Annotated in this window: 36 protein-coding genes, 1 other RNA gene and 2 pseudogenes (1 of these 39 running past the window's edge); 15 read left to right on the plus strand and 24 right to left on the minus strand. The window is 55.7% G+C overall.

Annotated elements, in window-relative coordinates; translation table 11 throughout:
• From N005_RS03070 to N005_RS27960, 4 genes and pseudogenes are all read left to right on the plus strand, one after another.
• Positions 1–1410, plus strand: a 1410-nt coding sequence (locus N005_RS03070; protein ID WP_047699318.1) for a ShlB/FhaC/HecB family hemolysin secretion/activation protein, incomplete at its 5' end; no start/stop codon positions are given.
• A gap of 40 nt (positions 1411–1450) precedes the next feature.
• A pseudogene (locus tag N005_RS03075) lies at positions 1451–7804 on the plus strand (two-partner secretion domain-containing protein); the annotation flags it as partial.
• A 1182-nt stretch (positions 7805–8986) separates the two neighbouring features.
• On the plus strand, positions 8987–9643 hold the full coding sequence (locus N005_RS03080; protein ID WP_047699320.1) for a hypothetical protein: 657 nt from the start codon (positions 8987–8989) through the stop codon (positions 9641–9643).
• A gap of 304 nt (positions 9644–9947) precedes the next feature.
• The gene (locus N005_RS27960) at positions 9948–10295 is read left to right on the plus strand and encodes a hypothetical protein (protein WP_231983249.1); all 348 of its coding nucleotides are present in this window, start codon (positions 9948–9950) and stop codon (positions 10293–10295) included.
• Between the two features lie 377 nt (positions 10296–10672).
• Here the strand turns inward: N005_RS27960 and N005_RS03085 are convergent, their stop codons facing one another.
• Entirely contained in the window at positions 10673–11110 is a 438-nt protein-coding gene (locus N005_RS03085) for a hypothetical protein (protein WP_047699322.1), read from the minus strand.
• A gap of 56 nt (positions 11111–11166) precedes the next feature.
• Complete coding sequence (locus N005_RS03090; protein WP_047699324.1) at positions 11167–11739, minus strand: hypothetical protein; 573 nt, start codon at positions 11737–11739, stop codon at positions 11167–11169.
• A gap of 566 nt (positions 11740–12305) precedes the next feature.
• Between N005_RS03090 and N005_RS03095 the strand changes: the two genes are divergently transcribed.
• The 8 genes from N005_RS03095 to zorD all read left to right on the plus strand — a co-directional run bounded on the left by N005_RS03095 (position 12306) and on the right by zorD (position 24768).
• Positions 12306–12647, plus strand: a complete 342-nt coding sequence (locus N005_RS03095) for a DUF6124 family protein (RefSeq protein ID WP_047699326.1) — start codon at positions 12306–12308, stop codon at positions 12645–12647.
• An 84-nt stretch (positions 12648–12731) separates the two neighbouring features.
• Positions 12732–14213 (plus strand): leucine-rich repeat domain-containing protein, encoded by a 1482-nt coding sequence (locus N005_RS03100; protein ID WP_047699328.1) that lies wholly within the window; start codon positions 12732–12734, stop codon positions 14211–14213.
• Positions 14214–14331: 118 nt separating this feature from the next.
• The gene (locus N005_RS03105; RefSeq protein WP_047699330.1) at positions 14332–15165 is read left to right on the plus strand and encodes an oxidoreductase; all 834 of its coding nucleotides are present in this window, start codon (positions 14332–14334) and stop codon (positions 15163–15165) included.
• A gap of 21 nt (positions 15166–15186) precedes the next feature.
• Entirely contained in the window at positions 15187–16125 is a 939-nt protein-coding gene (locus tag N005_RS03110; protein ID WP_047699331.1) for an AraC family transcriptional regulator, read from the plus strand.
• Between the two features lie 820 nt (positions 16126–16945).
• Entirely contained in the window at positions 16946–19138 is a 2193-nt protein-coding gene (zorA1, locus tag N005_RS03115) for a type I Zorya anti-phage system protein ZorA1 (protein ID WP_047699333.1), read from the plus strand.
• Positions 19139–19151: 13 nt separating this feature from the next.
• A complete protein-coding gene (gene zorB1, locus N005_RS03120) occupies positions 19152–19895 on the plus strand; it encodes a type I Zorya anti-phage system protein ZorB1 (protein WP_047699335.1) in 744 nt (247 codons plus the stop codon).
• A complete protein-coding gene (gene zorC, locus N005_RS03125; protein WP_047699337.1) occupies positions 19892–21520 on the plus strand; it encodes a type I Zorya anti-phage system protein ZorC in 1629 nt (542 codons plus the stop codon). Before zorB1 ends, zorC begins: the two co-directional genes overlap by 4 nt.
• Positions 21520–24768 carry a type I Zorya anti-phage system protein ZorD gene (gene zorD / locus N005_RS03130; RefSeq protein WP_047699339.1) on the plus strand — a complete coding sequence of 1083 codons (3249 nt, stop codon included), beginning with the start codon at positions 21520–21522 and terminating at the stop codon, positions 24766–24768. The genes zorC and zorD overlap by 1 nt, the downstream gene beginning before the upstream one ends.
• A 103-nt stretch (positions 24769–24871) precedes the next feature.
• Here zorD and N005_RS03135 read toward each other — a convergent pair whose 3' ends face one another.
• From N005_RS03135 to N005_RS03170, 9 genes and pseudogenes are all read right to left on the minus strand, one after another.
• Positions 24872–25573: a M48 family metallopeptidase gene (locus tag N005_RS03135; protein WP_047699340.1), complete on the minus strand. Its 702-nt coding sequence runs from the start codon at positions 25571–25573 to the stop codon at positions 24872–24874.
• Positions 25570–28896, minus strand: a complete 3327-nt coding sequence (locus N005_RS03140; protein WP_047699342.1) for a type I restriction endonuclease subunit R — start codon at positions 28894–28896, stop codon at positions 25570–25572. Before N005_RS03140 ends, N005_RS03135 begins: the two co-directional genes overlap by 4 nt.
• 96 nt (positions 28897–28992) lie before the next feature.
• Positions 28993–30654, minus strand: coding sequence for an ATP-binding protein (locus tag N005_RS03145; RefSeq protein ID WP_047699344.1), 1662 nt, complete (start codon positions 30652–30654; stop codon positions 28993–28995).
• 5 nt (positions 30655–30659) lie between these two features.
• A complete protein-coding gene (locus N005_RS03150; RefSeq protein WP_052126350.1) occupies positions 30660–31979 on the minus strand; it encodes a restriction endonuclease subunit S in 1320 nt (439 codons plus the stop codon).
• Entirely contained in the window at positions 31972–34473 is a 2502-nt protein-coding gene (locus N005_RS03155; RefSeq protein WP_047699346.1) for a type I restriction-modification system subunit M, read from the minus strand. Before N005_RS03155 ends, N005_RS03150 begins: the two co-directional genes overlap by 8 nt.
• Before the next feature lie 496 nt (positions 34474–34969).
• A complete protein-coding gene (locus N005_RS03160; protein ID WP_047699348.1) occupies positions 34970–35296 on the minus strand; it encodes a hypothetical protein in 327 nt (108 codons plus the stop codon).
• 246 nt (positions 35297–35542) lie between these two features.
• The gene (locus N005_RS30090; protein WP_483414341.1) at positions 35543–36142 is read right to left on the minus strand and encodes a conjugal transfer nickase/helicase domain-containing protein; all 600 of its coding nucleotides are present in this window, start codon (positions 36140–36142) and stop codon (positions 35543–35545) included.
• Positions 36143–36166: 24 nt separating this feature from the next.
• Positions 36167–36910, minus strand: a pseudogene (gene mobH / locus N005_RS30095) (MobH family relaxase); the annotation flags it as partial.
• A gap of 411 nt (positions 36911–37321) precedes the next feature.
• On the minus strand, positions 37322–38185 hold the full coding sequence (locus N005_RS03170; protein ID WP_047699352.1) for an integrase domain-containing protein: 864 nt from the start codon (positions 38183–38185) through the stop codon (positions 37322–37324).
• Positions 38186–39365: 1180 nt separating this feature from the next.
• Between N005_RS03170 and drt4 the strand changes: the two genes are divergently transcribed.
• Positions 39366–41006: an antiviral reverse transcriptase Drt4 gene (drt4, locus tag N005_RS03175; RefSeq protein ID WP_047699354.1), complete on the plus strand. Its 1641-nt coding sequence runs from the start codon at positions 39366–39368 to the stop codon at positions 41004–41006.
• Positions 41007–41177: 171 nt separating this feature from the next.
• On the opposite strand, the gene N005_RS03180 is transcribed toward drt4, so the two are convergent.
• From N005_RS03180 to N005_RS03185, 3 genes are read right to left on the minus strand one after another with little or no spacing between them, the layout of a single operon-like run.
• Positions 41178–43097 carry an ATP-binding protein gene (locus N005_RS03180; RefSeq protein ID WP_047699356.1) on the minus strand — a complete coding sequence of 640 codons (1920 nt, stop codon included), beginning with the start codon at positions 43095–43097 and terminating at the stop codon, positions 41178–41180.
• A complete protein-coding gene (locus N005_RS28710; protein ID WP_144402616.1) occupies positions 43084–43584 on the minus strand; it encodes an ABC-three component system middle component 5 in 501 nt (166 codons plus the stop codon). The genes N005_RS03180 and N005_RS28710 overlap by 14 nt, the downstream gene beginning before the upstream one ends.
• Positions 43559–44143: an ABC-three component system protein gene (locus N005_RS03185; RefSeq protein WP_047699358.1), complete on the minus strand. Its 585-nt coding sequence runs from the start codon at positions 44141–44143 to the stop codon at positions 43559–43561. Before N005_RS03185 ends, N005_RS28710 begins: the two co-directional genes overlap by 26 nt.
• A 794-nt stretch (positions 44144–44937) precedes the next feature.
• Here N005_RS03185 and N005_RS03190 point away from each other — a divergent pair.
• The gene (locus N005_RS03190) at positions 44938–46947 is read left to right on the plus strand and encodes a hypothetical protein (protein WP_083365907.1); all 2010 of its coding nucleotides are present in this window, start codon (positions 44938–44940) and stop codon (positions 46945–46947) included.
• Between the two features lie 235 nt (positions 46948–47182).
• Positions 47183–48673 (plus strand): hypothetical protein, encoded by a 1491-nt coding sequence (locus tag N005_RS03195; RefSeq protein WP_047699362.1) that lies wholly within the window; start codon positions 47183–47185, stop codon positions 48671–48673.
• Between the two features lie 297 nt (positions 48674–48970).
• On the opposite strand, the gene N005_RS27970 is transcribed toward N005_RS03195, so the two are convergent.
• The 10 genes from N005_RS27970 to N005_RS03240 form a co-directional block, all read right to left on the minus strand.
• Entirely contained in the window at positions 48971–49585 is a 615-nt protein-coding gene (locus N005_RS27970; protein ID WP_197678631.1) for a hypothetical protein, read from the minus strand.
• Positions 49586–49622: 37 nt separating this feature from the next.
• Positions 49623–50111, minus strand: a complete 489-nt coding sequence (locus N005_RS03205; protein WP_052126351.1) for a hypothetical protein — start codon at positions 50109–50111, stop codon at positions 49623–49625.
• 347 nt (positions 50112–50458) lie between these two features.
• Positions 50459–52144, minus strand: a complete 1686-nt coding sequence (locus N005_RS03210) for a hypothetical protein (protein ID WP_047699368.1) — start codon at positions 52142–52144, stop codon at positions 50459–50461.
• Positions 52141–53040 carry a hypothetical protein gene (locus tag N005_RS03215; protein WP_047699370.1) on the minus strand — a complete coding sequence of 300 codons (900 nt, stop codon included), beginning with the start codon at positions 53038–53040 and terminating at the stop codon, positions 52141–52143. The genes N005_RS03210 and N005_RS03215 overlap by 4 nt, the downstream gene beginning before the upstream one ends.
• A 302-nt stretch (positions 53041–53342) precedes the next feature.
• Positions 53343–53588 (minus strand): hypothetical protein, encoded by a 246-nt coding sequence (locus N005_RS03220; RefSeq protein WP_047699691.1) that lies wholly within the window; start codon positions 53586–53588, stop codon positions 53343–53345.
• Between the two features lie 300 nt (positions 53589–53888).
• Positions 53889–55094, minus strand: a complete 1206-nt coding sequence (locus N005_RS03225) for an STY4528 family pathogenicity island replication protein (RefSeq protein ID WP_144402625.1) — start codon at positions 55092–55094, stop codon at positions 53889–53891.
• Positions 55095–55216: 122 nt separating this feature from the next.
• Positions 55217–56473, minus strand: coding sequence for an integrase domain-containing protein (locus N005_RS03230; RefSeq protein ID WP_047699373.1), 1257 nt, complete (start codon positions 56471–56473; stop codon positions 55217–55219).
• Positions 56474–56656: 183 nt separating this feature from the next.
• Positions 56657–57050: a transfer-messenger RNA gene (ssrA, locus tag N005_RS27975) on the minus strand.
• Between the two features lie 84 nt (positions 57051–57134).
• Positions 57135–57416 carry a hypothetical protein gene (locus N005_RS03235; RefSeq protein ID WP_047699376.1) on the minus strand — a complete coding sequence of 94 codons (282 nt, stop codon included), beginning with the start codon at positions 57414–57416 and terminating at the stop codon, positions 57135–57137.
• 95 nt (positions 57417–57511) lie between these two features.
• Positions 57512–57671 carry the final stretch of an FAD-binding and (Fe-S)-binding domain-containing protein gene (locus N005_RS03240; RefSeq protein WP_047699378.1) on the minus strand. It continues 2708 nt past the right edge of the window, so the window shows 160 of its 2868 coding nt (coding positions 2709–2868); the start codon falls outside the window, past its right edge; its stop codon occupies positions 57512–57514.

A 57671-nucleotide genomic window follows, 5' to 3' on the forward strand; every position in this document is an offset into this window, starting at 1 on the left:
TATATCGGCCAATGCCTGGGCGTGCCCCAGCTCAATGAACTGCTCAAGGTCATCACCGACCACTACATCGAGAAGGGCCTGGTCACCAGCCGTGCCTACTTGCCGCAGCAGGACCTGTCCAGCGGTCACCTGCAGGTACTGGTGGTCGAGGGCCGGCTCGAAGGCTTGAAAGGCGCCGAGAACAGCCAACTGTCGGAGCGTGAATTGGCGATGGCGTTTCCCGGCAAGACCGGTGAGCTGGTCAACCTGCGGGAAATCGAGCAGATGGTGGACCAGCTCAATCGCCTGCCGTCGAATCAGGCGCAGATGGAGCTGACCCCCGGCCAGAACGTCGGCGGCAGTGAAGTGCTGGTCAAGAATACTCCGCAGAAGCCCTGGCGCGCCGGGCTGTCCCGCAGCAACGACGGCCAGCGCAGCACTGGCGAGCAGCAGTGGGGCACCCGCTTCGAGTGGGACAGTCCATTGGGCCTGGCTGACCAGTTGATGCTGCGCGGCGGTCATGACGCGATGAGCGATCACCAGCACACCTCGCGCAACGCCATGCTCTATTACAACCTGCCGTTTGGCTGGTGGAACCTCAGCTACACCTACAGCCAGAGCGAGTACCGCTCACAGATCGCGGCCAACGGTTTCAACTTCAAGCAGAGCGGCGACAGCCAGAACCATCAGTTGCGGGTCGAGCGCGTCATCCATCGCGATGCCATGAGCAAGACCTCCCTCAACACCGGTCTGGCCTACCTGCGCAGCAACAACTTCATCGAAGACAGCAAACTCAGCGACAGCAGCAATCGCATCAGCGAGGCGCAATTTGGCATCAACCACGGCCGTCGGGTCGGCGGTGCCTTCGTCAACCTGGACCTGGGCATGCAACAAGGCATCGGCGCCTTCGATGCCCAGGGTGACCATGACCCGGGCCGCGGGCTGCCGAATGCGCGCTACCGCAAATACACCGCCACCGTCAGCTATCTGCAACCCTTCCAGCTATGGGGCGAGTCGTTCAGCTTCAGCAGCCTGATGACCGGCCAGCGCAGCGAGGATGCGCTGTTCGCGCCGCAGCGCATCAGCCTGGGCGGGGAGTCCTCGATTCGGGGTTACAAGGATCAATCCTTGGCCGGCGACAGCGGTGGCTACTGGCGCAACGACCTGCGCTGGAGCCGCCCGGTGACCCTGCAATGGCTGCGTCCGGTATTCGCCGAGTACGGCACCAGCCTCGGCTATGACCAGGGCGTGATACGCGGTAATCACTACAACAAGGAACCGAGCGGGCGCATGTCGAGCAATTCGGTGGAGCTGTTCGCCCGCGGCGAGCACCTGAGTGCCAGCGTCACCTTTGCCCACTCCCTGGAACGCCCGGCTGCCCTGACCGAGCGCGAAGCGCCGATCTATTTCCGCGTGGACGCCTTTTTCTGATTCCGGCTTCTTTAAATTCTGCTGTAACCGAGACTTGAACATGGACGATCGTCAATACGCCCTGCTGGCCCGCCAACCTTCCGCTGCCCTGAAAACCCGCGACTCGTTCTGGGGCATGCCCAAGCGCGGCCTGGCGTTTTTGCTGGCCAACGTCATGTTCTGGCAGCCAATGTGGGCCCAGGCGGGCGGCATCGTCGTCAGTGCGCCGGGCACCAGCCTCGGCCAGGCGGGCAACGGCGTGCCCATCGTCAACATCGCCAAGCCCAACGGCAGCGGTCTGTCCCACAACCAGTTCAAGGACTACAACGTCGGCAGCAACGGCGTGATCCTCAACAACGCCACCAACCCCGCCCAATCCACGCAGCTGGGCGGGATCATCCTCGGCAACCCGAACCTCAAGGGTACGGCGGCCCGGATCATTCTCAATGAAGTCAACGGCGGCAGCCCCAGCCAGTTGCGCGGCTACACCGAAGTGGCGGGGCAGTCGGCCCACGTCATCGTCGCCAACCCCTACGGCATTACCTGCAACGGCTGCGGCTTCATCAACACCCCGAAGGCGACCCTGACCACCGGTAAACCGATCATCGAGAATGGCCGGTTGGACCGCTATCAGGTTGACCAGGGCAGCGTCACCGTCGAAGGCGCGGGTCTGAACGCCAACAACGTCGACCGCTTCGAAATCATCACCCGCAGCGCCAAGATCAACGCCGAGATCCAGGCCAAGAACCTGACCATCGTCGCCGGCCGCAACGACGTCGACGCATCCACCCTCAATGCCACCGCCCGCGCCGATGACGGCAGCGCCAAACCGCAACTGGCCATCGACTCTTCAGCCGACCCGCCGTACATGCGGCCCCGCTAGTTACTGGTGGGCACCGAGGCCGGCGTTGGGGTGAAGCTGGACGGCAAGATGATCGCCAGCGGTGGTGATATCCAGCTCGACGCCAATGGGCATCTGAGCCTGGCGCAGACCGCTGCAGCCGGCGCCGTCAATGTCAACGCCGCCAGCCTCGACGCCCAGGGACCGGTCTACGCCGGCACCGCATTGACCGTGAAAACCCAGGGCGACCTGACGAGTCAGAACAACCTGGTGGCCCGCAACAGCATTCGCCTGGACAGCGGCGGCACCCTCCGCAACAACGGGATCGTCGAAGCCGGGGTCAACGCGGACGACACGCGCAATACCAGCGGCGACGTCACCCTCATCGCCAAACAACTGAACAACAGCGGCAAAACGGTCGCTGCCAGTCGCAACCTGACGGTCACCACGACCGATACGTTGAACAACCAGGGCGGTACGCTCAGCGGGCAGAACAAGACCACCGTCACCGCCAAGGTCGTGGATAACCGCGCCAAAGGACGCATCCTGGGCAACACCGAGGTGAACGTTAAGGCCGATCAAGTGCTTAACGGCAGCGGCGGCCTGATCAACAGCCAAGGCGCCCTGCAAGTGACGGCGGGCCATCTGGATAACAACGGCGGTGAACTGTCGAGCCTGAATGCCGCGACGCTGGTACTCGGCAGCCTGGACAACCTCACCGGCCTGGTGATGACCGGCAAGCAGCTGGATATCAGCGCGACCGGCGCCGTCAATAACCAGGGCGGCGAACTGTCGACCCAAGGCCTGATGACCCTCAAGGCGGGGAGCCTGAACAACCGCGACAAGGGCACTATCGCCGCCAACGGCAACCTGGTGGTGACCGCCACAAAAGGGGCGGTCAACAACGGCAACAATGGCCTGATTGCCAGCCGCAACGCCGAGCTGAAGGTGACCGCCGCCAGCCTCGACAACGCCAAGGGCACCCTGCAGGGCAAAGGATTGGTGACGGTCGACATTACGGGCGACATCGATAACCAGGCCGGCTCGATCATCGCCCAGGACGCGAACCTGAATGTCTTTGCGACCAATCTGGACAACCGCGGCGGTGTACTGTCCAGCGTCAAAGCCGCCTTGGAGGCGCGTGCCACTGGCGTGTTGAAAAACGGCCATGACCTGAATGGCCAGGGCGGCACGATCCAGGCGAAAGGCCTGACCCTCGACGCCCTCGCCGGGCTGTTCAACGACGGCGGACGTATCGCAGCGCAGGCTGGGGACGCCGTACTCAATACCGGCAGCGCCCGTTTCGACAACAGCAACGGCGGTCTCTATGCCAGCGGCAAAGTGAAAGTCGACGCACTGAACCTGAACAATAGCAGCGGCCAGATCAGTGCCGGGCAGATCGACCTCAACCTCAACGGCGCCTTGGACAACACCAAGGGCATCATTGAAGGCGACAGCAGCCTGGACGTCCTCGCGGCCAGCCTCGTCAATCACAACGGCCAACTGCGCACTTTCGGCCGCAACAGCACCACCGTGTTCTCCATCGGCGGTCTGTTCGATAACAGCAACGGCACCCTGGAAACCGTCAGCAACGATGTCGGCTTCACCCTCGGCAGCCTGAACAACCAGAGCGGCAAGCTGCGCCACATCGGCGCTGGCGCATTCGGCCTGAACCTCACGCAATTGGGCGCAGTCGGCGGCAGCCTGGTGACCTACGGCACCCTGGTGCTTGACGCCGACAGCTGGACCAACAGCACCTCGATCCAGGCCGAACACCTCACCGTCAACGTCAACCACCTGACCCAGACCGCCACCGGCCAGTTACTCAGCGCCAACAGTTTCACCGGCACCGGGATCGACTGGCGCAACGACGGCTTGATCGGTAGCGACGGCCTGATCGATGTCCAGCTCACCGGCCAATACGCGGGCAACGGCCGCTTGAGCAGCGTGGGCACCTTGGGCCTCAAGGCCGCACTGATCGATCTTGAGAAAAACGCCAGTGTCGCCGGCGGCGGGGAAACCACCGTGCATGCCGATGGCTTGTTCAATAACCGTGGCCGCGTGACCTCGGCGGCGGGCATGAATGTCACGGCGCAGGGCATCAATAACCAGGGCACCCTGGGCGGTGCCGGGTTGCTGAGCGTTGGCACCGGTGCATTGCGCAACGAAAACGGCCTGATCTTCAGCGGTGCCGACATGGCCCTGAAGGTCGACAGCCTGACCAACCTCAACGCCGACATCTACAGCCTGGGCAACCTGAGCATTGACCGCGACGGCCTGGGCACATTGGCTTCCAGCATCGTCAACAGCTCCGGTTCGCTGCAAAGCGACGGCAACATGAGCCTGGCCGCCAGCACCATTGAAAACGTGCGGACCGTGTTGAACACCAACGACGCTGGCATCTACACCGCGTCGATCAGGGAAGTCGCCTGCATCGAAGGTGTCAACGCTGGGGATTGCAGCGGCGGCAAGGAAAACCACGTCTGGCAGATCATCCAGCGTGACAAGTTCGAAGTCACCGCCGCCAGCGCGGCCTCCAGCATCACTTCCGGCGGCAATCTGAATATCCGGGCCGGTGACCTGACCAACAGCAGCAGCACCATCGGCGCGGGCGGCGCCCTCACCGCCAACCTCGTCAGCCTGAACAACATCGGCATCGAAACCCACGACACCGAAACCTCGCGCACCTTCATGTCCGAGCGCACGCGCAGCCCGGGTGGTTGGCGTGCCCTCGCCGGTACGTTCACCAACAAATATTGGTTCCAGAGCCCTGGCTACAACCCTGCCAACCTCGGCGGCCTGGAAGCTGACATGAGCCGCTTCATCGGCACGACCGAACGCGAGCTGCCGGAGCTAGGCAGCAGCCGGTCCCTGTCCCACGATACCCAGACCTACGCCGCTATCATCCAGTCAGGCGGTGCAATCGATATCCGCACCCAGAGCAACGCCAACAACAGCGTCATCCGTGGTGGATACAACTACGTCGGCGCCGGTCCGCGCACCGACACCGGTGCCGACGGAAAAGTCTCTACCCGCATCACCGTCAACCAACAGCTCTCACCCGACCTCGCCCAACAGCAGGTCAACCCGGTCACTTTGCCCGGCTTCGACCTGCCCACCGGCCAGAACGGCCTGTTCCGCCTGAACGAAGGCACCGGCACTCCGACCCAAGGCAGCGGCCTGAACCAAGTGCGCGGCCTGCCGGACCGCTCGTTCCAGGCCAACCCGCAAAAATACCTGATCGAAACCAACCCGGCGCTGACCGACATGCGCCGGTTCATGAGCTCGGATTACCTGCTGTCCAACCTGGGCTACGACCCGGACGACGCCGCCAAACGCCTGGGCGACGGCTTCTACGAACAACGCCTGATCCAGCAAGCCGTCATCGCCCGAACCGGCCAGCGTTTCCTCGACGGCCAGACCTCCGATGAAGGCATGTTCAAGTACCTGATGAACAACGCCATCGCCAGCAAGGACGCCCTCAACCTGTCCTTGGGCGTAAGCCTGACCGGCGAACAAGTGGCGGCGCTGACCCACGACATCGTCTGGATGGAAACCCAGACAGTGAACGGCCAGCAGGTGCTGGTGCCGGTGCTTTACCTGGCGAACGCCAACCATCGGCTGGCGCCGAATGGGGCGTTGATCCAGGGCAGCGACGTCACGTTGATTGCCGGTAAGAACCTGAACAACGCCGGGACGTTGCGGGCGTCGAATAACTTGGTTGCCACGGCGAATGACAGCCTGGTCAACAGTGGGTTGTTGGAGGCGGGGAATCGGCTGGATGCGTTGGCGAGTAATGATCTGACTAACCGGGCTGGCGGAGTTATTGCCGGACGGGATGTGAATGTTGTTGCCCTGACGGGCGACGTGATCAACGAGCGCACCGTCACCACTCACCAAAGCAGCAGCGGCTATCGCACCGAGCGCACCGACTTCATCGATAGCGCCGCCCGTATCGAGGCCGCCAACAACCTCACTATCGGCGCCGGGCGCGATATCAACATCGTTGGCGGTGTGCTGAAAAGTGGCAACGACACCATTCTCGACGCTAAACGCGACGTCAATCTCGTCGCCGCCGAACGCATCACCAGCGGCACCCGCGGCCGTCATCGCGACGAAGACATCAAGCAATACGGCTCCAGCCTTGAGGCCGGTCGCGACCTGACCGCCAACGCCGGACGCGACCTCAACGTTGTCGCCAGCCAGATCGATGCCAGACGCGACATCGCCATGGCCGCCGCAGGGAACTTGACCCTGGCTTCGGCGGCGGATGAACAGCACTCCTACAGCAAGAGTAAGAAGGTCACCCGTCAGGAAGATCACGTCGATCAGGTGTCTTCGACCGTGACTGCTGGGGGCCGCGTTGCACTGAGTGCCGGACAGGATCTGACGCTGGTGTCCAGCAAGGTGAAGGCTGAGAAGGAAGCCTACCTGGTGGCGGGGCGCAAGCTTGAGCTGTTGGCTGCGCAGAACTACCACTATTCGCTGTATGACATGAAGAAGAAGGGCGGCTTCGGCAGCTTGAAGATGCGTCGTGACGAAGTGACGCAAGTTACCCATGTTGGTAGCCAGATCCAGACAGGCGGCGACCTGATACTCAAGAGCGCCGCTGACCAACGTTATCAAGTCGCCAAGTTACAAAGTGGCAAGGATCTGACCATTGATAGTGGTGGTGCCATCAATTTTGAAGGTGTCAAGGATCTACACGACGAGAGCCATACCAAGACCGATAACAATGCGTTCTGGAACTCTGCGAAGGGAAAGGGCAATACCGACGAAACCTTACGTCAAACTCAGATGGCGGCGGCAGGTGAGATCACCATCAAGGCGGTTGAGGGCCTAAAGATCGATATCAAGCATGTCGATCAGCAAACGGTCAGCCAGACCATTGATGCGATGGTAAAAGCCGATCCACAACTGGCCTGGATCAAGGAAGCTGAGAAGCGCGGCGATGTTGACTGGCGACAAGTGAAGGAAATCCATGAGTCCTTCAAATACAACACCTCGGGACTGGGCCCCGCTTCGCAGTTGATCATCGCCATTGCCCTGGCGGCTGTGATGGGGCCGATGATGGGTGCTTTGAACTCCATTGCTCAGGCGGGAGCCATCAGTGTAGCGACCAAGGCGACGGTGAGTACCATTGATAACCGAGGCAACTTTGGTGCGGTGCTCAAGGATGTCACCTCCAAGGACAGCATAAAAGGCTACGCCGTATCGATGGCTACGGCAGGTGTTGCACAGGGGCTCAACTACAAGCCCAGCACCGTCAGCTTCAACACTGAGGGCTTTAAGACCGTCGCCATGAAAGTAACGGCGGACGCTGCGATTAAAACAGCCGTCTATGGCGGTAGTTTTAAAGACAACTTCGCGACTTCGGTGGCTGGAACAGCGGCAAGCATTGGTGGGGCATACGGCGCCGGGAAAATCGGTGACCAGCCACTCACCGAAGGTGGCTTGGAGAAGATCCTTCTGCACTCGGCCTTGGGCGGCCTGATGGCCGAGGTGATGGGAGGTGACTTCCGCACGGGAGCTATAGCGGGTGGTGCCAACGAGGTTCTGATCGGCTTGCTCGGAGATAAGTTACTGCCCTCTAACCTCAAGCCCGGAACGCCTGAGTATATACAGGCACAAGAAAACTTGGTCGCGCTTTCGAAGATCGCCGGTGTACTGGGGGCTGCGGCCACCAATGGGGATCTCGATGTTGCGGCGCAGGTCGCTGAAAACGGCACGCGGTACAACTTCTTAAACCATCGAGATGTTCTGGAGCTTGCTGAGAAAGCCAAAAACTGCGAACTCGAAGGTACCTGCGATGCTTTACAGGCTGAGGCGAATGCTCGGGACGCAGCAAATCGCCAGCGGCTAATGGATTGTCAGAGGCTCGGCAACTGTCCCGAAATTCGAGCGGAAATAGATGCTGGCTCCAAAGCCATAGACAATCTGGTTGCTACGTTACCGGAGGGGAAATCTGCAGATATTCTGGGGAAATTTACTGGAATAGGAGGCGGGAATACCCGCGATTGGACGACAGTCGGTCAGCTTCATATTGAGCAGGTTGCTCATATGTTTGTTGACGGAGACTCTCAGTGGGCGCCATCGTTTGGGCAGTGGCTGGATCAGTCGGGGTTCAGTCCGTTCTCTATCAATGCGCCTGGGTTGTCGGCCACGGTAGTCCCGGGGGGGATCAAGACCAGTACATCTGTATCTGCGGATAATGGGTATTTTGATGTTTTGCCGGGTAATAATGGTTCAAAATCCCCAGGTTATACGGTAGTACGCAGCGATAACGACTTTTCGTCATCGATTGGGGGAAATGGAAAACCAAAGGCATACATCAATGAAGATGGTGTTCTGGTTCCTCCTAACCCAGAGGGGACTGGTAGCATTCAAACACATGTGCGAGGAGGTGGTTCTGAAAACTCTCCCTACATCTCCGTAACCGACCCGAGTGCCGCCTCGAATCCTAAGGACTACGGCGCGCATAAAATCGAAATTGACGTGACACGATTGCAGCAGGATATTGATTCCGGTGTATTGCCAAATACCAAATTCTTGAGCAACCGTGAAATCGCGGCCGAGATGCAATCAAGGGTAGATGCGGCGCGGGAAAGGTACACGAACAACCCGTCCACGAAAAATGAGACTTCATTGACGAGGGCAGAGGCAGACTTGCGGAACATCACTCGTGACGGAGAGTGCTTGATCAAGGGCTGTGTCCCGGCAAAATATATAAAATTTATTGATTGATAGGTGCTCGTCATGGATCGGAAAACAAACGAACTGCTTAATAGCATCCCAGAACATGCTGACTATGCTGCCGATGCGGGAGATTTGGATCCGGAGGATATTCCGCAGGAAAGAATGGATGCTGTAATGGATTTGCTTCATCACGCGGACAATGATGTGGTGCGTTTTTTAGCTGCGAAGTTATTGACCAGTTGGGGGGTCCATGATGGCCTTATGGCCTTGGAAAAAAACATGGAAAGACCCGAAGCTGTCGAGGGCATCTATACTCATAGACTACACGGATACGATGATACTTATCGTCAGATACTTATGGCGGTGATCATGTATTTTGCCAATATGGCTGACAGAGGGGAGAAAGAAGTGGCGAGAGCCCAAGTCTATTCGCTCTTGTCGAAAATCATAGCGTTGGCGGGCAGTAAGCCTTTTGATATAGCTGATTTCCTTGCTTTTGTGAAGCGTGAAAAATATGTGGAGTATATACGTCTTCTTGAACAGCATCTTGTTTCGATAATTGACCATCCCGAAGTGCATCGTTGGAAAATTTATGATGCTATCGAACTGTTGATGAATTTTGAACCTGAGTTTGTCGTGTCACTGTTGAAAGAAAAAAACAAGACGATTGATGATTTCAGGCCTGCAGTTACGCCAGTGAACGGAAGGCAGAGTTAGGTCGGGCCTTGAAGGGAAGATGCAAAAGAATTAGAAGTTCTGTCGCTCGTTCTAAAGAAAGCGGGAATAGACCACGTTGTCAATTCGGTCTGCTGTTAATGATGATTACGTGTTTTGTAATTCACGATTTACTGCGGGAATCGAGTCCGTGATCGGACGACAAGCTCATCGAGGATGCTCAAGGAGGCCGGGAAGCATTAATTTCCATAACTGGAAACGTGCTCTGCTTCCGTTTCGCCTTTTAATCTGAAATAGGTCTGATATGAATGCACGGCAGGTAGAGCTTTGTAAGAATCTAAGGAGGATGAGCTCTGATCAAGCTGCTGATTGGTTGATTGGCACATATCCTATAGCATCTAATGACTGGGGAGAAGCAATCTTGCTCTTGTCGCATAGGTCTTGGAGAAAGGCGGAACAGCGGAGGCTGGCGAGTTATTATTTTAAGAAGTTACCTTTTTCTGGCTGTCGAGGGTATGAGGCTTTTGCATCTATTATGTCAGTGGGTTTAATGATTTTCTGTATTAAAGGCGCTCTGGCGGAGGTGTCTAGGCGAGATTTATTGCTCTATTATTTGGTTCCAGTATTGAATCGTGCAGCGAAGAATGAATTGGATCGACAAAGAATAAATGACCTTATTGTGGAGGTGTCATGAGTGTATTTGATGTTCTGGAAAAATGGACAAAACAGAACAGATTTGCAATAGGCGACCCGCTGTGTCGCTAGGCTGTAAGTGAGTTTGTGCTTGTTTGCTATTTGTTTTCGCTTTTGTATTTTTTAGATATAGGAATTGATTGATGTTTCCACGATATTTCCGCTGGGTCTCGATGTTGGGTGTTCTTGCTGCCATAGTTTTATTCGCTTTTACAAGCCTACAAGTGTTTACCGGCAGCGCTCCGACAACAGATTTGATTCGTCCCGTCATCGGAGCTGTCGCGTTTGCGTGGGCTTTCACTCAATCGACCAAGGCCTGACCTGGAGTGAAAAATCAGGGAGAAAAAGAGCGGATTTCCTTTTTCCACCTTGGCCTATTTAAAACGGACACCAAGGATCCCCACCGTTAGCGCTTTCCAATATCTTCGGAAAATTACGTCCAAAGCCCCAGCCGGACGCAACGGCGGTTAGGGTGGTTTTGCAGGCGGGATTTTTTTCCGAGACGATCACGTTCATATAGAACTGGTCGCCGTAGATCGTTGGCGCCCAGAGCACCATGTCGCTTCTTTCGGCGTTGGTGTCAACTTTCAACTGGATGGTGCTGACGAGTGTTCCGCCCGTCGTGAGATTGGTTACTTGAGGGTGGTAGCAATGACTCAAATAACCTTGTACCCGTTCTACGACCACCGTCCGATCCTGCGTCAAGCAATACTCGGGGCTGGCTACGCCAGAGCGCAACAGGTCATCCTTGGTGTGCGGATGGAGCGAGCAGCCGCTCAGCAACAGAAAAGTGAGTGCTACGTATTTCCTATACATCAATGAGCGTCCTGATTGTTGGGTAGGCGGTGACACGGCGACAGGCTTTGTCTTCGTTATTTATCAGCGTTAATGGTTACGCTTACCTCTTTTCGCTCACCGGCAGAGGAGAGCTCATAGACCTTCATGACGTAGTCGTCTGCGATAACCGTTTCAATCAGATAGTTCTTTTGAGGTTCTGGTGTGAATACCTGAGCAGCCGGCTGTGGGGTGATGGAGTAGCCGAACAAGGAGTGCATGGGAATGCCGTTAAGGGTGGCTATTTGTCTCTTAACCGACGCACTCACTTTCAGGGGTTTTTCGGCCGTTACCAACGTATCAATGCTGTCCGTACCGCCTGCCATTTTCTTCAGATAGCCCGGTACGCGTTTGAAGTAGTTGGCGTCGTAGACGCGCTCGCCAGCGGAGGACATGGTGTACTCATTCGCGTCGGCAGCGCCGAGGAAATAGCTGACCGGATGATCACCTGCGCCGCCAAGGGTGCGAAAGGTAAGGCTTGCTTGGTGCTGATTTGATGCTAGCGGGATTACCGGCTTGGAGGAGGGCTGGACGCTCACTTGGCGACTTCCACAACCGGTGATTGCAAAGGCGAGCGTTACTGCTAAAGGAAGAGCGAGATAGGTTTTCATTCGATCCCTGAAATGAAATGGATTTTTGGCGGGTATAAGACGTCTAGTCTACCCGGACGTCCAGTGATTGGGGTAATGGAAGCCAATCGACGGCTCTGGTGTTATTTGCCCTGGACAACATATCCCGTGGACTTGGCGCCAGCGGATCAACCAGTGCTGAAGTCGTGGCACCGACCGTTTCGTCATCGAGCAGAAAGCGGGGTTGGCGATTCGTATGAAATGGTCGACTCAGAGAGAACGAAACACTTTGTATAAAGACCTTTCCCATTGACTTGCAGGACATTTCCTAGAAAATCCCAACCCCTTGCGCCTGCCGTTTCCGGTGCCTAGTCTTCGTCCACCGCTGCCAATTCAGCGGTCGGGTTTAGTCGCTCGGTATTCCGTTAGGCGCAAGGTCTTCTTGAAGTCAGGCTACAGTGTTGTCGCTGATTTTATGGTGGCTGTGCGCAGGGCACCCTCGGGTGCGCCGGTTTCCTAACGTCCCGGTCGACTAACCTGCGTACAGCCGCCACCCCACCTCGTTTAGTCGCGAGCAGTGGCGGCTCCAACTGACGTTAGGAGTACCCATGGACAAACTCATCCCAGACCCACCCGTCCCACCGCTGCACCTGGACATCGCCGCCGATGCCAACGCCGAACGCGTCATCGATTCCTACCTGAACCCCAAACCCGCCCAGCCCGACGAGAAACCATCCCCCGATCAGCTCTTCACCGTCGTGGATGGCGTCGATGCCGAGAGCCTGCTGGCCAACCTCAGCGAAACCCTGGCCTCCGCCAATGTCATGGCCGGTGATCTGGCGTTCGAGCTGGAAGGTTCTCGACGGCATTTCGCCTTGGGGCTGCAGCAGTTGATCGAACTGGGGCAGCTCTTGGCAAACCGGGCACTGGACACCGTCGATCCTCGATAGAAACTTAAAGTTTGGGTTTGGTCGATGATCAAACCCGTTTTTTGCGGCAGCATACGCAACCTGCTCACTTCGGACGCATAGACCGTGCAGACCTCCAACCGCAGTGCCCTGATCGCCCAACTCGCCACCGCACCCGATGACACTGCCGCGCGTGCCGCGCTTTATCGCGACCTGCTTGATACGGCGGAGGTTTCGCTGGAGGGTTTGCGCGTTGCCGCCGGCCTCTGCGATCCGGCTGCCATGGCCGTGATTGCCCAGTTGAACACCACACCCCACAGGAATCGCCCCGGCCCCTTGTTGTCGCAGCTTCGCGGCCTGCCGGTGGATCATGTGGCGCTGGACGATGCCGAGCCGCATTGGCTTGATGCCCTGGCCGGGCTGCCCTTGCGCACGCTGATACTCAACGGCCCGAGGTTCAGTTGCGGTCCGGATATATGGCGGCGTTTGTCGGGTGTTGCCCTGCAGCATCTGGAGATCAGCAGCTTTTCCCGCGACGATGACGCGACCAGTCTGCCGTCACTCGAACGCCTGCGCTGCCTCAAGTTGGACACCTATGGCGAAGACTTCGACGACAGTTTCCTCAGGCAACTGGGCGGCAGCAGGCTGCAAGAGTTGTCGTTGAACCGTTGCGATGACCTTACGGACGACGGCCTTCGGGCGCTGTCGTCATTCAGGTTGCGCTCACTCACCTTGAAACGCGCCGGAGAGCTGACTTCAGCGGGAATGCGGCACTTGTGCACGCATCCACTCGAACAACTGACCATCAGCTCAAGCGGCGCCATCTTGCGGGATCCCTCCTGGCTTGCCGATATGACGGCCTTGCGCTCGCTGAGCCTCGATGACTGTTACGCCTCGGACAGCCTGCTTGATGCCATTCGCGACCTGCCGATCGAACGGCTTTCGTTGCATTCCGCGTACCTCTGCGAGGACGACTTCGAGGGGTTCGAGGGCATGCCGCTTGCCTATCTGGATATCAAATGCTCACGCCAAGTGATCGAGCGCCTGGACGTGCTGCACGGGTTTCCACTCAAGCACCTGGGGCTCTCCGATGTGCAAGGCATCGACGCGCAGACGTTACGTGATCTGGAGGGGCTGGGCCTGGAATCGCTGGACCTGTCGTTGAACGAGGTGAACTGGAAGATGCTGAAGCAACTGGCCGGCCTGCCGCTGAAGCGGCTGAATCTCAGTTTCTGTCAGGGTATGGATGGCAAGACATTGCGCAAGCTGACCGAGCTGGGCCTGCCGTTGGAGCAACTTGAAATCAGTGGCCTGGACCTGCGTGATGCCGACCTGGCTTGTCTGCGTGACATGCCGCTGCAACGTCTCGGCTTGTATGAAAGCCCGTGGTTGACCGACGCCGGCGTCGCTCATCTTGCGGGGCTGCCGTTGCGGGACCTGACCCTTGCGGCGGGGCCGGGGGAATCGCAGCTCACGACCGCCATGGTGCCGGTGCTGGAGCGGTTGCCGCTGGAGAGGTTGTTATTGAGTAATTGCTCGGGGATCAGCACAGAGGGTTGGGATCGCTTGGCACGGTTGTCGGCCCACGTGAGCGGGCCTGGTATTTGACGCCCGTACTTTAAATCCGGGCCTCGATAGAAATAGGCAAGGCTCCCAGGCAAACCGGCATAGGTGCCCCATTTCTCGATAGCTACCATAACCCCGTACCTATCGATTGGAGCTCGCCATGCACAGCAGTAAAACCCTATTCATCACGGGCGTGAGCAGTGGCTTCGGCAACGCCTTGGCCCGGGAGGCACTTGCCGCGGGTCACCGGGTCATCGGAACCGTGCGCAGTGAGGCGGCCTTGCAGGCCTTTGAAGCGCTTTCAGCGGATCGTGCCTACGGCGTCATCCTGGATGTCACGGACTTCGACCGGATCGACAGCGTTGTCGCGGCGACGGAGGCCGCTCATGGTCCGGTCGATGTGTTGGTCAACAATGCCGGCTACGGGCATGAAGGCATTCTCGAAGAGTCGCCGCTGGAGGAGATGCGGCGTCAGTTCGACGTCAATGTGTTCGGCGCAGTGGCGGTGATCAAGGCGTTCCTGCCTTATTTCCGCACGCGGCGTGCCGGTCATATCCTCAATATCACCTCCATGGGTGGCACCATCACGATGCCGGGCATCGCTTACTATTGCGGGAGCAAGTTCGCCCTAGAGGGCATCTCCGATACGCTGAGCCAGGAACTGCGACCGCTCAACATCTTCGTGACAGCTGTCGCGCCCGGCTCGTTTCGAACGGATTGGGCAGGTCGTTCGATGCGCCGCACGGCGCGTAGCATTGCCGACTACGACGCCAGTTTCGATCCGGTACGCAAGGCGCGTGAGGAGAAAAGCGGTAAGCAGCTCGGCGATCCACAGAAGGCTGCGCAAGCGATGCTGCAAGTGATTGCCAGCCCGACGCCACCTGCGCACCTGTTGTTGGGCAGCGATGCGTTGGGCCTGGTGCGGGCCAAACTGAGCCGTGCGGCCAACGAGATTGATCAATGGGAAGCGCTGACCCGTTCGACCGACGGATGACCGGCAAACAGGAGGATGTCGATGACTGAGGCCGATTCACGCACTTCGCGCATGGTGCAGTTGATGGAGAAACTGGCGCCGGTCGAGGGCTACAATCTCAGCGCGCTGGAGGACATCCGTTTCCTGCGCTCGAACCGCCCGCTGGCGCGCACCCCGGTGTTGTATGACCCCGGTATCGTGATCCTCTGCCAGGGCCGCAAGCGCGGTTATCTGGGCGATGACGTCTACGTCTACGACGCCCAGCACTACCTGGTGGTGTCGGTCCCCGTGCCGTTTACCATGGAAACCGACGCCAGCGAAGCCGAGCCGATGCTGGCGGTCTACATGCGCCTCGACTTGCAACTGGCCAGCGAATTGATGCTGCAGGTCGACGAAGCCCTCGGCCCAAGCGATGCCCCGCCCAAGGGCATGTACGCTTCACCCATGGACGATCAGTTGTGCGCCTCGACACTGCGCTTTCTTGAAGCCATGAGCGATCCGGGCGAAGCGCAGATACTCGGGCCGTCGCTGATACGGGAGATCTACTACCGTATCCTGACCGGCGAGCAAGGTGGCTCGATGCGCGCCGCGTTGAGTCGCCAAGGGCACTTCGGCCAGATCACCCGCGCGATCCGGAAAATCCACAGCTGCTACGCGGAACGTCTCAGTGTCGAGACGCTTGCCCGGGAAGCCAACATGAGCGTGCCCACCTTTTACCTGCACTTTCGCAACGTGACGGACGCCTCACCCATGCAGTACTTGAAGTCAACGCGTCTGCATCAAGCGAGGCTGCTGATGCTGCGCAACGCGATGAGCGCTTCGACGGCGGCGTTCAACGTCGGCTACGAAAGCGCCTCGCAGTTCAGTCGTGAGTTCAAGCGCCTGTTCGGTCGGGCGCCCCAGGCTGAGATCGAATGGATGAAGGCGACTTATGCATTGCCGGCGGTGTCTGGGTCGTCCGGTTATGTTTCGTCGCATTAGTGGACTCTGGCCTGGTCAAGCGCTCCTGGGACGTCCGAGGCAATCGGAGGAGACCTAAAGCTTCGCCTTTATACCGCAGAGGCATCGGCGGTTTGCTGCACCGACAGTCGGCAATGTGGAGTGGCCAGAAACGGCGAAGCCCGCATTGGGCGGGGTTCACTGAGTGTTGAAATGGTGGGCCGGGGTAAGTTGAATTGGCTGATTAATATATTGATTAGTAGGCTTAATTTCGGTTTGCATAGTGAGCTAGGAATACCAACTGGAATACTGTGACACCTATTCAGGGCCCCCAAAAACCAACAGTGACGTCTGTAAGCCGACCTCCGCCTCAATCGCGGCCGACCTGGTAGAAGCGTCAGCCAACTCGGACTGAGCTGTGCGAGCTCTTGCTCCGATATCGGGCCTCGGCTGAGAACCTAGGCCGCGCATCGAACTGGCGGCACCGCCGGTCATCAGCCTACGCTGCAGTAGGCTGAGCACTTACCGCGATCAGATGCGCCTAGGGGCTGCTCTCCAGGCTATGCGGCAAATGCAGAAAGCCGCTTCGCTTCAGGCCGCCGACTCTGGGGTTGAGCTTCCAGCTTTACGACAGTAACTGCTCAGGCTAAGGTGCTGGCATAAGGACATTATCTTCGGCATTTGTCCACGGAAGGTCTTTGGGTGCACGTAATGCATCCTGCTCACACCGTGTGTGTGGCCCCCCAAAAAATTGTGCTTGGCGACGTGCTGTGATTGACCCAGCCGGATGGCCGCTGGGGCATCAGTGTCGCTAGCGCGGTCTTGCCGAACATCGAAAAATGCTTAACTGAAGGCGGAAGGTATGGATTCATCAACGTTGGTGCACCTATGGGATGCAGCAAGCTATGAGCAGCTGATTGCACCCGTAATGGTTGTTGGTTTCGTTTTCATTCTTTGCGCTTGTTATGTTGTTCGTTACCTCTGGAAGTCATTCAAACTTAGCGCCCAGCTGAAACGGTTGACTATTAGCTTGCAGAGCGTGAAAACTCTCGCGCCACCCTTTCGGCGCGCTGAGCTGGAGCGGCTGTTCAGTAGCGGCAGACTTGAGCATTCTTGGCGCGAGTATGCTGAAACGCTGCACGATCAGTTCGAGTTCCAAGAAGGCGAACAGGTTCTTATCCGGTCGCGATCCACCACCGGAGCTGCACATTTTTTCTCAGCTCAAAGTGTTGTTGATACTCCGCTGGGTACCGAATTTTATAAACACCTACCTGGTATCTTGACCGGCATCGGTATTGTTGGAACATTCTTTGGATTGATGCTGGGCCTTCAGCACTTTGATCCGAGCACTCCTGAACAGGTTAATGCAAGCGTCGATAAACTGTTGAAAGACGTGCTGTTCGCTTTCATCGGCTCCTTCATTTCAATCTTGGCTTCTATCGCCGTCACCCTTACTGAAAAGTTGCGCTTGGGGCACTGCTACAAGCTGCTTGAGGCATTCAACGAAACAATCGATGGCCTTTTCGACAGCGGAGTCGGTGAGGAATACCTGGCTGAGCTGGTGCGCTCCAGTGCTGAAAGCTCGGTGCAAACCCGTCAGTTGAAGGACAGCCTCGTTACAGATCTGCGGGAAATGTTACAGAACCTCGTTGATACCCAGGTTCGTGAAAGTCTCAAATTGGCAGATACCTTATCGACGACCTACCGTGACTCTGGGCAGTTGCTGGCCGACCAGGTGAGCGGAGCAATTGAAAATAGCCTCAAGTCGCCACTTGAAGCCATCGCGGGTGCAGTGCAGGCCGCCAGTGGCGATCAATCCGGGCAGGTACAGAACCTGCTTCAGGATGTTCTAGTGGCTTTCATGAACAAGCTGGAAGGTACGTTCGGCCAGCAGTTCAATGGCCTGCACGAGTTGATGGGCCAGTCAGTTGCTGCCATGCAGTCGATGCAGCAAGGCTTCTCGACGCTGATCCAGGATATGCGTTCGGCTAGCGAGTCCTCCAATCAAAGCAGTTCGACTATGATTGCCCAGCTACTGGCCGATATGCAGGCCGGACAAAACGCCATGCAAGCGGGGATGAACGAGATGCTCGCCAATCTTCAGGCTTCGGTTGCCCGTATCGGCAACGAAGGAGAGGGGGCTGGCGCTCGAATGGCCGAGCAACTGGAGAAGCTGTTCGCTCAAAGCGAGGCTCGCCAGCAGGCAATGGCTGAGAATCTCCAGGCTTTTGTCGAGTCAATCAAGCAGGCCATCGGCCAAGGCCAACAGGAAACCATGGCCAAGATTGCAGGCTCTGTCGAGGTGCTGGGTGAGCAGCTCTCGGCCGTCTTCAAGCAACTGGAGCATGGTCGGCAGCAGATGGATCAATCCACCCGTGCAGCCCAGGCTGACTTGCACCAAGGTACCCGCGACCTGGTGGGTGGCCTCGACGAGCAGGTCAAGGCTTTGCTGCAGACGGTTTCCGAGCAACAGAAGTCTGCCCAGGACACCGTCAATGCATTGAGTGCCCAGACTGAGCAGCATCTGCAAAGTATGCAGTTGGGGGCTGATAAGATGCGGGCGGCGGCTGAGCGGTTTGAAACCGCCGGGCAAAGCGTTGCGCGAGCCAGTGAGTCCACTGCGGGGCTGATGGGTACAGTGCAGGGCGCGGGTACTGAGCTTGCACAGGCTTCGCGTGAGCTGAATACCGTTGTCGCGGACTACCGGAACAATCGTGAAGCGTTAGCGAAAACGCTCGCGGTCATCGAAGGGGTAGTTGCCAGTGCGCAAGGGGAAGCCAGCGGTCGCAGCCAGTATCTCCAGGACCTGAAGATTCAAAGCGAGCGGATGCAGGCGCTCAATCGCGAAGTGTATGAATACCTCGAAAACATCAGTGGTGTGCTGGGTAACGGCTTCAAGGAATTCGGTGAAGGCATGGATCGGGCGTTGAGACAAACCCTGGGCAGCCTTGACACCGAGCTCGATAAAGCAGTCAAGAGCCTCGCTGGCGGTGTGGAAGGGGTCAAGGAAAGTCTCGAAGATTTCGGCGACATCATGGAACGTATCAGGCGGTAACGGAGGCTAGTCGATGTTTGGTAAGCAAATGCCTTCGGCTGCCCGTTCAAAGGATGAGGGAGAGAAGCCTTTCTGGATTTCCTTCGCTGATTTGATGACCGCGATGATGATTCTATTCCTCGTGGTCATGGTGGCGGCTTTGAGTTCTGTGACGCAGCGGATCAACCAGGCGGAACAGGGGGAGAAGCAGCGTAGCAAGGACATCAGCCAGATCTGCGAGCACCTGAGCCTCAAGGCGAAGACTGCCAGCAAGACCATCATTGTGGACTGCAAGGACAACCGAATCAGCTTCGGCGATGCTGGCCGCTTTGGGCATAACCAGTACGCGTTGAGCAACGATGGCCAATCAGCACTTCAGGAGGTCGTGCCGATGATTCTGGACGCGGCCAACAGTGAAGAGGGGCGCAAGTGGTTCAAGCAGGTCGTGATCGAGGGGTCTACCGATACGGACGGTTCCTACCTTTATAACCTGCACCTGTCACTGCAGCGTTCGGAGTGGGTGATGTGCAGCCTGCTCGATAGTCGCAGCCCGCTCCAGGTCGGATTGTCGCCGGAGCATCAGCAGCAAATCAGATCGATGTTTCTGGCGGGTGGCGTGTCCTTCAACAATGCAAAGGACACCAAGGAAGAAAGCAGGCGAGTGGAGTTGCGCATGCAGTTCTTTGGCTTGAAGGAGAAGGAGGGCAATCTCAAGCCTGATGTGCCGGTGTTCACTAATACTGATGTGGAAAAATGTCAGTTGGCGATGAACCGATGACCAGCTCGATCGCGAGGCTTTCAGCCGCCATTAGCCAAAGCCTGTCAGCTCATCGCACGGTGCAGGCCCCAGAACCGTTGGAATCTTTCCCCCGTCTGGCTGCTGCGGGAGTCGAGCTTTACGAGCGGTTCGAGCGCGCTGAAAAGGCCTTGCCGCCACCCGAAAAAAAGCGCCGTGCTGCGATAAGCAAGTTTCGCAATGTGCTGCCACTCAACGCTTCGGAGTGGCGCTTGGTGTTCGCCGGCCTCTCAGACAAGAGTGAGCGCGTGGGGCCGATACTGGAAGATGACCAGCTTTACGCCCGGGTGCATGAAGAAGTGCATCAGCGTATCGAAAGGCGGAGGCTGAGCCGCCGGGATTGGTTGGCGCTGTGCTTCAGCTACTTTGGCTACGACGCCGCCAAGCCTGCGCAGAACGCCAATTGGTGCCTGTTACGCGAGGATGTTCAGCTCGGTTTCGAATGTGTCAGAGATCAGCACACGCGTGTGAAGGAATGGACGCAGATCGTTCAGCAGCATCAGGAGCTTTTTTCCGAGCAGGCAGGTGCCACGCTGGGTGACCAGATGTTCAAAGGTGAAATCAGCGACCTTTCGGCATTGCAGACGATTGCGCAGATCCCGGACAACAGCTGGCTGTGGCGCAGGATTTTTACCGTGCTGATTTCTCGCATTTTCATGCTGGATGACGCCGAGTTCTCTCGGCGTTTGGCCGACCTGCTCGACATCGGCCGGCAGCACCCGCGGTACATGAACGACATTCTGAGTGCATGTCTGTCGCGTTACCACTTGGCAGCTTATCGGGAGAAGCCGTCGTCGCTGCTCAAACAGCTCGCGCTCGACAATTGGGGTAGTCCGCAGATCCGCTCCAGACAAAACAGGTGGCTGCAGTATGTCGATAAAGATGTCTGTGCGATGGTTGTGGCGTGGTTTGCGAAGGAGGATCTGGAGCACTTCTTCAACCTGCTCAAAGGGGAAGCAGAAGTCGATCAATCTCGTCTGCATTATTGGCTGCGTTTTGCCAACCAGATGAGTTACACCCGGATTGTCATGGGTTCGGATGCCTGGCATGACAGCGGGCGAGACTTCGTCCACTTCCGAGAGAAGAACAAGGGGCGTCTCAGCCGACTGGTAGGCGGGCCCGGCCATAACAACGCCGTCATCATGCAGATCGGGAACTACTTTTTCGTGGAGTTCTCCGGTACCGGTAATGCCTGCTATGTGTATCAAGCAGACAAGTCACCATTCAATCCAGACAAGTTGCAGCTCGAATTGGCGAGCGAGCTGAAGCAGCCTAATCGTGCACTGGATCGAATGCGGCATTCACCTGCACCCAGCCGCCCGGACCGCATAGAGGGTTGGCTCAGCAAATTCGATTATGCCCTCGAACAATGGGGTATTCGTGTACAGAGTCAGGCCGCAGCTGCAGGTTCAGTCAAGCCGTTGCCTTTTGAAGACCAGGTCCGTGACGCTCTAAAGTCGGTCAAACACAAGGTTTATGATCAGCGCGAGCGCGGCGGTGCATTTCAGGTCCAGCTTGATGATCATGACCCGGCCGCAGTAACTGCACTGCAGCGCCTGGGCTTCAGGCCCGTCAATAACCAGCCACTCCGGTTCTGGAGACAGTAATGCTCAAACGTTTCCTCAAAGGCATTGGCCTGCAGCCGAACTCGGCAGCAGAAAATACTGAGCCGGTTTTTTCCATTGAAGAGCAGGGCATCTGTTATCCCCTGAGCTTGGCGGAGAGCACGGAGTCATGGTCGCTGGCGAGTTATCTTGATCAGCTGGAAGAAGAGGAGTTCGTCTCCCAGTTGAGCGATCGCTGGCTCTTGACGTGGGATGAGCTCTACCGGCTGCTGGATGAGCCAGAGCACGAAACAAGCCTGCCACTATTGGGGTTGCCGCCGCAGACAGCCCTCATCCCTCAATTGAGCAGCCAGGGCAGCCTTGCCTCCGACGATTTCAAGGTCTCCATCAGTGGTTGGCGTGATCCGCAGTCCAATGCCAACGTGCAGGTGCTGCGAACGGGGGCCATTGTTCAGTATCAGGGCGCTACAGAAATGCTGCCAGAGGCATCCTGGAAACTGACCGGTGCGGTACGGCAGCTTTATCTGGCACAACAAAATGAGCCCGGTGAAGTAACCAACCAGATCGGCTGGGCCAGCATCAGAAAGCTGGCGCGCAAGGCTGGCGCTGGTATGGATGGCTTTCTGGACAAGACCGTCGTTATCAAACCCGAGAAACTGCGGCTCAACCCACGAAAGTCGACATTAGGCGACACACCGGTTATCGAGCTGCAACCGAGCTTCGAAGGCCAGCCGGCCAACTGGCTTGAGAGTTTTGACGGTGCCAAGCAGGTTCAGGATCGATACCGGGTAACGGGTGACGATGGCTCGTTAACTCATGTTCTGATTGAGCCTGAAGTCAAATCGGTACTGGACTACGTGCGCTCGTTGCCTGGGCGCAGGGTAGCTGGTGACGATGCCCTTTCATTCGTCCGTAACCCTTACAGCACACTCGGCGAAGGTGCCTCACACGTGCTGGATGCCGACGCCTATGAAGACGAGCTCGCCGAGGCCGGTATTTTCTTTCATCGCTTCCATCTGGAACCCAAACTGGATGAAGCGGGCCAGCGTATCGAGCAGGTAACACTGACGCTCGAACCGATTTCTCCAACCCCGCAAGCACCGATCGAAATTGAGTTCAAAGCGGCCCATGAATTCGCGCCGCTGGTGCATGAGCTGCACCTGAAGTTGGCCGCCGGCATGCCTGCGGGGTTCTGGCAGGGCTATGAGCTGGAGCTCAGCGATTTTGATTTGCGCCAGTTGGCGGGCATCAATGACCTGCTCAAACGTTGGCAAAACGAAGCGGCCGGTGTCGAGTTTGACTCGGTTCTGGACCTGTCTCTCTACGGCGACCGTGTGACCGGCATTGGGGAAGCGGAAAGAATTACTTCGCCCTTCCTGGTAAAAGATGCGACCGAGAACTGGTTGCCGAAGGATGTGGTAGCGCTGGGCATCGATGCAGAAATCTTTAGTCGGTGGGATTCTTCCGACCTCGCTCAATTTGAAGCGTTTGAGCAGCGGCTGGACGAAGCGCGCGCGGCCGGTGATGAAACGGTCTGTTTGCCAAAGTCCGAAACGCCGCTCTCGATTACCGCTGCCGAGAAACTGTTTGATGCTTGGTCGAAGAAGATTGCACCTGTCGAGACCGGCCAGGTTGAGCAACGGGAAAAAGTAGGCCGCGCCGTACTGCAAATCGGCCACAACATTGACGAGCCAACCTATGTTCAGGTGCGTCAAGCAGCCTTACGCTCAGCTTTGGACGCAACGCCAGAGTTGCCTGACTTGCTCAAGCCTGAAGTTGTCCTGCGCGAGCATCAGCTTCAAGGTGTGGCGTGGTTGCAGCATTTGTTCCGCTTGTCCCCCACGGACGTGTCGGGTTGCTTGCTCGCTGATGACATGGGGCTTGGGAAAACGATCCAGTTGCTCACCTTCCTGGTCTGGTACCTGGAACAGTATCCAAAAGATCAGCCAACACTGATCGTCGCTCCGGTTTCGTTGCTCGACAACTGGGAGCGAGAGCTTCACCGGTTCTTCTTTGCTGACGCACTGCCCGTGTTGAAGCTGTATGGCTCAGCCTTGAGTGCATTGAAGTTCAAGAAGGATGAAATCCCTGCGGACTTGAAAGCCAAAGGCATCAAGAACCTTTTGCGCCCAGGTTGGATGGGCGATGCCCGAATCGTCCTGACGACTTACGAGACACTGCGTGATCAGGAGTTTTCCCTGGCGCGCCAGCAATGGTCCATCGTCGTGTGTGACGAAGCTCAGAAACTGAAGAATCCAGCAGCACTGGTGACTCAAGCGATCAAAGCCGTCCCCGCACGGTTCCGAGTGGCGTGTACCGGTACGCCGGTCGAGAACACACTGATCGATCTCTGGTGCCTGTTCGACTTTATTCAGCCAGGGTTCCTGGGTAGTTTGAACCAGTTTGGTCGCGACTATCAGCGCCCCATCGAGGCCGCGCTGGAGCGTGATACAGGTGCGTTGGAACGCCTGCGTGGGCTTATCGAACCGCAGACGTTGCGGCGGACCAAGCAGGACATCGCCAAGGACTTGCCGGCCAAAATCGAAGACGCAGCATGTCGTTCGCTTGGCATGCATGCCCTGCAGCGTAACCTGTATCTGTCCGAAATTTCCGCATACAGCCAGAAGCAGCAGATCGAAGAGCAGCTCGATCAGAAGACCTCCGGCATGCTGGGCTTGCTGCACAAGCTCAAGCTGATTTGTGCCCATCCTTACAGCGTTCAGCCAGACACGCGGTTGCGCGACAACTCGCCGAAGCTTCAGTGGCTTGTGCAGACGCTCGAGTCGATCAAAAGGGCCGGCGACGGCGACAAGGTCATAGTCTTTACCGAGTTGCGAGATATTCAGCGTGAATTGCAGCACGCGATCCAGGAGCATTTTGGCTTTAGAGCGACGGTCATCAACGGCGATACCAGTACCAGCAGTCAGAGCGCCAATAGCCGACAGAAGTTGATTGACCAATTCCAGGAACTACCGGGCTTCGCCGTCATCATCCTGTCGACCATCGCCGTCGGGTTTGGGGTAAACGTGCAGGCGGCCAACCACGTCATTCACTTCACCCGTTGCTGGAACCCGGCAAAGGAAGATCAGGCGACGGATCGGGCCTATCGGATTGGGCAGCAAAAAGATGTGTATGTGTACTACCCCACGGTTCGGGATGCGGCGATGCCGACCTTTGAAGCGACGCTGGATGAGCTGCTGAGTAAGCGGCGAGCGTTGGCGCGAGATATGTTGAGTGGGGCTTCGGAGCTTCAGGCTTCTGATTTTGAGGTGCTGCTTAATGCACAGTGATATTCGATTTGCCGGGAGCAGATACCTACTGTGGATACAGGTGCAGTCCAGTTGATCGGGTGCCAGTTAAATCGGCGGAGCGTGGTTCAGTCAGTGAAAAGCTTCAGACGCCTTCGACTTCGATCCCGTGCTCTGCCAACCACGTCTTGCGCTGTGCGTAGTCAGGCATGACGCGCTCCAGGCGGAGCCAAAATTCTGGGGTGTGATGTGGCTCTTGCAGGTGCACCATCTCATGCACCACCACGTATTCTGCAATGGACTTGGGCAGTAGGATTGTTTTCCAATGAAAATAGAGCTGCGCGCCCTTACCACATGAGCCCCAGCGATAGCCCAGATCCTGCACACGCACACCGCTTGGGATCAAGTCCATGCGGGTTTGGTGGTTCTTAACACGCATCGCCAGCCAGCTACGCGCATGTTCACTGTACCAACGGATAAAATGTTCGCGGGCTCGAGGCAGTTCGCTACGCAGCAGGCGGAAGCGACCGGCAGAGAGTTTCAGGGGCACATCCTGTTCATCAACCAGTTTGAGGCGATAACTTCGCCCCAGATATAGAAAACCCTCTCCGTCGACGTATTCCTTGGTGGGGATTGAGCGCTGCAGACGTTCCTTTTCGGCAAGACGCGAGTAAATCCAGAAGCTTTTTTCCGCTACGAATTCCCGCAGTGTTTGCTCCTCAATCTCTGGCGGTGCAGACAGGACAAGTGTGCCGTCACGCTCGACGGTGATCTGTAGGGTCTTGCGCCGTGCGCTACGGCGTAGCGTCAGTTGCAGGTCGTCTACGGTGAGGGTTTGATTGCTCACAGATGCATCAACCGTTCATGGCTGGCTCTCGCTTGATCCAACAGGCGGTCAGACAGCACCCCCGCTATATCGCTACCCACCAAGGGCGGACGCAGTCGCATCAGGTAATCAAATAGTTGCCCGGCCAGTTCCTCCTGTGCTGCTCGTTTGCGTGGGCTCCAGATATCGCGGTGGCTTTGGAGCTCCCCCACCAACAGATCGACCAGCTCCACTGTCACATCTTTCAAACGCAGCAGCTCGGCGGGCTGTGGATTGGCGTCGGCACATACCACATCCAGCAGGGTGCGCAGAAAGGGAGCATAGTGCTCCGGCAGATCCGGGGGGCTGTGGTCATCGCTCATTTGACCGCTGCGCAGCTCGTTGATGATCTTCTGCATCTGTTCAACCAACTGATCCCACTGCTCGCCCAGCGACTTGAGCAGCTCGTTCAGGCGTTCGGACAGCTTGCGATAGAGCACCGGATCTTCATCAGTATGCTTGCGCACATGCGAGCGAATGGCGTGCTCCATCTCTGAGGCCTTGGCGCGGTCGTTGACGCTTCGCGACAACTGTTTCTCGAAGTCTGCATCGGTGAGCTGGATCGGCGGAATCTTCGGGTCGATGCCCAGTGAGATAACATGATCGTCGATCAGTTTGCGCACCTTGGCACCGACATCCTTGCCCAATTGCGGCAGGTCCTTGTAGCGTCCGCGCGCACGTGCATGGCTGTAGGCCAGGCGCTTGGCATCCTTGACGAAGGGCAGGGCCTCGGGGCGTGGCAGTACGGTGTCCAATGAGTCGAGGAACGCTTTGAGCTTTACCGCAAATTCGGCGCGCACCTTTTCCGACTCCAGTGCGGCAATGCAGGCTTCGGCATCTTCCAGCGACTCGATGCCCTGGCGACGCAGCACATCCACTACGCGCAGATGACGATCTCGCAGTACCGGCACCTCGTCCTTGATGCTGCTCAGCGCACCTTCGATATCCTCGTCGGCATAGGCTGCCAGGGCTTCGCGCAGGTGGTTGGCGACCCCATAGTAGTCGACCACGATGCCACAATGCTTGCCGAAACCAGTACGGTTGACCCGGGCAATGGCTTGCAGCAGCTCGGCTTCCTTGATTGGCCGGTCAAGGTACATGACCCCTTCGATGGGGGCGTCAAAGCCAGTGAGTAACATAGACTTAACGATCAGGAAAGCCAGCGGGTCGGCCTTGCCCGGCTGCTCATGATTCAGGGGCTTCTTGAAGCGCTGGATCAGCAGCTCGTGCTTGCTGGCATCCGTCCAGGTTTTCCACTCGGCCGGATCGTTATTTGAGCTGGAAATAATCGGTGCGAATTCCAGGCTGCGTAGCCTGTCGCGATAGCGCCACGCCTGCACGCGCGCCTTCAGCTTGGGAGGACGCTGGCACAGTGCTTCATCGTCAAGGTCCTTGTCGGCTGCTGGCAGCGCTTCAGCCTCGGCCAGCAATTCATCACGGGCGGCCTGCAGCGCATGGAAATAGCGGATTGCCGCAATCCGGCTATAGGCTACTACCTGCGCCTTGTATCCATTGGGCAGGATATTGGTGACGTAATGTCTGAGGATGTCGCGCGCCTTATCTGCAATCAGCGCGGGGGCATCAAAGATATGGCCTTTGGTGGCGTATTTTTTCTTGATCAGCTCCAGCTCGTCCTGACTGTGCTCGCGGAACAAATCCTCGAACAGTTCATCCAGGCTCGCTCCATCTTTTAATGCGCCCTGGGCAGTGCGTCCTTCGTAAAGCACCGGCACTGTAGCGCCATCTGCCTCGGCTTCCTTGATGGTGTATTTGTCGATGAACGCGCCGAAAATTTCGTGGGTGCGTTTCTTATCGCCCATGATGATAGGTGTACCGGTAAAGCCTATGCGCACGCAGTTGGGCAGGCCCGCCAGCAGGTTTGCCTGCAGATCGCCGGCCTGGGTGCGGTGCGCCTCATCGATCAATACCAGAATGCTCTCGTCGTGGTTGAGCACCTCGAACGGCTTGTTCACAAGATAGGGCACGCGCTTTTCTGCGGCTTTGAGGGGGGGAGCAGCTTGCGCCGGGATCGGCGCCTCTCCATCGTCCTCCTGCTCGGGATTGCGATACTTCTGAATGGTGGCGAATACCAGGCCTGGGCCCTGGCGGCGTGCCAAGGCTTTAACACCCTCGATATTGGAGGCCACCTCCGGCAGTTCACCGCTCAGAGTGGCGGTGGCGGCGAGCTGGTTTTGCAGGTCTTTACGGTCAGTGACCACGATGATCTTGAAGCGTCGCAGCTGTGTATCCGTGCGCATCTTACGCACCAGAAATACCATGGTCAGGCTTTTGCCCGAGCCTTGAGTGTGCCAAACGATGCCACCGCGCTGGTCGCTTTCGCCATGCTCAAGACGTGTCTGCCCGCGTTTCATGCGGGTCACGGTACGGTTCACTGCGCGGTACTGCTGGTAGCGGCAGACCGTTTTGATGGTCTGCCCGCCAACTTGCATAAACAACATGAAGTGCCTGATCAAATCGAGCAGGTGGGCCGGCGTCAGCATGCCTGCCACCAAGCGTTCCTGCTCGGACAGCTTGGCCTTGCCCAGTTGTTCGGCTACTGACTGCTCGCTGCCGTTGCCCTCCGGGCCAACCACCGTTTTCCATTGAGAGAAATGCCCGAAGCCGGCCCCAATGCAGCCCACTCGTGCTTCGTCGTAGCTACTGGCGACCAATAGCTGCACACTGGCGAATAGAGTCTCGTTGCCCTCGTTCTCCTCGACCTCGAAGGCCGCCTTGCGCTGGTTGCTGTAACGACGTAATTGATCGACAGCCTCGGCCAGCGGTTCTGGGACGGATGGGCTCTTGCACTCCACCACCACCAACGGTATGCCGTTCACTAGCAACACCAGATCCGGGACGATAAATTTCTTGCCGCTGTTATACCCAGGCGGGCAATCCACTCGGAATTGGTTGATCACACTGAAGTGGTTATTGGCTGGCGTGGTCCAGTCGATGTACTGGATGGTCTGACCACGCCCGCCTTCCCAGCCCGGGAGGCCGTCGACAGTGATGCCTTTGAGCAGCAGCTCAGTGACCGTCTGGTTAGCTTCCATCAGCTTGCCGGCGCCTACACGGGTAATGGCCGCCAGTGCTTCGGCAATGCGCTGCTCGTCCAACCATGGCTGACCGTCACGCAGGTTGATGGCACGTAAGTGCTCTGCCAGAGCGGCCCGCTGAATCACTTCATTGAAACTGCTGCGGCCAGTGATGGCCGGGTCGTCGAGGCTGCCCTCGATATGCTTCCAGTTCAGTCCCTGTAATTGAGCCACAAAGGGTTTTTCGACGTCATCCAATTCCCAGCCCACGGTTACTCCTTTAATCCAGTTCAGGCGTGTATGGGCTCATACAGGCTTATAGCGGCTCATTCCGGCTCATTCCGGCTCATTCCGGCTCATTTTTGCTCACTCCAAGGCGCCAAGAGTGTAGGCTGCCCCTCGATTCTTGCCGCTCTGTGTAATGGCGCCTTTATTTTTCAGCTTTTTCAGCAGCTTGGCCGCCTGGTCAGTTGATATGCGACATAGCCCCATGACCTCGGCACGTTTGATTTGTCCATGCTGCTGCACGTAGTTCAACACCATCTGCTCATGTTGAATGGGTGTGAAGCCTGCTTGGCGGGTATAGCCGGCCTTGTCGCCCACGGCCTGGTACAGGCTGGCCGACAGTGTATAGCTGCGCCCTCGGGTAGAACCGTGGGCCTCGATCAAGCCGGCTTCAGTCAGTGCTTCCAAGGTGCGCTTGGCGCTAGCGGTGTCGCGCTGGATCTGTACGGCCAACTCGTCAGCTGTGACGCGCTTGCTTTCGCGTAGGGCGGCCAGGGCGATCAGGCTGTCAATGGGCAGCTCGGCATTGGTGGAGCGCTCGTGCTCGACTACCAGGCGGCGGAAATCGAGGTCGGCCTCTGCGGTGGGTAGGCGCAACACCACGCTCTGGGCGGTGGTGTAACTATAGTCCGGGGCCGGCCGGCCGAACTTGAGCATGCCGCGGAAAATCTTGTCCACGCCTCGGCCAGAGCGTTCGACCACGCCGACTCGCTTCATGGCGTCGGCCAGGGCCGGGTTGCGCGGGCGCGGTTCGGTCACCAGCAGGTTGGCCAGGGTCACGCCATCGACCAGGCCGCCGGGGTTGCTGACCACCAGGGCATCGTCCTCCAGGCGCACATGCACCGCGCCTCTGCCATGATAGTCACGGTGGACCAAGGCATTGGCTACGGCTTCACGGAAGGCGCCGAGGTCGACCTTCGGTACTGGCACGCGGAACAGGCCGACCTGTAGTTCTTCCTCTGGGTTGTAGGGACGGAAGTTGGTTTCCAGCCAGTCCAGCGCCTTGAGCAATGGGAAGCGGCGAAACTCGTTGAAGCGCACGGCCTGCTGGGCCAACACTTGGAAAGCGAACTCATGGGTGGGCACCAGTTGGCGCAGGGAGGTTTCCCGGCCGATCAGTAGCAGACCGGTAAGAGTCGGCACACGCGTACCGTCCGGTTGGCGCGCCGTGAGCAGCAGTGCGCCGTCCAGGGCTTCATCGTCCAGTTCCAACAGCACTCGGTCGCCGCCGTATTGCTGCACTGCCTGGCGCAGACGTTCGCGTTCCAGCGGGTCGAGGTCGGAAAGGGTGGCGCCGGACACCGGCTGGGCGGAGACGTCGAGCAGGCCGAAGTTGCTTGCGCGGCTACTGCGCTCATGGGGCAGCATGGCTACGCATTCGGGAGTGCCGTCGTGTTTCAAGCGGCGGCGCAGGTAAACGCCGCCCGTGGTGGCCACCTCGCCATGGGCTTTGGGTACATGAATGCGCGTCACGGTCACACCATCCAGATCGAGCGCCTCGGCCTGTACGTTAAGCGACGGCGAGGTGCGCGCTGCGACCATGCCGGCCAAGCCCTCCTGCAGGCGGTGTTCGGCATGCAGGCCGGAGGGTGTGCCGTCATCTTCGACGCCCAACCACAGCTCGCCGCCCTCGGCATTGGCTAGGCAAACCAGTGCCTCGATCAGCTCACGGTCGGGGAGCTTGCTGCGGTCGCTCTTGAATTCGACGGTGAGGGATTCGCGGGGCGGTAGGCGCTGGGACATATCAATCAGGCCTCCTTTAGTGCGGCCGCTTTCTGCATGGATTCTAATAGCGGGGTGACGCGGACGCGGCCGGTTAGGAGGTCGTCCGTTAGGCCCAGCTTCAAGCTACGTAGCTGATGAGCCAATCCTTCCTCTCGGACTAATCGCTCGTATGCACACGCGATCTTGCTATTAATGACTGAAGTCTCGCCTTCTGCAGGCACCGGTACCCAAGAGTTTCGTAGATTTTCGAGGCTCAACCCAGGCTTGCTCTGGCCATATTGGACAGAAGAAATCTGCTGATTACCAGGCGCTCCTTCAACAAAGTAGTGCGCAGCCAAAAGTGCAAGCTGAGAATCATTGAAGCGAACCAGCCCTACATGCTGGCTGACAAAGGCAGGCTCATCCCATTCATCTGGCACATGGGTCACATTGCCAACACCATTACCTGTAATCGTGATTAAGAGGTCTGATGGCTCTAGTTTTGTACGTTCCCCCTCACCTCCAGTCGGCGGTTTCACGAGTTGTCGATCGGCGAAGTCTAAATAGCCCATGCGAATATTCTGGCTACGCAAGAAGAGAGTTCCGTTCTCCGCATAATAAGCAGCCCAACCTCGAGAACCGCTGGTGATGAGCTTGGTAAGCATGCACAGCGGTGAGGCATTCCAATCTCTCGGAATCCAGCCCAGCGGCGAGTTCTTATAGAGCTGCGGCGCTTCGCTTTGCGGAGGACGCAATTGGCCGTTGGAGTCGATGCCGCGAGTCAGCAGGTCGTGCAGCAGGCCTTGCTTGACGGCCTTGAGCTTGTCGATCAGCGACTCAGTTTCTCGGATGGTGGTGTCGAGGGTGTCGAGGATCAGGGCAATCTTGCTCTGCTCTGTGATTGGCGGAAGCTGAACTGTCATTTCCGCCATCTTGGCTTTGTTGAGTGTAGCCCCCTTTACGGCGTTGTCGGTCACAACGCTCAGTGCTGCACGGGGGAGGGCGTGATAAAGCCAACTGCCACTCAATGCATCACTTTTAGGCGAAAAGATTGCAATCGCCTCATTGCAATACATTGGCCGGGTAATGATCGCCGTCCGCCCGACCGTTAACTTGAAACTCATCACCGTGGTGAATGGGTCGATCAGCCTTACATTGCTGCATTTAGCGCCAAGATTGGTGATGTATTCCTTGGTGTCATCGACATACTTGCCTTTCAGATCGGAAATGGCAATCCAAGGGCTGCCCTCGGGCTTGGTCGCCCAAAATTGTGGTACAGCACGGGATGGCGTCCCGCCGATGTTGATTTCTGCAAAGTCGGAGATTTTGACCAGAGGCCAGTCTGGGCGATAAAGATCAGACATACCCCAACCCCCTCAAGAACCCCTGCAGCGCCACCGCCGCCGCATCGCGTTTATGCTCGATTTCGTTAAGCGTAACTCGGTACTTATCCCACCAGTTCTCGAAAACGGTGATGATCTGCGTGCGCTGGGCGGCAATATAACGCTCGACGATGGTCTGCATATCGTTGTGCAGAATGGTCAGCAACAGATCGGCGGCCTGTGCCTCGTCCAGACCGTCGACGGCCTGATTGAGGTGGCTGGCGAAGTTTTCCTGCTGAGTTTTGAGCTGTTTCTTAATCTTCGCCAATTCGGCCTTCCAGGACTTTAGCTGGGCTTTGTCAATGGAGTTCTCCTCATCGTCGACATCCGCTGCGCAGTCGGCCTCGTCAGCCTCTTCCTCTTCCTCTTTGGCTGGGGCTGCTGCCTTGAGCTGGCTGTCTAGTTCGCCCTTTTTAGCTTCTAGCTCGGTCAGCTCGGCAACGAAATCGCTGAGCAGAAACTTCACTAGCTTGTGCTCCAGCGGGCTTTGCTTGCTGGCTTTGTCTTCCAAGGCGGTGATGATGCTGGTACGCCAGGCGTCGATCACGCCCCGGCTGCCGCGCGCCATCAAACCGAGAAAATCGTATTTGCTCTGGTACCAGAAGCCGGCGACGATGCCCCGAATCTGGAAGGGGTCGAGCAGGCCGACGCCTTCGAGCGTCTGGCTAAAGCTGGCCAGCAGTTCGGCGCGCAACTGGATCAGCGCGGCGCTGTTATCCAACTTCCCAGCCAGAGCAGTGATATGCGGGCTGTATGCGCGCCACCAGGTCTCGAAAGCCTCACTCAGGGCGGCTTCCTTGGCCTGCAGGCCGGCATTGCCTTCGATGGCCGGTTTAAGGTCGGTGCGGCGGCTTAATTCGTTGCGAAAGTCTAAGTAATGCGCATCACGCGCCACGAATAGGTCATTCGGGTCGAGGCCGTGGGTGGCGAACAGCGGAGCTTTCACGTCGACTTCGGCCTTGGGCACCCCGCCCAGCAGGTGAGCACGCACATCATGCGGCTCGGGCGGCGGTGCGTTATCCACGTAGCGGCGGATATTCAGGTTGTAATCGTTGTCGCGCAGTGTGGCGATATCCACCACGTCGCTAAGACCGTTGATCCGGCGAAATTCGTCGAAGGCGGTGGTGATCTTTTCAATGTGCTCGGGCAGCAGGTAGTTCTGCGCACGGCCCTCAAAGTATTCGCGGTCGGCGTTGATAAACAGCACCTTGCTCTGGCGCTCGGCAGGCTTGGCGCTGACACGGTTGGCGCCTTCCTGCTTTTGTTGGCGCAGGATGAGGATGCATGCCGGAATGCCGGTGCCATAGAACAGGTTGGCCGGCAAGCCGATCACTGCTTCGAGCAGGTCGTTCTCGATAATGCCGGCGCGGATGCCGCGTTCCTCTCCGCCCCGGAACAGCACTCCGTGGGGCAGTACGGTGGCGATCATGCCCTCGTCGCGGGTCACGGCGAGCATGTGCTGGAGGAACATCAGGTCGGCTTTTTTCGAGCCCAGCGGCACCTCGCCGAAGCAGAAGCGTTGCTCGCGGAATGTCGGGTTCCAGGACAGGCTGCCATCCGGGCTTTTTTCGGTATGACCCCAGTTGATGGAGAATGGCGGGTTGGTGAGGACTCGGTCGAAGCGGCGCAGTTCGCCGCCCTCGATATGCCGAGGGTCAGCCAGGGTATCTTCGTTCTCCAGCCAAGCGTTGCTGATGCCGTGCAGCAGCATGTTCATCTGCGCGATGGACCAGACGGTGCCGTTGAATTCCTGGCCAAACAGGTTGGCCTTGCGGCCATCCTCGCCGTGCTCGTCGATATATTCCTTGGCAGCGATCAACATACCGCCCGAGCCGCAGCAGGGGTCATAGACATCGTGGTCTAGGGTCGGCTTGAGCAGTTGCACCATCAGTCTCACCACCGGGCGTGGCGTATAGAACTCGCCGCCTTTTTTTCCGGCCGAGTCGGCGAACTCTGCGATCAGGTACTCATAGGCTGCCCCGAGCAGGTCAGGGAATTCGAAGTCACTGTTACGCAGGCGCACTTCACCAAAGTGGGTGATGAGTTGGCGCAGCTTCTGATCGGGAATCTTGCTCTGGCCTACTTTGCGGGTGAAGTCGATGTGCTCCAGCACCCCTTCCAGGGAAACGTTATTTTCCTCGATGCCACCCAGCGCTTTGTTGAGCAAGTTGCCGACGTTGATGTGAGCTTCGTTGAGCAAATACTTGAAGCGCGAATGGCTGGGCACCCAAAAATTGCCATCACGCTTGTACCAGCGCGGGTTTTCCGCTGTTACAAAGGCTTCGGCCTTGCTCTTCCCAGCGTTTATCTCGTCGGCAACGACCTGCTCATAGCGCTCCTCAAATACGTCGGAGCAGCGCTTGAGGAACAGCATGCCAAAAATGTATTCCTTGAACTCTGAGGCATCCATCTTGCCGCGCAGAATATCGGCAGCCTTGAACAGATGGCGTTCCAGTTGTTGCAGCGTGAGGGGCATTGCGGAATCTCTTGTGGATACTCAGGGAGCGGATGCCGATCCTGATGGTATTAAATGCCGGTGATTGTATCCCAATCCTCGCTCGGTACTGAGCAGTCTCGGTTGCGCGGAGTCAGATTAGGCGCTTAGCGCAAGCTGTACTGAGTTTTTCATGTCTGCGACTTCGCACTGATGCCCATATCAGCGTGAAGGGCCCTGGGCTGTTCGCCATAAGCGAACTGCTGTATCCCCAGTCGGGTACGGGCTGCAGAGCTACTTAGTCCACCACGCTTTTATGATCACCCGAGGAGGACGCCCCGATTACGTCCCGTTGATTCAACTCGGCGGCAAATGAGCGTTGGGAGTAGTGAAATTAAGCGAGCCCCAATCGCTAAATCAGAGCACGCCTGGGCATGGAAAGAGTCAAACTTACTGTCTTGCCCGTTGCCACGAGTCGCGAAAAAATCACCTGTCGAAGGACAGGTGATTTTTAGGGGGGCAATAAACGCTGAGAAAACTACAAGAAAACTTTCATCGCCCCGATCAAGATGCCGACCGTGACTGCGAGCATGGAAGCCATGCGAATGGATAACTTGAGATCAGATTTAGCGATCTCTGCAGTCAGTCGATGATTAGTATTAGCGATCTCAGCAGTCGCCTTGCCGATTTCAGCAGTTGTTCTACTGATCTCGGCAGTCAACCGCTGGTCAAGATTTGTAAGATCACTTTTCGTAGCGAGTAATGTGAGCATGTCAGATTCCAATGCTTGGATAACGGCTTCAGCTTTGAGCTCAGGCACGTCGATTGCGCGCAGTGCCTGATACATCGCCAGTTCCATTTTCATTAAGGCCTCCTGAAATAAAAAAAGGCCTTCCCCACGACGGGAAAGGCCCGTCGTGGGTGGGAAAGTCATGCTTCCATCGACATTCAAGTCGACTGTCCGCGCTGCCGGAAGCTATGCGGTCATATGATGGATCCTGCGGAGAACCGCAGCGCCGTCTTGAAGATCCTGGCGGCTGGTGCTGAGCGAATCAGCGAGATGCATAGCAAAAATGCCGCTGGGGGCATTTGCTGTCAATCCGGAAACCGGTTATCGAGTGTTTCCTAATGTTGTGTGAGGCTTCGCACTGCCTGGCGTCACCACCTTCAGCTTCGGGTTGTTAAGGGACGAATCGCTTACCAAGCCATAGTGCTTTTTCAAGACATAGCCGTGTAAGAAGCGTGTTTTGCGCGCACCGCTTAGTTCACATGTCCAGATGCTGCGACCGTTCGCTTGTATACGGTGCAGTTTCATTTTTCCAAAGCGCCTTTGAACTCCTTCCCAGTCAGGCTGCCCCTGGCTTTTCGAGATGGAGGCGAGATGAGGGAATGCTTTCGCGTAGCGTTGGAAGATTCCAGGAGTGACCAAGAAGAGTGTGTTTTCGACGGAGTGCACCAGCGCTTGATCGTCATCCATGATGATCTCGTGAGTGCGTAAACCTTCGATCAGCCACTCCATGAAGTGTGCGCCGCTTGGCTTTGCATCCTTGTCTGGCTCGGACGGTTCTTCTGGCGAGGGGGCAGATTTGGTGATGGGGGCAGAGTCGGAATCTTCAGGCCACTTGGGAGGCTCGCCGATTTGATTCGTTAATGAGTCGAAATCGTCGGTTGATGGTGTATCTGACAGTGATGGATCTGATTGTGTGGCGATGGTCGCTGGCCTATAGCTCTCAGCTGCCGTGGTGGTCTGTGCAGGGGCTTTGGCTACTAAAGCTTGTTCGGCTTGAATAATGATCGCGCCGAGTGCGCCGGTATGTTCGCTATGGCCAGACCAGTGGGCTATGAGCGAGGCCCACAGTTCGGGGAAAGCGAAAAGCCAGTCCAGGATTTTGCTGCTTAATAGTTGCTGGATTATCAGGCAGGATGCGGGGCCGTGCAGTCGATAATCGAGGTCTTTGCGGTATCGAAATCGGTAAGGTCGCGCCAGCGGCCCGTGCCATGGGTGCCAGGCGCAGCCGTCCGAATATTCGACCTGGATATCAATCACAATCTTGCCAAGGTTTTCGCTCAGGCTGGCGTATGCCAGTGCGGCACTCCATGCTTCCGCCTGGACGATCTGAATTTCTGGTTGAGCTCTTGGGGGTAGTAATCGTGCTCTGCGAATTTTTAGAGCGTACGTAACTACTTCCAGGCCTTGGTCCAGCATCCCACCGGGGTAAGCGTGATGCTGACTTTCGGATGCAGGGAAAAGTTGAACCAGTTCGGCGTATCGTCTAATTGGGTCGAGATAAAGTTCATCGAATTGAGGGCGGGATACGGCGGTGCACTGCCAGATCTGCTCCAGCAACTTTTGTCTACGGGGAGTGGCCAAGAGTGATTTCGCAGATTGGGGAGTGGTCAGACCAGCGGGTGATGTTGGGCTGGCTGCAGCCGTAGGGTCGAGTGCACGCCGAAGCTTGCGATGGAACAGTGAGAACATAATTGCTCCTGTCGAGAAAAAAGGGGGTATTCACTTGGCGACGACATGAGGCAGCACTCATGAATATGGATGAGCGCTTAGCTCCAGAGCGCCGACAGACCTGTCAGTGGGCAAAGCACGAGGCGAGTGGGCCGGATTAGTTGGCATTCCCTAGGGGCAGCGGGCGGGTTCTTGCGACGCCCTCAGTTATCCACGCTTGCGGGTGTGTTTAGGTGACTGAAGCCGGGAATGCTCGCCGAGCAGGCATTCCATTTCTCGTGCCCATAGGACACGCAACCGGCAAGCGCAGAAAGATTAAATGCGCCACTACCCATATCCGTATTAACTGGAAATACGCCTGGTCAGGTCGAGGCGCTAACGAGGTGCGGAGTGGGGCGCACTCTTACGGCTTATTGACGTCGACGCCCTGAGTTATCGTCCGAGATAGGTCGCAGTAATTTGTGTTCTCTCATGCCCGAGTTCACGGCTGATAATTTGTCGAGCAATGATGTCTTGAGAACGCTGCACTGGGGTCAATTCCCTGGAAGAGATTCCTCCTGCCGCCGGTGCCTTCCACCCTGTCAAAGCTATGTAACGGCTTTGTGCATAATGATGACGTAGCCCATGCATGTGGCTCAGGCCTGCTGCCTTGCACTGACCATCGTAGGTGTTTCTCTGCTGGATATAGGTTTTCTGAGCCGGGATGAGTGATCCGGCTCCCGCTAGCTGATGTGCCGCGTTCAGCACCTCGCGCTGTAGCGAAGTAGAGATCGGCACAGAGCGATCACGCCCACCCTTCGTCCATGAGCCCTTGAGGAGAATGTGATCTCCTTGATCCGCATACTTGGGCTGAAATTTGATCGCTTCCTCACGGCGTAGCCCAAACGCCGACTGAAGCCGGAGGCTCATGCACACGTGGGCGTCGGTGATCTTGCCAAGGTATGTTCCCAGTTCCTGGGCTTTGCTGACGTTGGTGACGAAGCGCCGGTCGGCCACACCCAGTTGTGTGTTGTCGGCGGGGAGAATGCCAGCCTTGCCGATTTTTTCAGCCCACCATCGAAGGTGCGCAAGCCGATTTTTGATGGTGCCGGGTGACAGGCCTTCGCCTTGCCAGCGATCCAGCAGTGCCAGTACGTGTTTGCCCTTGAGCGAGGGGGCTCTCATCTGTCGGAAACCAGACTCGCGCAGTTGGCGGGCAATCAGCCCCAATGAGCGGATACGGTCGGCCTGAGTGTTGTGACTGCCATCGCGATTGCGTCGGCAAAGTTGCCGCAGGGTGTAGGTCAAATCGTCCATATACCATCCACGCTCACAGGCTTTGACTGTGTTGTTGTCCTGTCCTGAAAATCATTGGTAAGTGTTGGTGCCAACTCGCTAGGCGAGATCCCCGAAGGGCAGGGGCATGGTGTCCAGGAAACACCGATGTCTCGACTGAGACGTCCGTCTTGCTTCCTGCTGGAAGATAGGGCGGAGATGGAGCGGGATGAGTTAGTTTTTAGTGTTGATGAGTACTCCAAGAAATGGATGGAATTGTTAAGTGGAAGCAGTCGGCATTGCGCAAAGGTCTGCTGCCGAGGAGGGTGCGGTGGCGGCACATCACGGAATAAATCCGATAACAAAGGCGGCTCCGCCCGTGGGTATGGGGCGGTATGCTTTTGGAGCCTTGCATACCTGGCTAACTCCATCCTGCTGGATCAGCGCTTACAGGAGTCTTGCGCTGTTGGGATGACGACTCTCGAACCTGTCGTCTTAGGTTTTTGCTGGGCCAGTGTATGGGGGCATCATCATGTATGCCGCACTCTTTAGGGTTCAGGATTTACCCGTGATGTTGGGGCGTCAGCTAGGCCGTCACTGCGGTTTGCAGTGACGGCCCGGTTCATGACTTGCGCGTCCGTGGGCAAAAGCCGTCTGTGGTAGGTGCATATTATTCATTGCCTGCGGTACTGACGCGGCCTTCGGCCTTGTCGGCTCCCTACGCAGGGGCGGCATGGTTCCCATGCCGCGCCTGCGCAGAGAGCTTGCGAGAAAGGCGGAGCACGGAGCTGCCTTGCCGATCAACGTCGTGAATCGCCCGAGCAAGTCGACGACGTTCATATCCAGGTTGACCGAGAGCTTTGTGTCGAAGGTCTGAGGCGGACGATAACTAGCAGTCACAACGGGGTAGTTGGGACCCATAGCGGCCCTTCTAGGACGGTGGCTCACGGCCAGAGGCGGCCCTTTGTAACAGGCAGAAATCGGCCAAAAGCAGACGTTCAACCGGCCGCGCTTCATCAAAATGAGAAAATCACCTGCTTTCTCACCCTGAAGCAGTTTTCGAAACTTTGGACGTTCAGTGGCGGCAACGCTGCCAGAAATAACTTCTTCGACTACCCTACTCTCCTTGGTAACCCAGTTATCGATATTTTGGTGCTGTGCCGTCCAGCACCGAACAAGCAAACTCAGACAAGATACTTCATTTGATAGAACAGGTTACAAAATGGACGACGAACGATTTGTGTTTGAGGCGCTCACCCGATTCAACTACTTCCCTAATCAAAAGCAGGGAGTAGGCGAGATTCCACCGATCTTCAATTCCAGACGATTCACGCCCGAAGTGGTTCTTCGAATCATCCAGGAGCCAGATGCATGCGATGAACGTGCAAAGGACCCAGATAACAATAAGGTAGGAAGGTCTTCGAAGGGATTTGATTTTGCTGAATATGCGTCCACACGGTACAACAACGTCCCCAGACTTCTTGGCATTCCCCATCCACTGGCATACGGGCGCCTTGCAAAATGTATCTCAGAAAACTGGGAGCACATTCGAGGAATCTGCGATAACGAAAGCAGTAAAATTAAACCATACTTCCATGTCGACAAACGACTGGTAATAATGAATTACGACAGTTTTCGAGAGAAAGTTCTGGAGAAAAGTAAGGCGTCATTCGCCAAGCGTTATTTGGTTAACACAGACGTTGCAAGCTGCTTCAACTCTGTCTATACGCATGCTATTGAATGGGCGGGAATGGGTGAAGAAGAAGCTAAGAGACAGCTTGGGGTAAAAGATAACAGCAACAAGCACTGGTCTACAGAGTTGGATAAGTGGCAGAGGAATACACGGCGCCTTGAAACTCAGGGTATTACGATCGGGCCAGCCACATCGACGGTCATCGTAGAACTCATACTAGGTGTAGTAGACGAGAGGTTACGTGTAGCAGGATATGATTTTGTCCGGTATGTTGATGACTACGTTTGTTATTGCGCAGACTCATCGGAAGCTGAACACTTTCTGCAAAAACTTGCCAGCGAATTGAAAAAATTCAAATTCTCATTAAATTTATCTAAAACCAAAGTCGAACAATTGCCCGCTGCAATTCAAACGGGCTGGGTGGCAAAGCTTCATGCCGCGCTCCCTCAAAAAGTTGGCGAAAAAATGAAGTACGATTCAGATGACACGATACACTTTTTAGAATACGCAATCTCACTAAACAATCAAACGCCGGATGGAAGTGTATTAAAATACGCCATGCAGCAACTAATCCACCTGCTTAATGATGACTGGATCAGAGTTATCACTGACTATGTAACAAACTTGAGCTGGCATTATCCGCTACTACTTCCATACCTGGGGATAATTTTCGAAAAATATGAAATTCAACACTCTGATTACGAAGAAAGGCTAAACCAAATCATAATCGAAAATTCCAAAAATGGACGTTCGGATGGAATGAGCTGGCCTCTATATTTTATCGGCAAGTATGGACTGACCCTCAGCAATTTAGCAGAAGCGGCGGTTATCAACTCTAAAGACTGCTTGTCAATGTGTATATTGATGGAAATTACCGGTTGGACAGAGGACCTACAACAAGTATACGAAAGCCTAAGCGAACTTGATGTTTATCAAAAAGATCGGCAGTGGGTTTTTCTTTATCAAGCTTTTATCAAGGGGTATATATCCAGCCCTTATAAATCGCCCGTATTCGAAATAATGAAAAATTTGGAGGTTGACTTCATGCCAACGGAGGGAAATGAAAGCATAGCTGAATCGTATTGTACTCATCTGGAATTCGCAGATGTGTTTGAGCCAGAACATGGACCATATACATTCGAAGAGTTCTTACAACGGAGTAAGGCCTGAAATCATCCGTCATATGTGAAGGCGCGAAAGATTAAATTGGCAGCTTCAGGCACTGGATGATCGCCAGCTTTTGGTCGAAACCCGAAGAGAGTAGAGTTTTCGACCAAAAGCTTTCATTCTAGAATTGCACTACGGTAAAACTTCTGACCGATGTGCCATCTGACTAATAGCTCACTTGAAGTTCTGCTTGATTTCTAGAGAACGATTCTGAGGATTAAAGAAGCGAGACACAACCATGCCACTAGACTCGAAGTCAGGGTGAATTTCAGATGTGGCGAATATTACCTGGTAATCTTTTGTGTATTTACTACATTCTCTAACTATTAAACTCTGCAAGTTGTGACTCCTGTTTTGTTCCATCCCACCGTCGTCGATACCGTCTAACATCATGAAGCGAGGGACCCGCATAAATTCCAATTCAATGCTCGTTGTTAGTAGAGCTAGATGAAAAATATGCCGTAGAACCACAGTGGAACTCTCTGAAAAATTTCCTGAGTCGTTTACATAAACTGAGTTTTCTTCGAAGTCGTAACGAACTTTGTTGGCATTTATAAACTCTGGCTGTAGCGGAAGATCTTCTTTCAACAATCTGATCATGTGTTTTTCAATTGTTTTGGAAACCTCAATCTTCCTACTCGCCTGAGCGGCCTCCAGTGATTCAACGTCATTTTCCAGCTTGGCGAGTTCATTTGCTAAAATATCTCGCTGCTGTTGAAGTTCTTGTATCACTGCGAAAAGCTTCTGCTTTTCATAGGCCTGCTGAATTTCTTGATCTAGCACTCCTAAATCGCGGCTTCCCTTCTCCAAAACTGCTTCGATATCGGAAGACCAAGTCATGGCGGAGAGCTTATACTCTTTCTCCAGCTTTCTAATTTCTTGGGTTGCGAGCGGGATATCTTTTCTCAGCTGAGCTGCTTCCTCTTCTCTTAATTCTAATAGCAATTTTGACTCTTTGATCTGAATGCTGAGCTCGTTTCTCATTCTCAACAGTTGTGAATCCCCAGCATCGTCAATCTTTGACTTGCAAAGCTGACATGAATGATCATTCATATCAGGCTTAATCTCAGAAAGACATCCAGGACAAAATTGAAATGAAATCGCCCCCAAGTACTGTCTTGTCACTTTCGACTCATCGAGACTTTCTAGCCTAGACTCTAGCTCCCTTATAAACACCCTCGAATCAGCCACTTCCAAATCTAGTGCAACAAGTGCGTCTTTCAACGTTGTTTCATAACGTTTAGCACTATTTAGTCGAGTCCGTAGAGCATCACTCAACTTAGATATGTCTTTTGACTCTTTCGTAGTCAAAGATCTATCAGTTTTTACCTTGTTGATATATTCAATTAAAGCTTCTCTTTTCGATTCCAGTTCTAAAATCCCATTTTGAGACGCTTCTATGTCCGGAGTCTGCCCTGACTGACCAAGAACCTTAAATATCCCACGCAGCTCTGCAACTTTTTTATCAAGGGACTTATTTATCTCTCTAATTCTTAGCTGCGCAGTATAAAGCTGGTCGTTATATACTCCACATAAATATCCGCCGACTGTGTCCCGCGTTAGCGCACTATCAAAGTTATCCATGCGAAATATAGGACTATGCACCGAAGGCTGATCAGCATATAGAACACGCAACAACTGGTGCATTGTTAGATTTGCAGCGCCATGCCCCTGAGCTTGCGGTAGGTCCAAAGCTGCAAAAATTGCTTGAGAAAAACTAATTTTAAGCTCTGATCGCTTGAAAGGGTAGCGTTCCCAAAGATCTGGTCCAGCTTTAACAGCATCTTCCACAGTACCCCAGAAAATGGAGATTGGTCGCTGAGGCTCGATACTAACTTCACGTAAAAGGGTGACCGGTTCTCCATTCAAATGGAGCTCAACCATAACTGAAGAGCATTCAAGCGCGTGGGGTTTCCAGCGGATATTTTCTGCACCCATTGAATAAGCCAGCATATCCATAATGGTAGTCTTACCTGAGGTATTGCGCCCTCGGATAATATTTATTCCAGAATGGAAAGCGCAATCGAAAGCGCGATGTCCGCCCTGAAGGACGATCAATCGGGTAATTTTAATCGTGGGCTTAAGGAAGGTCATATCGGTGCTCTAATAGCTCAGAACGATGCTTCAGACCATTGATTCCACGTAGAGGAATGGCTGATAGCTCATTTGTTAAAAAATCTATTAACTCTGCGTGTTCTAAAATATAATTTTCAATATTGTCTTTCAGAGTGCTGGGTATATCACGCTCGTCGGCGCGTTGTAGAATTCCTTGCTCATAGGATTTTACATCTACAATCCCAAGCGCAGCGATACTTCTCAGCGCTGCATGTTGTATTTGAGCCATGTCACGGAAGGCTGCTTTGGGATTGAGCGGATTACGATAGGCGTTAGTGAGGGCCTTGGCTAAACGTCGGCCATTGGACCCACTTGGAAGCCGGATCTCGCCTATGGCAGAAGGAAAAACTTGGTAAAAATCTAACAATCTCGCCTTATCTACTTCCAATTCGGGAATGGACTCAATGAGTGCGAGCATTCTAAATACGCAGTGATATGCATCAAACGCCGGGTGATAGATCAGCATCCTTATCCCACCTTATATGGCAATTCCCTGCCAGAAAGAATAGCAGCCCGAGTAAATCTTTCACCGTAAACTCCATGAAATTTTCACCAAGCATGGACTTTATTGCCTGTAGCGCCCGATTAATACTCATATCAACGGCTTGACGGTCGCCCCCTCCTTCAATAACGGGAGTGACAGTTAGAACGTAAATTGTATGAAGCTCATCGAGAAGTATTGTGTATACCCGCTGCGCAGTTTTTGAAGATTGAAACTTTAAGATAAGCTTAAATGCTGTTTCTTTTTCTTTTAATGCGAATCGCAGCATGTCTAATCGGTTGCTTTCCCGAAGTTTTTCTTCAAGACCACGCACATCCCCATCAGTCGGAGTGGCCATGTAGTGTTGAAGCTTGCGTGAAAAGGTATTATCAGAAGGATCTCCTATACCGTCAACTTTCATCCTTTCATAAAGAATCGCCAACTCTTCAATGGATTCATGATTTATTATTTTAATTTCGGTATTGTTAATATCCCGCCCGGCCAGACTGCCGCCGACGTGATTTGATGACTGATTAGAAAACACTTTCAGTCACGCTTTGTTGTTTTTATGAATATCACCACCAGCCATGTCTCCCCCAACGCTATTGTTCCGTTGAGTAGTGGTAGTTTTTCTTGAATTGTTCGTTGACCGATTGGAAATTACTACCTTCAACGTCCATCCAGCGCTTAGCCCAGCAATGAATGTCAAGGCATGTGTAAGATATTCCATTATCGATCCCTCGCTTTGATTTTGAAGTGCATTTTTTGAAAAAACGGTTGCAAGCGTAGCCTATGGCTATCATCGAGTCTACTGCAGGAAATGGACAACCAGTGGCTTACTGCACGCTCTATTTCCATCTCAGTCCCTTTTTATGGCCGGTAGCTTTCAAATGGGTAGCCTCAAATTTACACAAGCTTGGAGTGTCTTCTCTTGGCCGGTTGCTGCCTGTCCCCAAAGGCAGCTGACAACCCATAGCGGATGTTCATCCGCAGGTTGATAACATCTCCTTTGCAGTGGGAGCGGCCTTTCATCTGTCAAGCTAGACGCCTGTAAACTCCCGTTCGACGCTTAACATGAGTAGACGGAGCCGGTTCGTAATGTGGACTACCGCTCGATGAAGGGCTATACGACATCATGTTCCTCGCGTTCCCTGCTCCAGAACTTGTACTTCGAGGGGTAACGTCTTTAAGAGATATCGTCCTCTAGCCGTCGCTTGGAACGAACGCGTGACGAATTGGTATGGCCATCTAAAAGGGAGGTTTGGTTTGGCGACAAGAGCTGGCTCTCATGCGGGACGTGGGTTCCGATATCAGGATGCGGTTGCGGCAAACCTTGCCGTGGAAGGATTTGTCCGCCAGTTTGAGTACGGCAGCGTCATCCCTGAAGGGGGCGACGATCTTGAGCTCCGGACGGCCAGTGCTAGAACGCTCGCGCAGGTCAAGTCACGACGCGACCACATGGGCCCGTTTTCAGCTCGCTCAGTGGCGGGCTTTGTCATGAAAATGTGGGACGGAAAGGGGCTTCAACCGAACGACCAATTTTTGCTGGTGCTCGAGAGCAATGTTGGTGAACGTTGCGCTGCTATCCGCCAGTTGCAGGACCTTTCCGCCTATCCGACCGTCGTAGTCGAGCTGAAGGGGCGCAAGGGGCTGGCTGGTCTCATTGCGCGAACCAAAGTGCTTGTGCTGCCTGACCCTCGCGGAAGCGCAGTAGCCCAGATTTCGGCCAGGCAGGCCTGCACCTCCTTCGAAGCCGAGATGTACTTCGCGGACCTCCTGGGCGTGGTGGGGTATCTTTCTGATGAGAACGGCACACGCGCGGCGAACGCCTATCTTGGGCTTGCCGTGTCTGATGTTCAGCAGCGGTTCGACGCGCTACAGCCGCTTATGACATCAGCGGTAGTTGAGGCAGCACTAACCGAGGGCTTCTGTTCAGCTGTGGACTTCTTGACGCCCGATGAGGATCCGCTGTTCTACTTGGGTGTCGATGCGCAGGCATCGCACGTAGCCGCAGGACTCGTTGTGGAACGTCCTGAGCTGCGTGCAGCCGTTCTAGATGGACTGGAGAGCCGCAGAAACGCGCTCATTCACGGCGCTTCCGGCTCAGGAAAGTCAGCAGTCCTTTGGGAAGCCGCGTACGCCAGTCGCCACGCAGTGCGTTGGTTTCAGATTCAGCGCCTGCCACCGGCAGCCATTGCGTCACTTGTCCAGCTTGCGCGCTCCAGACGAGCGACTGCAGATGCACCCGTTGGCTTCATCATCGATGACGTGGGCCGAGGGTTCTCGGAGGGTTGGACCGCGTTGACTGCGGAGGTAAATCGCACTCCCGGGCTGCTGCTCTTGGCATCTGTACGAGAGGAGGATCACTACCCGCTGGTAGATAGCCGTCGCGCTGCCCAAGTCAAGGTTCAGGGCGACGACACTCTGGCTGAACGAGTGTGGCGAGAGCTGAGGGATAGAGGGCAAACCGCTTGGCAAGGATGGCGAGAACCTTGGACGCTGGCGGCTGGCCACCTGCTTGAGTACACCCACGTGCTTACCCAGGGGCATCGATTGAGCGAGACGCTGCACGCGCAGGTTGCGGCGCGTATTAACGACGTCACTCGACACGACGAGCTGGATGTCTTGAGAGTGGTGGCTTGTGTGAACGCCGCGGGTTGCAATGCCGAGGTGTCAGAGCTGCCTCGCGTCTTGTCCAAGCCCGCGACCACGGTCTCGCTCGCGCTGACCAGACTCAAGGATGAGCACCTGATTCAAGACGCACATGACGGCAGGATCGTGGGACTGCATGAGTTGAGATCTGCAGAGCTCCTTCGCCTGTCTCACGAGTTCCCACCGCCCTTGTTGTCCACTACGGCCGCAACGGCGGTTTGGCTGGTGCCGGCATCTGAGATGTCTCGGTTCCTCGAGCGCACACTCTCCAGGCACGAGGGATGCGATGACGAAGTAATTGAAGGCTTGGCGCTTAGATTGGAGGCAGCACCGACCCCGGCGCTCCTCGGCGCGATTTTGACAGGGCTGGACCGCACGAACGCGCATCGAGTGATCAGGCGATGGCTCCAAACCGCTGAAGCACAAGCGATGGCGAAGTCGTTTCAGGGAATGCCTGCTGGACTCGCGATTGGCGACATCGAGCCTCCGGATATCGGTCCGATGGTACCCGCATCCCGACGCTTTACTGGAATTAGGACTGAGGTCATCGCTTCAGGTTTGACCGCTCGCTTTTTGGCTCGGTTAGCTCCAAGGGATCTGCGCCGCGCGCTCCAGGTGGCGAGCAGCGTGGGAGACTTGACCCGGCTCATGGCTTCGCTACTCGGTCAAGTCATCCCGAATTTCGCACCTGGGTGAGCTGGCCACATTTTCCCCCCCGCTCGTCGAAGCGGACTTTCAAACCGTAGTTTCGCTACTCCAAGTCACAGCAAGGGTCGACAGGGCGCTGGCGATCAGCTGGGTCAATGCAGTAGGGCAAGACACGTTGCTCCAGCGCTTCTCCGACAATGTGGCCTGGGCTGAGGCGCCGAGTCTGAGCCCATGTGAGGAAGGTCAGGAGGTTCGCTCAGACATCTGGTTTGTAGCACCCTCCGTGCAGACCGACCTTAACCACGACGTGTATCAGACTTGTGAGACCTTGCTGGCGCTGACACCGGCAGCAGATATTGTGTCCAGCGACGCGCTCGGAGCTGACGGGGTCATCGTCCCGTCCACAGCCGAAGACTACCCGCTTGCTCGCAAACGCATGCCCAGGGCGAACGTTCCCGCGCCCGAGCAAGTCGCCCGTAATCGTGCGTGGCTGGCCATACTCAACGCTTACTTGGCTACTGAGAGTTACACCGCCTATCTAGCGCAATGCTTGGATCTGCTCAATCTGCTCGTCCCTAACCTCAGAGCGCTTCTTGACGGGCAGTTCAGAGGGAAGACCGATGCCACGGCGCTCAACGCCTTGGGGCGCGTATACGACGCAGCTATCAGCTTGGTGGCGCCACAGGAGGAGCCGCTAGCTGCTGGAGTCCAGAGGTTGTCGAGGCTGCCATCGATCCTGTCCAGTTGCTCCACGGATCTCGTCCGGAGGTTTCTTGCGCTACCGCAGGGTGCTCCGGCCTATATGGGCTGGCTTGCCGACATACAAAAGAGCATCGCGTCTGCGGCGTCCGAGGAGTCATGGGATGTGTTGTCAATCGAGGCTCCGAAGGAGTTGGGTGAGCTACGGCGCCTTGTGGAAATGTTGCAGACGATGGCTGGTGAGTCTGGGAAAAGAGGGCGGCAGCCGTTCCTCACGCACCGTTGTCGGACGGCACCAAAGGGGAGTGCGCTTGGTAAGGCGGCACTCGCGGCGCGCCAATATCGCGAAGCCGAGTTCAACAACTTGGAAGGTAGGCTAAGGAGCGAGTTGACCGCAATTAGCCCAGGCATCGGCGTTCATCTGCTGGCTGAGGCCACCATTCCCGAGGTGTGGCCGCCTGCGGATGTGCTGGTCACCTTGCCTGTGAACTCTGATGGAACAGGCGTGGACTTGGCGAATGGCTGGCCAGCCTGGCGTGCTCTCATTGAAGGCGGGCGTAAGATTTGCGTCCTGCCCGTCATGAACAGCCTCGGATTGACGAGCCTCGCGACATCTGGCTTCGACAGGCTGTTTCCGGTTCTACCAAATGAACTGGCGCAACCCTGGTGCGCCGCCGCAGGACTGAAGGCAGCTCCGATGGATTCGCTAAACGCATTCACTCGTCTCACCAACCCGTTGGCAGAGCTCCAGGGCATTGATGCGTACTGGAGCAGTAAGGGAACCAGGACGCCCGAGGAGGAACGCATCTATCGGGAGGTCTCCGAGACTCTCGACGAAGCGAGAGAGGCTTGGAGCAACTTGGCGCTCACGGATGACATCAAGGGGGCTGGCCTGCAGCTCGTGGATGCCGCTCTTCAAGGAGACTTCCCGATTGCGAATGCCGCTGCAAGGCTGCTGCACGGCGAGCGGACCCAGACTATCGAAGTCATCGAGTCATTCGTCCTAGGGCTTACCTTGTTCGAATGTCAGTGCACAGGTGAGCGCAGTGCACAAACTTGGCAATGGCAACCATGATCTACACCAACATGCTCAACATGGGCCGTGGCGCGGCGGAGCCCTTTGGGTTCCTGCCCAGGACTGATCTGCTGCAAAGCGGCCATTGTTGAACTTCCGCCTTACCGCCTAAAGCTTTCGTCAGAAAGACTGCACATGAAGGACTGCTCCTGGCCGAAAGCCGCTGGTCGTCGACAGGAGCAATCGGCCAAAAAGAGACGTTCATTTCCGTCGAGATGCCCCCCTAGCCGAAGCGATCAGTCGTTTGATCGATTTGAACTGCCATCCAACAGCACCTTAAGGAACTAGCTTTGATGATCAAAGGCCAGCCATACATGCCAAAAATCGGTACGTGTCTGATTGAATGCGAAGCTTGCTAGCCGGTTGAACCTCCCATGTCAGGGTCATCACTTCGTTAGCCCTTCCAGACCATCCGCAAGGAATAGCAATGTAATTCGCATCAAACAATTTCTGAGGTCGCAACTGCCCCGTGCTGAATGCCGACTCTTCAGCGCTAATTCCAGCTTTTTCCCAGCGTGCTTTTGCGAATTTATCCGATAGCCTCTTGCGAGTACCTACGAGGACGAAGACTGCCGCCGCTTCAGGATGAGCGTCCTTATAAGCGCATAACTTTCTCAAATCATGCTCGACTGCTACCTCAGTCAACTGGTCTTCAGCAAGCAAGGTCTTCAACTCAAAATATCCCCAAGGAGAACCGCCAATTCGATCAATGATCACATCGGGAATGCAGACGCCAAGTTTTGGATGCTCAAGAGCCTTCTTGTTATTCCTTATCAAGTCAGGGGAGGGTATGTGAGGTGTGAGCAGTTTGACGATCAATTGCTGTACTGACGCTTCTGCCTGATGCGCGTCCTTCGAACCACCTACAAGGCCGTTTTCAGATATTACCTGGTGCGGGAGTTGGGTGTGCAAGATGTTGATCAGCCGCGGCCCATGATGGATGAGGCGCCTACGATTCATATTTTAGAAGCTGCGTATCAACTTCGAGGAGTGCTACGTCCACGCCACATTCTCCTGCAGCCGTTTCCTTGGATACATAGTTCCAGACAGGATGCAGACCACTGTCGAACGCCACCAATGCAAACGAGCCAGCGGGATGCAGTCCGGCGCCAGGTGGGTAGTGCTCAATCCACACCGTACGCCGCACGACCTGGCTAACGACGTCTTCGTTATCAGCTCGAAATCGCCACCAACGCCTAGGAGCAACAAGGTGATCCAATCCCACATCTTCTTGCAATCGCTCGATAGCCGCCACAAGGATTTGCTCCACGGCGTTGGTCACTGACGTACCGTAATATTCGAGGAGCTGACTGCATAGGACAACCAACCCGCTTGGTCGTACCCAGACCCGTAGGAAGCACGTACCCTCTGAACCAAACCCGGGAAACCTGAAGCGTGGGTACTCTTTGTAGACCGGTTCAGTCTGATTCTTCTTCATGTAGCCTGATTCCATATCCGTCTCGTGCGTGCTGCGCACTATTGGCTAGTCGTCATGTTTCGCATATAGCATCACTTTACCGAACTCGAGCGCAAGAACCCAAAAGCAGACGATGCGAAAGGCTGTATGTGGATGCTACTTCCAACCCATTGCAGCAGGTGGGGCCTGGCGGAAATCGGCCAGAAGTGGACGGTCTCTAAAACTAAGAACGGTTCAAACTGGAATAGGTGGGCAGCCTCACTGAATAGACATGTACCCATCCTATAAATTGTCTAGCTCAGGCTCGTCTGGTAGTGCCCGAGCCCTCTTCATCGATGACGAAGGTCAGGTTGATCCGGTGAATGCGGTCAAAGCGTCGGATGTACTTTGGCAAGCTTCGCAACGTACCAGGTAGGCAAAGGATGGCGATGCAGCCTAGCTGAGATCGCGATCAGCACTTCCCAGGAGGTGTTGTGCCAAGCGAAATCCTCTGGGGAGGCGGCCTGGCTCGGCACCTTCACAGAGGCTTCAACCTCATCATCTGGCGTCGGCCGAAAGCCAGTCAGAGCACGTGATATGCCAATGGCATTCACATAGGCATCGGAACCCGTCAGCATCTGCAGTGCCTTTTTGGGGAACCACCTTTCCTTGGTTACCCCTTCAAGATTTGGAACAATCTCCGCAGTCAATTGATCAAGGGCCTCCTGGTCGCCCAGCAGAGCAGCCATGGTTCCCAGGAGCGGCACCAAAGTCGTGGTTTTGAAGAATCGACCTCTTTGGGTTTCTTTCCCGGAGAACAGGGCCATGGCATCTTCAAAATCATCGGTATCCACCGGCATGATCCTGTTCCGATGCAGAGCAGCATCAAAGCGATCAATGCACTCACGCACCATGAGTTGGGTGCTGGCTGTATCACCCACGGCCATGATCGCGGTCATGGCTATCGAAAGGTCAATGGCTTGTCCGTCATAGACGGGTAGCAAGCATCCGTTGTGCGCGTTGATGAAGGACACCAGGCAGCCGTGCATGGCTCGGAGAGTTGCGGTATCGACCTTCAGGGACTGAAGCAACAGTAGTGTGGTGCCCAACCGGCCAAGCTCATCGCAAATCAAGTCGATGTAGAGCACCTGATCGGGGCGATAGCGGAGCATACGTCTGCGGTTCAGGAGCGACGGCATCACGCGCTCGTAGTACCGTAACAAGGCGTTCGCATGGAGCCGAGCAAGCGTTTCGAAACGATTGAGGAACTGAATATCGGTCTGCAGGCCAAGCGTTATCGATTCGCTCCAGAGGCGTAGCAAAAGGTACTCACCTGCGAGCACGCCTGGTTTCTGATTACCCTCACTTTCTCCCCAGACGAGAAGCACAGCCCACCCCATGCCCGCCGCCGCTGCTCGCTTGTGGAAGCGATTCGCACGCGTATTTTCTGATACGTCCTTGTCATCCCCAAGTGCGGCCATACAATCATCAACAAACCGAACGAACCTGGAGAATGAAGCCTGCGTATCCTCAAGCCCGGCCAAGGCAGCCCTCAGGTCGGATTTGCCTTTCCCGAGCAGCAAGGCATCGTCAAAGAGGTACTCCTCGATGTAGGGACTCAGCTGATCCATGCCCCAGAAATCCAGCGAGCATAAAGGAGAGAATTCGACCACTTCCTTCGAGATTGCCGAGTAATCTGACTGTGCGTCTTGCTTGAGGATGCCATTTGAAATCAGGACGATTCGCTTTTTTAGGCCCCGCAGAGGCTCTGGCAGCCGATTCCGGACGTACTCGGTGTACGCTTGGCGGATGGAGGGCGAAATCGCCTGCTGAGTGCCATAGAAGTCGTTCCGGTTCACATTGCCAAATTTGATGATGAACAGGAAAACTTCCGTTTGCCCCTGAGCATCCTCCTTGGTGGACATAACGTCGACACCACCCTGATTCACGCCAATTTGGGCACGACTGTACACCGAATGCCCCATCGCTTGGAGAAGCTCTGGAAGGAGTGCATCCAGCTCATCGCGCTCGCGAAGCCCCGAAAGGTAGTGTGAGAGAACCAGTTGGATGCTCATTGATCAGCGTCCTTCCATAGGCTCATGATCTTCTGGTCATATAGCAACGGGTCGGCAATCCAGGTCTGAGGCAATTCGATACTCATTTCCTGCGTGAACATGGGGATCATCGCCTCGACGGTCTCATGATCGTTCTGATATTCCACTGATACTTGGTTGGAGTATTTGAAATGCTGCGCGGTCATGAACATTTCGAACAGGGATTCGCCGTGAGCCTTGTCCGCCACCGCCCGATTCTCGTTCCGGCGAAGGTAGCTGAAGCTCCGCCGCATTTCCGATGACATCTGTAGCTCAGTGAGGTGGGGCAGGGCATCCAAGGCGCTGCTTTCGGCGGAGAGCCTTTCGTCCAGATGCTTGGCGGGAGTTGACTGAGCAAGCGGTGAGGGATCTGCTTCAAGGAGACGTTTGCAGGTGGCTGGGTACTCTGTCGCCAAAAAATCGATGACCACACAGGTCGTTGCAGAAATCAGAGGGCTTGGGGGTAGGTCTTCATTCAAGCTCAACACCCAGCCAAGTGATACTGGTACCGAAACGTTCAGGGCACACAATCTGCGGGCCACAGCGCTGGTGGATGCCTCTGTGGCTCCGGACAGCGCGAACCTCACCAACTTGGGATGTTGGAGGTACTGGACGCTGACCTCGTGCGCCAACGCTTTGCTCAGCCTGTGGTGGCCTTTGTCACCGATCCATTCGCAAGCAGCCAGGACAAACAAGTCTGTAGACGCAACCCGATGGAGGCAGTTCTTTGCTTCATCTACCAGGCTATTGGCCTCAACTCCGGAGGTTTCCGCCTCGCGCCAGAGGGCATAGAACTCGCCCAGCAAGGCCTCACCATCTTGCTCAAGGTTGGCTCTGTAAAGGTGTAGGTAAAAATCGTTGAACCGGATCATGTCCATGTGAATTGGCTCCGAGGGCGTCGGTAGGTACGCATTAGGATGATACTACGCCGCCCCTTGGCTGCCCCAACGCTTATTCGCCAGTAAAGCATTGATCGGTAGAGAATCGTGGAGCAACCAATTACTACAATTGGCTCTTTGAATCGCTGCAGATTTCTTAAATAGTGAATGTCCGCTTTTCGCCGATAGGTGCCCTTGGTCAAATGTCTTTACGGTCTGTGCAATCAATTGACTTACGCACAAGAAAAAACCACCTGTCCTAGAACAGGTGGCTCCTGGTACCAACGGAAAAGGCGGTCTCGTTAACGAATAAATGCGACCGCGGCGAAGAGAATCGCCATCGCGACGAAGAGCATCACGCCGATATTCATAACGAGGCTCACCTCAAACCGGGATAGCTCTGCCCGAAATTGTGCTATGTCGGGATCGGATTTGCCTGCAGAAGATAAATGCACATCAGAGTCCATGGCTTGGATAACTGCTTCGATTTGTTGCTCAGGCACGTTGATAGCCTTCAGGGCTTTATACATTGCCAGTCGATTTTTCATTAAGGCCTCCAAAAACAAAGAAAGGCCTGCCCCAGGACGGGGGAGGCCCGTCGTGGGTGGGATGTGGATAGCTGCTTCCATCGACACTCAAGTCGACTGTCCGCGCTGCCGAAGCGATGCGGTCATTGGGAGGATCCTGCGGAAAACCGCAGCGCCGTCTTGATCCTAACGGCTTGTATGCACCCGTGAAAGTGCTCCCACGGACATTCTCTGTCAATTCACAAACCGGCTACCGAGTGTTCCCTAATGTTGGGTAATAGCACCGGACATTTCTGGATTTACAGGTGTTGATACGCGTCCCTAGACAGGGCACGCCTGCCACCCTTTGCCTTTCATCACCTGTGCGGCCAAGTCTCCAGCGCCTCTAGGACCGGCCAGGATTTCTCGCATCTTGGCAATGTGTGGCCGGCCAATTTCGTGCCATGCCGAGCGCGCTGGTGGCTTCTTGCGCACTTCCGTGCAAACGCGGGGTGCGGGCTGGATTGCAGCTGGCTTGCCAGTTGGATGCTGTTTCTTGCGGCCGGCCCACAAGCGAAACTCGCCGGCCGACACACGTTTCACCAAGGCGAAGAAATAGGCGACGACATTACGTACCGTGCCGCTTTGACTGCGTGCCTGTAGTTCGTCCAGCACGTCCTGGCGATGGTGTGACGGCAACCGTTTCAAAGCCATCAGCGCGTCTCTTTGCTGATCTGCTTTGGCGTTGGCCAGGCATGGCGGCAATGTCAGAGGTGCTGTTGGTGAATCGCTTTCCTCACGCGTATGCGCGCGGTACGTACGTTCTTTTTTGTATAAATACGGCTTATACGTATGGTCTTGCTCTTGAGGTATCTGGCGGGTCTCTTTGGTCTGCTGTGTAACGGTCGATCTATTTGCGGAAGTACCAGGTATGGATGTTCGATTGACCCTGGGGCGCTTTCGCGATGGCGCGGAGGGCGGTGGGTCATCGTCTTTGTTATGTTGATCCCGGATGGCAATGGGGAGACGTTCAGGCGGCTCCTCAGAGGTCGCCAGAATGTGCTCGGCAAGATGCTTGATCTGTTTGTTCTCATGGCCGATGCAGGCAGCCATAAGCTCCGCCAGGCTCTCATCGAGAGCAACAGCTTCATGGAAGCTTAGAGCGCGCTCATTGACCCGATACAACATGCTTTGAACATTGCCCGTTAGGAGATCGCAGTGCTGCCTCACAAAGCTGATCCATCCTGTAAGCCGGAGCACGGCTAAGGCGCGCCACGCCGTTGCAGCGCCAGCTCGTTGCCCACACGGAGTACACGTGAGGTAACGGCGCAGTTGCCCCATGTTCACTAGCGGACTGAGGCCATCAGCGGTGCGAAGCATGTGCAGGACCTGCCAGCCATTGCGCTCCAACGGGGTAAGACGCCGATCGAGCATGAGCGCCGTCAAGGTAGCGCTCAGAGCATCTTGGTCTTGTGAGTTCTGATGAGTGCGTAGGTCTGCCATGAGATGACTCCGAGGTATGGGCCAAGACGGCCCGTTCCTCTGCATCTCATCGCGGATCAACCTGCGTGTAAGCCGACAATGCGATTTGCATCACCACCGTATTTGCCTGGAGGCTGGTACTTCGATTGTAAAAAAGCTGTTCCGTGCCAACCGATGGCGGTCCTTCATCACCGTATGGCAACTACTTTCCGATCACTGATTTCGATGGTTGCTGATATCGAGAGATTGCCGGTAGCTGCTCCCTGGATGTGTTCACTCCACCACTGCATCATCGGCCGTCTGCGTTCAATGTAGTCCGCTCGGTTATAGGCGCTACGCACCTCGTCCTTATCGACGTGGGCAAGCGCAACTTCGATCAGCTCGGGATCCCAACCTTTTTCATTGAGGATGGTGCTCGCCATCGAGCGCATTCCATGGCTGACCAGGCGCCCTTCGAAGCCCATCCGTTTCAACGCCATGTTCGCGGTCTGGCTGTTGCAATGGGTACGAGGATTGCGGTCGGAGGGAAACACGTACTCCCTGTGTCCGCTGTAGGGCTTGATGGTCTCCAGGAGCGCTAAAGCGTGCTCCGTGAGCGGGATGATGTGTGTGCGACGTTTCTTCATTCGCTCCGCTGGAATCGTCCAGATCTTCTTCTCGAAGTTGATGTCAGCCCACCGAGTGGTCGCAGCTTCTGCTGGTCGAGTCATCGTGTGGAGCTGCCACTCGATGAGGCAGCGGGTGGTTCTTTTGATGCTGGCGTTGGCAATCGCCACCATGAGTTCGTTGAGCTCATCGGGGGGCAATGCCGCCATGTTTTTCTTCTTTGGTTTTTTGAAGACCGAACGAATGCCGCTCAGGGGATTGGCAGGGATGAGTCCGTAATTCACGCCGTAGGTCATGATTTCGTTGAGGCGTTGGGTCAGGCGCTTGACCGTTTCCAAGCTGCCTTTGGTTTCAAGTGGCCTGAGCAGCTTGATGACGTGAGGCGCACTGATTTCTGAAATGGGAGTCGCGCTTAAGTCTGGGAAGACGTGAAGCGTGAGTGAGCGCCAGATATCTTCGGCGTAGGCAGTAGTTACTGAGTCTTTCTTCAGCTCAAACCACGCCGTCGCCACGTTTTGAAACGTGTGCTCTGTCGCGGCTTTTTTCGCTTGGCGATCCGCATCGCGCTGTTCTTTAGGGTCCAGTCCTTGGGCAACCAGTTCCCTAGCCTCGACAGTGCGTTTTCGCGCATGGGCCAGGCTGAGCTCAGGGAATGTACCCAGTCCCATGTTGATTCGTTTTTTCGTCACGGGATGGACGTAGTTGAAATTCCATAGCCTTGAACCATTGGTACGGACTCGCAGCTGGAGGCCGTTGCCGTCGGTCAGTATGTAGTCCTTGGCTTGGGGTTTGGCGGCTCTGATTTTTACGTCTGAAAGGCGTGTGGCTTGGGCTCCCATGGGTACTCCAACGCTGTTTGTGTATTCCAAAATTTACCAGCCGAAGGCTTGGAATACGTCTTGGAATACATTTCAAAATGGATCTGCGTGAAGTGCTATGGAGCCCAATGGCGCTGAAACCCCCGTATTTACTGGGTTTCAGGCACAAAAAAAGACGTCCGTGGACGTCTTTAGATGATGAAATGGTGGAGCCGGGGGGATTTGAACCCCCGTCCGCCAGTACTCCGCTGTCGGTACTACATGCGTAGCCATGTCTATTAAGTTAACCCTCAGCGACCCGACGGGCAGGGTGCTTTGGGCGAGTTGTGTAAGTTTTAGCCGCTTCGTCCACAACGTACTGCACGGCGATTCTGTTCTATATGACAATCACTTTGGGTTTACAGACATCCCCTGATGATTGCTGGACCCGAAGGTACCAGAAGGGAAGGGCTAAGGCTGCTTACGCAGCGAGAGCGTATTCCCCGTAGGTTTCGTCATTGGCAACTATAGGAAGTTGCAACAGTGGATTTACGAGTTCTGTTACCAACTCGGCATGCACCTAAAGTTTCGCAACCGGCGTCGAATCCTGAACGGCCCCGAACCTGTCACTCGGTGGAGCTGTTGAGTGACAGGCATGCTCAGTGTACGCCAATACTTGGCTGAGGCCAACCCGGGGGCGATGTTACTGAGGATCGCCTTTGGCGTTGTTCTGCAGCTTCTGCAAGGCCTGGGTGGTGATTGTAATGCAATCCTTGGTGCCTTCCTCGGTACCTTTTTGGTGAGCCTGCTCGGCTTTGGCAACTTCTTTGTTCAGGTCAGTTTTCAAGCCTTCGCTCAGCTGCTTCGTGCTGACCATGTCATTTCGGATTTTGGTCAGATTGGTCTCGCAGAGGTCGGCTGCAAACACCGGAGAGGCCAACAGTGCAGCGGAAATGAACAAGCCAGCAAATGCGGTGTGCTTCATGTGTATCTCCTTGAACGTGTGGTCTCGGTGCTGCCGGTCACGGTCAGGCCGAGTCGTTGTCGTAGGGCCCGACAGAGCCGGACCTATTCAAGTGACTACAGCGAAGCGCAGGAATTCGATTTTTCGTCGAGCCCTGTAGATGAACCTTCACCGCCGGCGGGTTTGGCCCGGGTGACGCGGTCTACCAGATACACCAGGCCGTGGTAATCGATTTCACCGTGTTGCGTCAGACCAATCTCACAGGTGCGGCTGGTG

This window comes from Pseudomonas mediterranea CFBP 5447, from assembly GCF_000774145.1.
GTDB lineage: Bacteria > Pseudomonadota > Gammaproteobacteria > Pseudomonadales > Pseudomonadaceae > Aquipseudomonas > Aquipseudomonas mediterranea.

Coding starts and splice junctions, on each gene's coding strand:
- zorD (WP_047699339.1), top strand. CDS start 21,520: ATGCTCAAACGTTTCCTCAAAGGCATTGGCCTGCAGCCGAACTCGGCA.
- N005_RS03110 (WP_047699331.1), top strand. CDS start 15,187: ATGACTGAGGCCGATTCACGCACTTCGCGCATGGTGCAGTTGATGGAG.
- N005_RS03150 (WP_052126350.1), bottom strand. CDS start 31,979: ATGTCTGATCTTTATCGCCCAGACTGGCCTCTGGTCAAAATCTCCGAC.
- N005_RS03230 (WP_047699373.1), bottom strand. CDS start 56,473: ATGGGAGCCCAAGCCACACGCCTTTCAGACGTAAAAATCAGAGCCGCC.
- N005_RS03180 (WP_047699356.1), bottom strand. CDS start 43,097: ATGACCTTCCTTAAGCCCACGATTAAAATTACCCGATTGATCGTCCTT.
- N005_RS03160 (WP_047699348.1), bottom strand. CDS start 35,296: ATGAAAATGGAACTGGCGATGTATCAGGCACTGCGCGCAATCGACGTG.
- drt4 (WP_047699354.1), top strand. CDS start 39,366: ATGGACGACGAACGATTTGTGTTTGAGGCGCTCACCCGATTCAACTAC.
- N005_RS03235 (WP_047699376.1), bottom strand. CDS start 57,416: ATGAAGCACACCGCATTTGCTGGCTTGTTCATTTCCGCTGCACTGTTG.
- N005_RS03170 (WP_047699352.1), bottom strand. CDS start 38,185: ATGGACGATTTGACCTACACCCTGCGGCAACTTTGCCGACGCAATCGC.
- N005_RS03145 (WP_047699344.1), bottom strand. CDS start 30,654: ATGTCCCAGCGCCTACCGCCCCGCGAATCCCTCACCGTCGAATTCAAG.
- N005_RS28710 (WP_144402616.1), bottom strand. CDS start 43,584: ATGCTGATCTATCACCCGGCGTTTGATGCATATCACTGCGTATTTAGA.
- N005_RS03220 (WP_047699691.1), bottom strand. CDS start 53,588: ATGAAAAATCGACTGGCAATGTATAAAGCCCTGAAGGCTATCAACGTG.
- N005_RS03225 (WP_144402625.1), bottom strand. CDS start 55,094: ATGCAGAGGAACGGGCCGTCTTGGCCCATACCTCGGAGTCATCTCATG.
- N005_RS03215 (WP_047699370.1), bottom strand. CDS start 53,040: ATGGACATGATCCGGTTCAACGATTTTTACCTACACCTTTACAGAGCC.
- N005_RS03095 (WP_047699326.1), top strand. CDS start 12,306: ATGGACAAACTCATCCCAGACCCACCCGTCCCACCGCTGCACCTGGAC.
- N005_RS03155 (WP_047699346.1), bottom strand. CDS start 34,473: ATGCCCCTCACGCTGCAACAACTGGAACGCCATCTGTTCAAGGCTGCC.
- N005_RS03090 (WP_047699324.1), bottom strand. CDS start 11,739: ATGAAAACCTATCTCGCTCTTCCTTTAGCAGTAACGCTCGCCTTTGCA.
- N005_RS03205 (WP_052126351.1), bottom strand. CDS start 50,111: ATGAAGAAGAATCAGACTGAACCGGTCTACAAAGAGTACCCACGCTTC.
- N005_RS03080 (WP_047699320.1), top strand. CDS start 8,987: ATGGATCGGAAAACAAACGAACTGCTTAATAGCATCCCAGAACATGCT.
- zorB1 (WP_047699335.1), top strand. CDS start 19,152: ATGTTTGGTAAGCAAATGCCTTCGGCTGCCCGTTCAAAGGATGAGGGA.
- N005_RS03105 (WP_047699330.1), top strand. CDS start 14,332: ATGCACAGCAGTAAAACCCTATTCATCACGGGCGTGAGCAGTGGCTTC.
- N005_RS03210 (WP_047699368.1), bottom strand. CDS start 52,144: ATGAGCATCCAACTGGTTCTCTCACACTACCTTTCGGGGCTTCGCGAG.
- zorC (WP_047699337.1), top strand. CDS start 19,892: ATGACCAGCTCGATCGCGAGGCTTTCAGCCGCCATTAGCCAAAGCCTG.
- zorA1 (WP_047699333.1), top strand. CDS start 16,946: ATGGATTCATCAACGTTGGTGCACCTATGGGATGCAGCAAGCTATGAG.
- N005_RS27960 (WP_231983249.1), top strand. CDS start 9,948: ATGAGCTCTGATCAAGCTGCTGATTGGTTGATTGGCACATATCCTATA.
- N005_RS03085 (WP_047699322.1), bottom strand. CDS start 11,110: ATGTATAGGAAATACGTAGCACTCACTTTTCTGTTGCTGAGCGGCTGC.